The following is a 54,832-nucleotide window of genomic DNA, read 5'->3' as shown; positions in this document are numbered from 1 at the left end:
TGAGCCGCTCTTGCTAATGCGGCTCATTCATGAATACACCCGATCGAGCCACTCTTGCAAGGACGGCTCAGATAGCGTTCAATTCATCGTGACCGAGAACCAGCAACAGGAAGGCTTTGAGATGCCTGCAATAACGCGCCGACCAGAACACCCGGAACTCGGACGCGAGCGACGACAGCCGAACCATGACATCGCACCCGACCTCCTGGGCTATGAGTGGCTTGAGGTATCGAGCACAGAAGAGGACGGGTATCCGTACGACATCACAGCCACAGTCGAGCCCCAGGACAGCCGCTACGTCGTGACCAAAATGGTTGTCTCCCAACGCCCCGGCGGTATCCCGCTGCGACGAGGCGAACTGGCCAAAATATCGGTCGATCCATTCGTCTACACCGCCGCACACGAGACGGCGCGAGTAACAGGCCCCGACACGATGCAACCCGTTGCATCGTGGTTCGACCATGACACCGACGAACGCATCCGCGCTGGGCGCATCACCGACGAAGACCTTCCCCGGATAGCAGCCTTTTACCGCTGGGTGCGTCTCCAGAACGGCAAACCAACAACGGTGATCGCCGAAGAGTTCGGCGTCTCCCGCGCGACCGCAAAGCGTTGGGCCGCAAAGGCAGTCGAGGCCGGGTACCTCACCCAAGACGAGCGGAAGAGCTAGCCACAGTGGCAACCGTCGAACCCTACGAGACGAAGTCCGGCCTCCGCTACCGCGTCCGCTATCGCAAGCCGGACGGCAAGCAGACTGACAAGCGCGGATTCAGGCGCAAGCGCGACGCCGAGCAGTTCGCGAACACGGTCGAGGTCAAGAAGATGACTGGCGATTACGTCGCGCCATCACTGGGCCGCATTACCGTCGCCGAACTCGCTTCCGACTGGCTGAAGGAAAAGCGGGCGAGCGTCGCGCCCTCCAACTATCGAACGCTCGACTCCGCATGGCGCACACATGTCGAGCCGCGATGGGGTGGCGTCCGCATCGGCGACGTGACTCAGGATGCGGTGCGGGACTGGATAATTGACATGCGCTTGGCCGCCCAAGAACGGGCCGAGACCAAGGGTAAACCGGACATCAACGCTGGGGCGACAACGGTAATCCGCGCTTTCGGTGTCCTCGCGAGCATCCTCGATATGGCTGTCGAGACGAAGAAGCTTCTCCCGAAGAATCTGGCGCGCGGTAAGACCGTCTCCAAGGTGCTGCCGACGAAAACGAAAAAACGGCATGTCTACCTCAATGCTGCGGACGTGGCACGTCTCGCGAAAGAGTCTGGGCGACATCGGCTCTTGGTGCTCATGCTTGCGTACTGCGGCCTTCGCTGGGGCGAGCTGATCGCCCTACGGGTGCGCGACGTTGATCTCGTCCGGGGCCGTCTCACGGTGGCCGACAATGCGGTACAGCTCGGCGTCGATCATGCCGAGGGACCAACCAAGGGCAAGGAGATTCGCAGCGTCCCCGTTCCGAGGTTCGTCCTCACCGAGCTAGCGGCGCACATCAAGGGGCGCGCTCCCGATGCGCTGGTATTCCCGCACCCGGACGACGCGACCAAGTACCTACCACGCCCGAAGACCGTTGACGGTTGGTTCACGGGAGCAGTGAAACGGGCAGGGGTTCAGCCGATCACGCCGCACGACCTACGCCACACCTGCGCGTCGCTGGCGGTGTCGGCCGGAGCGAACGTGCTCGCGCTCGCGCGCTTGCTCGGCCACAAGGACGCGAAGGAGACGCTCAACACCTACTCCGATCTGTTCGACGAAGACCTCGACAAGGTCGCGAGCGCCATGGACAAGGCATACGCGCCGCTCACGCGTGGGCACGATGTGGGCACACCCGAGTGTGGGCAAAATGTGGGCACAGCGGCCGATCGCGCGTTCTGCGGCGAAGAAAAAAGCCCCTCACCTGCGCGAACAGGTGAGGGGCCGAAGCGGTGGCGGAGGGATTTGAACCCTCGGAGGGGGGTTACCCCTCACACGCTTTCGAGGCGTGCTCCTTAGGCCGCTCGGACACGCCACCGGTGGTGACTTTACCGGACGACCCTGGCGGAAACGAAATCGGCTGGAGAGGGGGTCAGGGGCGGTGGGATTTGAAGAAAGAGTCCAGGAGGGCGGCGCATTCGGGTTCGAGGACGCCGGCTCGGACTTGGGGGCGGTGGTTGAGACGTCGGTCACGGACTACGTCCCAGAGGGAGCCGACCGCGCCTGTTCTGGGTTCCCAGGCGCCGAAGATGATCTTCGAGACTCGGGACAGGACCAGGGCTCCGGCGCACATGGTGCAGGGTTCGAGGGTGACGGCGAGGGTGCAGCCTTCCAGCCGCCAGCCGTCGCCGTGGACGTGGGCCGCCTGGCGCAGGGCCAGGACTTCGGCGTGGGCGGTGGGGTCGCCGAGGGTTTCGCGGGCGTTGGCGGCGCGGGCCAGTTCGCGGCCGTCGGCGTCGAAGATCACCGCGCCTACGGGGACGTCGGAAGAACCCGCCAGGGAGGCGGCGGCGAGGGCTGCGCGCATCATGGCCTCGTCGGACTGCAGCGCCGCGCCTCCCGAGAGGGCGGCGCGGCGGGAATCGTCGGGGGTCATGAGGTCAGCGGGGGAGTTTGTCCAGGGTGGCGGAGAACTCGTTGGCGAAGCCCAGGCGCTGAGCGATCATGCCGAGTTGTTCGTCGGGGTAGAGGTCGACCTCGGCGAGGATGACGGCGAGGACCGGTTCGGGGAGGCCGAGGTCGGCCAGGACCGAGAGGTCGCCCTCTTCCCAGGGGTCCACCTCGTCGAGCTCGTCGGGGTCGATGTCGGGGATCTCGATATTGAGTTCCTCGAGGACGTCGGCTGCGATGTCGTAGTCGATGGCGGCGGTGGCGTCCGACAGGAGGATGCGGGAGCCGGTCGGGCCGGGGCGCAGGATGATGAAGAATTCGTCGTCGACGTCGAGCAGGCCGAAGACCGCGCCGGAACTTCGCAGGGCGCGCAATTCGTTCTCCGCCGCGGACAGACTGTGCAGTGCCGCCGACGTCAGCGGCGTCACCTTCCAGTTGGCTTCTTCGCGGACAACCGCCACTGCGAACCCTTCCACGTCGTCGTACTCGTCCGACGCCGCCCTGTTCGTGCTCGAGCGTTGTGCTGCCATGGGCGCAACGGTAGTCCGCTTCGGGGGAAATGTTGAACTCGTATGCGAATCTGGTCGAATGACGGGTCGTCCGAAACCAGCTGTGTGCGTCCTCGGTACCGGGTTGATCGGGGGGTCGGTGCTGCGCGCCGCCGCCGCGGCGGGCTACCAGGCCTGGGGGTACAACCGGTCCGAAGCCGGGGCGAAGGCCGCGCGCGCCGACGGCTACGACGTGATCAGCGACAGTGCCGAGGCGCTGGGGCGCGCCGCCGAGAAGGACGCGCTGATCGTGGTCGGCGTGCCGATGCCGGCGCTGAGCGCAGTCCTGTCCGATATCCGCACCTTCGCGCCGGACTGCGTGCTCACCGACGTGGTGAGCGTGAAGGCCCCCGTCGCCGAGGTCGTGCACCGGCACGAGCTGGGCAGGCATTTCGTGGGCGGGCATCCGATGGCGGGGACCAGTGAATCCGGTTGGGCCGCATCCACTCCCGACCTGTTCCAGGGCGCGGCCTGGGCGTTGAGCGTCGACGAGGGCGTGCACGCGGACCCGTGGCGGCGGGTGGCGCGGCTGGCCCTGGACTGCGGCGCGGTCGTGGTGCCGGTGCTCGATGCCGAGCACGATCGGGCCGTCGCGCGCATCTCGCATCTGCCGCATGTGCTGGCCGAAGCGCTGGCCGTCGCGGGCGCGGCGGGCGGGAACCTGGCCCTGGGCCTGGCCGCGGGGTCGTTCCGGGACGGCACCCGGGTGGCCGCCACCGCGCCGGATCTCGTGCGCGCCATCTGCGAACCGAATGCGGCCGCGCTGCTGGAGGTCTTGGAGGACACGCTGCGGGTGCTCGGCGATGCACGGGACACGCTGCGCGACAACGGCAGCATCGTCGATCTCGTCGAGGCGGGCCACGCGGCGCGCGTCGACTACGAGGACAACCGGCGGTGGGCGATCACCGATGTGCGCCCCGGCGACCATGATTGGCTCGCCCGGCTGGCCGAGGCGGGGCGGCGGGGCGGCGTCATCGAAGCACTGGACTGACAGCGGCTGCGCGGAACCCGCAACCCGTGGCGGCCGAGGCCGTGCCGGGCCTGCCTGAGCCGCGCCGTAGCGACCGAGCTCGCGCCGGCGGCGAAACCCGGCTCAGATGCGTTCGGCCAGACCCGGATAGTCGAGCACGAACCCGTCGTGGTCGACGACGACGGTCGCGCTGGAGACCGGCGACAGCACGTGGATGCCGTCCGCGCCGCTGCTGTAGGTGAGGCTGGCTTCCTGGACCAGCAGGTCCGGCAGCCGCACGTAGACGACCGGGACCTGCACCTCCTCGACGGCGTGCGCCAGGTCGTAGCGGCGGATGGGCAGCGTGTTGAAGAACGGGCTGAGCACCACGTCGACGTCGAGCGCGCCGCCGAAGGTGGAGCGCACGTGGGTGCCGCCGGCGTCGATCAGCCAGTAGTTCTCCTCGTCGCGGGCGATGGAGGCGTGGCGTTCGCCGGTGGCGAGGGTGCTGCGCAGGGACAGGCGGCGGGTGACGCCGTTCTCGTCGGTGACGAGGTCGTAGGAGGCGCTGAAGGCGGGGTGGTCTTCGCATTCCCCGGCGATGATGCGGCCGGCGGCGCGAATCCGGTTCCCGCTGAGTACGACTCGGGCCGATTCCATGCGGGACGCGTTGTGGGCGCGCCAGGTCAGGATCGACGGCCATTTCGGCGCTGCCGGTTTCGTGTCCTCGCTCCCGCTCTGCGTCACGTCTAATACCGTACGTGCAGCACCCACCCGGTTCGCGAATGCGCGGCGGTTGCGCTGGGAAGATCACGTGCAGGCTCCCGGAGCGAACGCGCGCCGGGCGGCCGCTGCGGCGCGCGCGGGCGGGCCGGTGAGCCCAGCCGGGCCGACCAGTCGGTCGGAAGTGCCTCGCCACCGTGTGGAATTCAGCTCTCCTACAGCTGAATTCGATTACTCTCGAAGGCGCTGACCTGCATAGACACGCCAGGCGCGCGGTCACGGCGGGCGTGGCGGGCGGTGTGGATCCCGATCTTCGCGCACCGACTCGAGTAACGTGCTCCAAGGCACTGGCGGGGATTCGGGTGAAAGGACAGCTGTGACGGGCGCGCGGATGGTCGGCCTGTTCGCCGGCATCGGCGGACTCGAGCTCGGGCTGGCGGCGCACGGCTTCCGCACCGAACTGCTGTGCGAGATCGACGCGGGTGCGCAGGCGGTGCTGGGCGCGCACTTCCCCGATGTGCCGCTGCACACGGATGTGACCAAGCTGCGGGCACTGCCGGGCGGCACCGAACTGGTGGCCGCCGGATTCCCGTGCCAGGACCTGTCGCAGGCCGGTCGCACAGCCGGAATCACCGGCCCGCGTTCGGGTTTGGTGGACGAGGTGTTCCGGCTCGTCAAACGCAAACGCGGCCCGCGCTGGCTGTTGATCGAGAATGTGCCGTTCATGCTGCAGCTGGGCGGCGGCGCGGCCATGCGGCACATCACCGCCGCGCTGGAAGAACTGGGATACATGTGGGCGTACCGGGTGGTCGACGCCCGCGCGTTCGGCCTGCCGCAGCGGCGTGAGCGGGTGCTCATGCTGGCCTCGCGCACCGATGATCCGCGCCCGGTGCTGTTCGGCGCCGATGCCGGGGAGCGGGTGGTCGGCGATCCGGCGCACGATCCGTGCGGCTTCTACTGGACCGAGGGCAATCGGGGCCTGGGCTGGGCGGTGAACGCGGTGCCGACGCTGAAGGGCGGTTCCGGTCTGGGCATCGCGAGCCCGCCCGCCGTGCGCCTGCCCTCCGGCGAGATCGTGACGCCCGGCATCACCGACGGCGAACGCCTGCAGGGCTTCGACCGGGATTGGACCACGCCTGCTCTCACCGTTCCCGGTATCAGGCACGGGCATCGCTGGAAGCTGGTCGGCAATGCGGTGAGTGTGCGCATGGCGACCTGGGCGGGCTCGCGTCTGGCGAACCCGTCCGACGACGATTTCCCGGAGGGCGAGCCGCACACGCGCCGCAGCTGGCCGACGGCCGCGTGGGGCCGCGACGGTGTGGTGTACCGAGTTCCGGTGTCCACCTGGCCGGTTCACGCGCCGTACGAGGATCTGCGCTGGTTCCTCGATGACTCACGGCTGCTGTCCGCCCGCGCCACCGCAGGTTTCCTGCGCCGCACGCAGATGGGTTCGCTGCGCTTCCCGGAGGGATTCCTCGACGATGTGGCGACGCATCTGAATCGAATGGGAGGATTCCCGCGCGAGGCGGCGTAGCGCGACAGGCGTTGCCTCGTGCCGGAATCAGCGCGCGCAGTCCTCGTGGATTCCGGCCGAGCGCATGCCGGAACGGCGGGCATGATGCGGGATCAGCCGAATGTGCGTGAGCAGGAGCCTCCATGGGTCGACCGACCACCGACGCGGCGACGAGCGCGCGGATGTCGCGGCAGAAGCGGGCCGGGACGGCGCCGGAGCTGGCCTTGCGGAAGGAACTGCATCGGCGTGGGGCGCGGTTCTTCGTGGATCGGGCTCCGCTGCGGGGTGTACGGCGGCGGGCCGACATCGTGTTCCCCCGCAAGAAGGTCGCCGTCTATGTGGACGGCTGTTTCTGGCACAGCTGTCCGGAACACGCGACGCATCCGAAGAACAACGCCCAGTGGTGGGCGGACAAGCTCGCCGGGAATGTGGCGCGCGATCGCGATACCGATGCGCGGTTGGCGGCGGCGGGGTGGACGGTGGTTCGGGTGTGGGAGCACGAGCGGGCGGATGCGGCCGCCGATCTGGTTCTGCGGGCATTGACGCCGCCCGCCTGAGGCCGACCTGCTGGTGATCGGCGCGGCGCTCGCGGCTGCCCTGTCCACTTCGTCCGATGGGTGACAATGGACATGGCCCGGACCGTCCGACCAGTCCGGTCCGAGTGCGGGCAGACCACGGGAGCGAGCCAGGCCAGCGAAAGCGAGCGGCGATGACGCCATCCGAGCAGACACCGGCAGTCCTCGACGAGCCGGCCGCCGTGCCCCGCAGACGTCGCGCGCTCCGCCTCGGGGTGGCCGCCCTGATCGCCCTCGCCGGCATCGTCTACTCGTCGTGGGTGCTGGAGTTCATCCTGCCGATCGACAGCGACCCCACCAACACCTTCCTGAGCCAGCTCGCCGAGCAGGGCGCGCCCTACCGCCTGGTCTTCATCACCGGCGACACCCTGTGCGGCACACTGGCGTTCATCGCGGGCATCGGCGGTCTGCTGCTGTTCTCCCGCCGCCGCTATTCGACGATCGCCTGGACGGCGCTGGCCTGTTTCGGCGCGGCCACCGTCGCGGACGCGAACTGGCCGCTGCAGGAGCCCGACCCGAACGCCCCGCCACAGGATTCCGGCCTGTTCCCGCAGCTGCATCAGGTGCACGCGCTGACCAGCACCCTGGCCGTGTTCTCCATCTTCATCGCGATGGTGGCGTTCACGGTGGCGGCGTTCAAGTACCGGCGCTGGCCGATCCTGCGCCACACCGGCCTGTGGATTCTCGTCATCGGTTCGGGCGTGACCGCGTGGATGCTGATCGCCGACAATCTGCCCGGCAACTACGGCCTCGGCATCGCCCAGCGCATCCAGGTCGGGGCCATGTCCCTGTGGCTGCTCGCGCTGGCTGTGCAAATAGCTGTGGCCGAACGGGATTCGGCCCAGGCCATATCATCCGACCTCTGACCGCTCCGCTCGGTAATGTCGCTTCCGTGACCAGCGACGCACCCACCGGGATCTCCGCGCAGCTCGACGCTGTCGCCGCGGCGACCGCACGCCTCCTCGACACCGTCACGGAACTGCGTGACGCCGATCTCGTAGAACCGTCCCTCCTGCCGGGGTGGACCCGGGGCCATGTGCTGGCCCATCTGTCCCGCAATGCCGACAGCCTGGTCAATCTGCTGCTGTGGGCGCGCACCGGTATCGAAACCCCGCAGTACGCAAGCCAATTCCTGCGGGAGGCCGATATCGAGGCCGGTGCGCCGCGGCCGCATCGCGAGCAGCTCGAGGATCTCACGGCGGCGTCGGAACGCTGGCTGGCGCTGGCCCGGGTGATGCCGGAGGATCGCTGGGCGGTCACCGTGCGCAACCGGCAGGGCGGGGAGATTCCGGCCGCCCGCGTCGTCTGGATGCGCTACCTGGAGGTCGAGATCCATCACACCGATCTGGCCACCGGTTACGCCCCGTCCCGGTGGCCCGCGGATTTCACCGATCAGCTGCTGGCGCAGGCGGTTTCGGACCGGGCCGCGCGCAACGGCACGGGCTTCACGGTGAAGGCCACCGATACCGGTTTCACCGCCTCCGCGGGCGATCCGGGCACGGTGGTCACCGGTCCGGCCGCGGCGCTGGCGGCCTGGCTGATCGGCCGCTCCCCCGGTACCGATCTGACCGGGGATCTCCCCGATCTCGGGGCCTGGAAGTAACCGTCCCGGCTAGCCGATACCGTCCCGCGGCGGGACGAGCCGGTAGGTGACCCACGGGCTGTACGGCACATGGGGTTTGTCGACTTTGATGCGCAGATCGCGGATCTGCCCGGTAACCGGATCGGCCACCCGGATGGCAGAGAGCACGGCATTCGTCGCCGGGTAGTCGGCGGCGTACATGCGCTCGAAATCCGGATGCGCCTTGCAGCGATCGACGATCTCGGTGATGGCGGACTCCGGCAGCGAGATGGGGCCGAGGATGCGCAGCATGTAGGCGTACATGTGCGCCACCAGTTCCCATTCCACGAGCAGGTCCGGCGCGCTCGGGTCGGTGAACAGGAAGGTGAGCAGGTTCGACTTCGCCTCCAGCCCGGGGAAGGCGTCGTTCCACGCGGTGTTGGTGCCGAGGATGTCGCATTCGGGCAGCGTGAGGTAGGCCGCCGGATAGGGCAGGTCCTCGAGGTCGGCGAGCGCGTCGACATCGGGCATGGCCGGGGACGGGCCGATGATGCGGTCCAGCGCGCCCGGGTACAGCGCGGCGATGATCCGTTCGCGATAGAGGTAGGAGATCCCGAGCGCGTCGAAGAGCGCGCCCACGAATTCCAGGCTGGGTATGAGTGAGCCCGCCTCGACCTTCTCGATCGCGGACTTGGACCACCCGGTCGCATTCGCCAGCTGCACCTGGGTCATCTTGAGTGCGTCGCGGCGTGCGCGCACGAATACGGCCAGTTGACCTTTCGCCATCGTTCACTACCTCGCTGTCGTACGAGTCACACCCGAAATGAGCGGATGTCTCACCTCTGGTGCGACTCAACCACATTGACTTTCCAGTCCCGAAAAATAGGGTTGACCAGGTACTGGAACCTTGCGCAGTAGACCGCCCCCAGGGGCCAACTCTCTCGCCAGGGGGTTGGTGCACTGGAGGGGAGCGCACCAACCCACCAGCACCATCGGTGGGTTGGTACGCAACACGAAACAGGCCCTCTCGCAGCGTGGCGAGAGGGCCTGGTTCGTATTGCGCGCCCGGAGAGACTCGAACTCCCAACCTTCTGATCCGTAGTCAGATGCTCTATCCGTTGAGCTACGGGCGCAGGGTGATTCAGTTGTGTACTGCCCGGCGAGCCGGGTAGTGGCGGAGGCGAGAGGATTTGAACCTCCGGTCCCCGTGAAGGGACAACTCATTAGCAGTGAGTCCCATTCGGCCGCTCTGGCACGCCTCCTGGTTGCCTTCTTTCGAGGGCGCCGGTCCTTTCGAACCGCCGGGACAGAAGATTACACAGCGGGTGACCAATAGGCAAAACGGCTGGTCAGCGTAGGTGGCTGTCGAACCATTCGAAGATCCGGGTTTGGGCGTCGACCACGTAGACATCGTCGAGGGCGGTCGGATCCCAGCCGGGATGGTCGGGGCGGTGGTGCAGTCCCGGGTAGGTGACGACGAGGGTGGCCACATCGGCGTGCGCGGCGGCGTCGCGCAGCCGGTCCACTTCGTCGGGCGGGGTCATCGGATCGTCCGCGCCGAAGAGGGCCAGCCAGGGCGCTTGCAGGCTGGGGGCTGCGGCGGTAAGCGCGAGCGCCTGTGGGGTGAGCGGGGATTCGAGGCCGGGGGCGGCGACGCTGACGGCCGCGCCGATGCGCCGGTTGGCGGCTACCAGGGCGGCGGCGGTGCCCGCGGAGTCGAAGCCGAGGACGCCGATGCAGTCGCCGAAGACGCCGCGGCCGGTGAGCCATTCGAAGCAGGCGTCGAAGTCGGCGTAGAGGTCGGCGCCGAAGACCTTGTCGGGGGCCGTGCCGTTGGCGCGATGGAAGAGGTCGGGGGCCAGGACGGTCCAGCCGTCCTCGGCGAGGGATCGCATGAGATCCAGCAATGGTTCGGTGAATTCCCGTGATTCGTGCAACACGACGATGCCGCCGCGGGTGTGGCCTTCGGGTTCGATCACGACGAGGGGGACGGTGGTCGTGTCCTGCACAGGTGCCAGTTCTCGGTAAACGCCCGACATGAAACCAGAGTAGTTGCGCTAGGTAAAGGCGGGATAAATCTTTTCGAGGGACTGGTTAGTCCGTTGTTTTTCCGGATCCGCTGGCGAGTTTTCGCCATCGGACACCGACGGGCAATCAGGTGGCGCGGGCACTTAGGGTAGAGGGGTGAGCGCGCACATCCGTCCGGACCTCGATGCCATCCCGGCCTACGTGGCCGGCAAGACCGCCCCCGGCGCGGTCAAACTCGCCAGCAACGAGACCACCTTCCCGCCGCTGCCGTCGGTGGCCAAGGCCATCGCCGAGGCGGCCGAGACGGTGAACCGGTATCCGGACAACGCCGCACTCGAATTGCGTACCGCCATCGCGGAATTCCACGGGGTCGGGGTGGAGAACGTGGCGGCGGGCTGCGGCAGCGTGGCCCTGTGCCAGGAGCTGGTGCAGATCACCTGTCTCGCGCCCACCGACGAGGTGCTGTTCGCGTGGCGGTCCTTCGAGGCGTACCCGATCGTGACGCGGGTCGCGGGGGCCACCGCCGTGCAGGTGCCGCTCGACGGTGAATTCGCGCACGATCTGGACGCTTTGGCGGCGGCGGTGACGCCGGATACGCGGGTCGTGTTCGTGTGCAATCCGAACAACCCGACCGGTACCGCGCACGGGGCCGCGGCACTCACCCGCTTCCTGGACGCGGTGCCGGCCGACGTGCTCGTCGTGCTGGACGAGGCGTACTTCGAATACCTGCGGCTGCCCGCGGACGACGCGCCCAATGGCGTGGAACTGGGCCGCAACCGCCCGAATGTGCTTGTGCTGCGCACCTTCTCGAAGGCGTACGGACTGGCCGGACTGCGTGTCGGTTACGCGGTGGGCGCGCCCGAGGTGATCACCGCGCTCATGAAGGTGCACATCCCGTTCAGCGTGAACAAGCTCGCGCAGGCGGCGGCCATCGCCTCCCTGGAGGCGCGGCACGAGCTGCTCGAACGCACGAACGCCGTTGTGGCCGAACGCAATCGCATGAACGACGCGCTGCGCGCCGCCGGTTACCGGGTGAGCGACAGCCACGCCAACTTCGTCTGGCTGCCGCTGGGCGAGCGGAGCGCCGAGTTCGGCCAGGCCAGTGCCGCCGCCGGAGTCATCGTGCGGCCCTACGGCACCGACGGCGTGCGGATCACCGCGGGCGATCCGCACGAGAACGACCAATTCCTGGCGTTCGCCACCGATCCCGCGACGGTGAGCCGCTTCGCCCGCTGAGCCCGCCCCCGTCCTTCCGACATGCTTGCGGGATGACGGGAGTTCAGCTCACTCCGAGAGCCGCCGCCAGGGTGGGCCAGGAGCGCGGCAGCTCCGCTGCCCAGTACGGCCAGGAATGCGTTCCGGTGGGCCGGAATTCGACCGCCGCCGGGATGTCCAGCTGTTGGAGGCGGATGGCGAGCTGACGTGTGCACATGTCCGCGCCGGCTTCGATGGGTCCGCCCGCGGCGATGGTGGTGCGCCAGTCGGGGTTGGCGGGGGTGTCGTGTTCGCCGGGGAGGCCGCTTCCGGTGGACAGGTAGATCGCCTTGCCGCGCAGGGCTTCCGCGCGGCGCAGGACGTCGTGGGCGGCCCATTCGGGGTCTTCCTCGGGGCCGAACATATTGTCGGGGTCGCCGCCGAAGGTGCCGACGACGGCGCGGGCCTGGGCCTGGCCGTAGTCGGAAGCCATTGCGTAGCAGCCACTGTGGGCGCCCACGGCGCGGTAGAGGTCCGGGTTGCGGGTGGCGAGCATCATGGCGGCCTCGGCGCCCATGGAGACGCCGGTGAGGGCATTGCTGCCGTTGCCGGCGAAGCGGGAGTCGATCAGGGGCGGCAGTTCGCGGGTGAGGAAGGTTTCCCAGCGGTTGGTGCCGAGTTTGGGGTCGGGCCGCTGCCAGTCGGTGTAGTAGCTGGCGGGGCCGCCGACGGTGAAGACGACGTTCACCGGTTTGTCGGCGAAGAAGTTCAGCGCGTCGCCCTTGATGATCCAGTCGTTGCCGTCGGCGGGGGCGGCGCGGCCGTCGAGCATGTAGACGGTGGGTCTGGGCCCGTCGCGGTGTGCGGGCACCAGCACCTGGACCTCGACGGTGCGTTCCATGGCGGGTGATTTGACCTGGACGCGCAGCAGCCGGTCGCTGATGTTCTCGACGCGGGAGATGGCGGCGTAGGCGGGCCGCACCCGGTCCAGCCCGGGGGGCGGCTCCTCGTTGGATCCGGAGTCGATGGGTGGGTCGGCGCGAGACCAGCCCGGCTCGGCGAGGACCGCACCCGTGAACAGGAGTGCGGTGGTGGTGGCGAAGGCGCCGGCCAGGCGACGCCGTGACGAACCGCGGCGAACCATGCCAGCCATGGTGCCAGAAGCCCGGCGGGCGATGAGATCCTTTGATGCGCGTCCCCCGCATCTGTGATCCGCCACACAGGGATTCGCGACCGGCCGGCTGGATATCCGAAGTCCGGCCGAAATCCTCACGGGCAGAACGAGAATGGCGCGAGGGAACGGTGTGCTGCCCAGATGCCTCGTCGCCCGCTGTGTTGACAGAAGTCGGAGCCGGTTGCGAAAACCGGCCCCGGCCTGCTTGTTCCCTGGCGGAAGCGGAGGGATTTGAACCCCCGGTCGCTCTCACGACGCCCGCTTTCAAGGCGGGTGCATTCGGCCGCTCTGCCACGCTTCCAGGGCTCTGATGTTAACAGTGCCCGATCGGCCGCCGACCCGCTCCGCCGGTTCGAGAGTCAGGCGCGGTAATCCCCAGCCTGATTGACGAGTTCGAGGGCCGCGGCGACGGCGGCGAGCTGGGCGGGGGTGAGCAGGTCGACGAAGTAGCGGCGGACGGCGGCGACGTGGCCGGGGGCGGCGGCGCGTAGTCGGCGCAGGCCCTCCTCAGTGAGCTGGGCGATGACGCCGCGGCCGTCGTCCTCGCAGGCGAGGCGGCGGACCATGCGCTCGGCCTCCATGCGGCGGATCTGATGGGTGAGGCGGCTGCGGGAGGAGAGGACGCCGTCGGCGAGGTCGCTCATGCGCAGGGAGCGGCCGGGGGCCTCGGAGAGTTTCACCAGGATGCGGTAGTCGGCGAAGGTGAGGTCGGCGTCGCGCTGCAGTTGCTTGTTGAGGTCGGCCATGAGCCGCTGCGAGCCGTCCATGTACGCCCGCCACGCACGTTGCTGCTCGGGAGTGAGCCACCTGGGTTCGGTGTTCATGTGCCCTCCGCTTCGCTTCCTGGTTCCGTAGCGCTCAGCGGAATGAGGAGAGCATGGTGCGGGACAGGTCGGCAACCCCCGTACAGCCCGAAAGTCCCATGGAGGCATCGAAATCCGCGAGCAGGGTGCGCAGGGCGTGGCGGGCGCCGTCGCGGCCGGCGAGGCCGAGGCCGTACGCCCAGGGGCGACCGTAGAGGACGGCCTTCGCGCCGAGGGACAGGGCGATCATGACGTCGGAGCCGGTGCGGATGCCGGAGTCGAAGAGCACTTCGGCGCGGTCGCCGACGGTGGCGACGATGGTGGGCAGGGCGTCGAGGGCGGCGACGGAGCCGTCCACCTGGCGGCCGCCGTGATTGCTGACGATGACCGCGTCCGCGCCCGCGTCGACCACCTGGCGGGCGTCGTCGGGGTGCAGCACGCCCTTCACGGCGACGGGCAGATCGGTCCAATCCCGTAGGCGCGCAATGTCGGCGGGCCGCAGCGCGTGATTGCCGAAGGTGCCGATCCAGGTGAGCACGGCCATGCGCAGCGCCTCCTCGCTCTCCTCGGGCGGGGTGGCGAGTTTGGCGCGGAAGACCGGATCGGAGAGGTAGTTGGCGATGCCCTTGCCCTGCAGGAACGGCAGGTGCGCGAGTTCCAGATCGCGGGGCCGCCAGCCCAGGGCGGGAGTGTCGGCGGTGACGACGATGGCCTTGGCCCCGGATTTCTCGGCGCGTTCCACGAAGGAGCGCGCGAGTTCGGGATCGTTGGGCCAGTACAGCTGATACCACCAGTCGCCCGCGACCGCGCCGACCTCTTCGATGGTGGAGGAGGCGGCGGTGGAGAGCACCATGCCGATGCCGAGTTCGCGGGTGACCTCGGCGACGACCTTCTCGCCGCGTTCGTGCAGCAGGCCGAGCACGCCGATGGGCGCGGTGAGGATGGGCGCGGCGAAGCGTGTGCCGAGGATTTCGAGCGAGAGATCCCGGGCTCCGGGCGCGCTCGTGCCGCGCAGCATGCGCGGCAGCAGCCGGTACTTCTCGAAGGCGGTGACATTGGCCGCCGCGGTGCGTTCCGCCGAGGCGCTGCCCGCCACGTAGGCGAAGGCCGCCGGGTCCAGCACTTCGGCGGCTCGCCGCTCCAGACCCGCCGCGGTCATCGGTAGCGCGGGGGTGACGCCTGCCAGACCGGACAGGTAGATCTCGTTCTGGAAGTCGGCGAAACTGCTCATTCCCGAAACGCTAGTGCTTTCAACCACTTCGCGTGGGGGGACGGATTTCTTTCTGACACCGAAAATTCCGGAAAATCTCCAGCGAACAGGGTCAGCGGCGGCGGGGTTCGGTGGCGCGCACGCGCACCAGGGTGCGCGGGGAGTGCTCGGCCACCGATGTCGAAATGGCCATGATCGTCATAATGCTCAAAGCGGCCAGGGTGACGACAATACCGATCATCGAAATGTCCTTTCTCGTGTCCGCTTCCCACCATGGCCGGAGAAGCTGACAGGATGCTGTGTCCCCGCACAGACCGGCCTGACAGTAATCGGTGCGGCGCGGACGTACGCTCGTTTTCATGTATGCGGTGACACTCGACGGTTTCGGCGGTCCCGAGGTCATGCGGTGGGAGCAGGTCCCGGACCTGCCCGCGCCCGGCCAGGGTGAGGTGTTGATCGAGGTGGCGGCGGCCGGAGTGAACCGCGCGGACCTGCTGCAGCGCCAGGGCTTCTATCCCCCGCCGCCGGGCGCGAGCGCGACCATCGGACTGGAGGTCTCCGGCGTGGTCGCGGAAGTCGGTGCGGGCGTTCGAGATTGGCGACCGGGCGACCGGGTGTGCGCGCTGCTGTCCGGCGGCGGCTATGCCGAGCGGGTGCTGGCGCCCGAATCGCAGGTGCTGCCGATTCCGGAGGGCGTGTCCGAGGCGGGCGCGGCGGCGCTGCCCGAGGTGGCGGCCACGGTCTGGTCCAACCTGGTGATGACGGCGGGTATGCACAGCGGGCATTTGCTGCTGATTCACGGCGGTGGCAGCGGCATCGGCACGCATGCCATCCAGATCGCCCGGGTACTGGGTGCGCGGGTGGCGGTGACCGCGGGTTCCGACTTCAAACTGCAGCGCTGCCGGGAATTGGGCGCGACGGTGCTGATCAATTACAACGAGCACGATTTCGTCACCACGCTGCACAGTGAATATCCGGGCGCGGACATCATTCTCGACAATATGGGCGCGAAGTACCTGGAACGCAATGTGGAGGCGCTCGCCGAGGACGGTCACCTGGTGATCATCGGCATGCAGGGCGGGGTGACGGCGGAGTTGAATATCGCTGCGCTGCTTGCCAAGCGGGGTTCCATCCACGCCACCAACCTGCGCCGCCGCCCGGAGCACGGGCCGGGGTCCAAGGCCGCGATCATCACCGAGCTGCGCCGGCACGTGTGGCCGCTGATCTCCGACGGCACCGTGCATCCGGTGGTGTCCGCGGAGCTGCCGATCGCCGAGGTGGCCCAGGCGCACAAGCTGCTGGACTCCCCGGAGACCGTCGGCAAGGTGGTGCTGCGAATCCGTTAGCTGTCCAGGGCCGCGAGCGCGCGGCCCAGCTGGTCGATCTCGAATTTCGTTGTGTAGGGCGCGAGTCCGATGGTGACCGCGCCGCCCTCGTCGTTCACGCCGAGCGCGTCGAGCAGGCGGCTGCCGCCGTGCGATCCGCTCAGCGTGCCGATGCGGGCGTCGGCGAGTTTGGCCGAGACCTTCTCGGCCTGCATACCGGAGATGGTGAAGCTCACGGTCGGGATGCGGGTGGAGGCGCGGCCGATGACCGTCAGGTTGGGGATGGTGTCGAGGACGGCCATGAGGTGCTCGAAGAGCTGATCGTGGTAGTCCTGCAGCGAGGTGATCGAGACCTCGAGGCGTTCCCGGCGGGTGCCGGTGGCGCGTTCGTCGAGCCCGGCGAGGTAGTCGATGGAGGTGGTGAGCCCGGCCAGCAGCGCGTACTGGTGGCCACCGACCTCGAGCCGTTCCGCACCCTTGGCGTAGGGGTTCAGCGACATGGACGGGATGCGGTCCAGGAAGGCGGGGTCGCGGAAGACGAGTGCGCCGATCTGCGGGCCGCCCCAGGCCGGGGCGCTCAGGGCGATCACGTCGGCGTTGAGTTCGTCGATGTCGATGAGCGCGTAGGGCGCGGCCCCGAAGCAGTCCGCGACCAGTAAACCGCCGACCTCGTGCACCCGGTCCGCGGCCACGCGCACCGCCGGTGCGGAACCGACGATCGGGGACGCGGCGGTCAGCGCGACCAGGCGGGCGGTGGGGCCGATGAGCTCCTCGAACTGCCAGGCCGGCATCTCGCAGGTCTCGATCTCCACTTCCGCCCAGCGCACATGTGCGCCATAGCGATTCGCGATGCGCAGCCAGGGCGCGACATTGGCTTCGTCATCCAGGCGCGACAGCACGATCCCGGTGCCCAGCCCCAACCGGGAACTCAGCGATTCGGCCAGCCAGGCCAGCAGTACCGCTCGGTCCGGGCCCAGTACGACGCCCGCCGGGTCGCCACCGACCAGATCGGCGACCGCCTCGCGGGCGGCCTCCAGGATCGCGGCGGAGCGCTTGGCCGCGCCGTGCCGGTTGGTGTGCGAGAAGGCGGAAGTACGGAATCCTGTTGATACGGCCCGTGATACCGAATCCGGGACCAGCATGCCCGCTTGCGGGTCGAGATGGATCCAGCCGTCGCCCAGGGACGGTATGAGGCCCCGCACCCTTGCGACGTCGTAAGTCATGCTGGCCACTCTAAGGCAGCGGCCGAGCGCGCGTAACGCTGGCTGTGAGACATGATGGTGTACATGACGGAATCGGATGGGGCACCGGAATCCATTGTCGTGATCGGTCCCGAGGGTAAGCCGCTGATCGTTCCCGCTGGGGCCCAGGCGGGAGCCGCGGGTGAGCCGTTCGCGCTCACCGGACAGGTTGTCGGCGAGGAAAACTCGGGCGAATCAGGCGAAAAAGAAGAATCGCTCGCAGATATGGTTGAACAACCCGCCAAGGTCATGCGTATCGGCACCATGATCAAGCAACTCCTCGAAGAGGTCCGGCACGCACCGCTGGACGACGCCTCCCGCACCAGACTGCGGGAAATCCACCGCACTTCCATCAGTGAACTCGAACAAGGTCTGGCCCCCGAACTTCGTGAAGAGTTGGAACGCCTGGCCCTGCCGTTCAGCGACGACACCATCCCGTCGGACGCCGAACTGCGCATCGCCCAGGCCCAGCTCGTCGGCTGGCTCGAAGGACTCTTCCACGGCATCCAGACCGCCCTGTTCGCACAGCAGATGGCGGCCCGCGCCCAACTCGAGCAGATGCGTCACGCCCTCCCGCCGGGCGCGAGCGTCGTCGACCCGCGAGGACAACAGGGCGGCTCCGCAGGAAGTGGCCAGTACCTCTAATTACCCGAGCTCAAAGTTCGCGACCCGCCCGCTTCTGGACTGAGCGGAGCGGGGGAGCGAAGCGGAGGAGCGGAGGGAGGGAAGAAGCGGGTAACAGGGTCGCGAACCCGCCGGAGCGCAGCGGAGGCAAATTAGAATCAGCTAGGGTCGGGTCGTGCCTGCTGCTGCCCCCTCCGACTCGGCCACGGCCGAAGTGCGACCGGCTGACTCACCGGTGCCACTAGTGTCGGACTCCCAGACTTTCGGTCGTGCCTGGAAAGATTTCCGCGACGGGTTCGGCCAGCGTGAGCTGTGGCTTTCGCTGGGCTGGCAGGACATCAAGCAGCGCTACCGGCGCTCGGTTCTCGGACCGTTCTGGATCACCATCGCCACCGGATTGCAGGCGGCGGCGATGGGCATCCTCTACGCCACCCTGCTCGACCAGCCGCTGACCGAATACCTCCCGTACGTGACGGTCGGCCTGATCGTCTGGGGCGTGATCTCGGCGAGCATCCTCGAGGGCTCGGACGTGTTCATCGCCAACGAGGGCCTCATCAAACAGCTTCCGTCGGCACTCAGCGTGCATGTGTACCGGCTGGTGTGGCGGCAGTTCCTGTTCTTCCTGCACAACATGGCGATCTACCTGGTCATGCTGGTGGGCTTCGCGGTGTGGAAGAACCTGAGCCTGACGGTGCTGCTGGCGATTCCGGGCATGCTGCTGCTGTTCCTCAACGCCATGTGGGTGTCGATCGCGTTCGGCATCTTCAGCACCCGGTACCGCGATCTCGCGCCGATTCTCAGCAGCACGACGCTCATGCTGTTCGTGCTGACGCCCGTCATGTGGAGCACCAAGGCGCTGCACGATCAGGGCGGTCAGGTGAGCGAGCGCGCCAGGCTGGTGGAGCTGGTGCCGACCTACCACTACCTGGAGATCGTGCGCGCGCCGCTGCTGGGCGACCCGATCGAGATCCGCAGCTGGGTGATCGTGCTGGGCATCACGGTCGTCGGCTGGGTGGTGGCGATCCTGGCCATGAAGCAGTTCCGTTCCCGCGTCCCCTACTGGGTGTGAAGGTCGAATGAGCACAGCATCGCAGAGCGATCCCGTGAGGGGTGGCGGTCGGGGCTCGGGTGGGCCCGAGCATGTGAGTATCGAAACTCAGGACGCGTGGGTCGAATTCCCCATTTTCGACGCCAAATCGCGGTCCCTGAAGAAGGCGTTCCTCGGCAAGGCCGGTGGCGCGATCGGGCGCAATCAGTCCGATGTGGTGGTCGTCGAGGCGTTGCGCGAGATCAACCTGTCGCTGAAGGAGGGCGACCGGATCGGTCTGGTCGGCCACAACGGCGCGGGCAAATCCACGCTGCTGCGGCTGCTTTCGGGCATCTACGAACCGACTCGCGGCAGCGCGCGCATTCGCGGCCGGGTCGCGCCGGTGTTCGATCTCGGCGTCGGCATGGATCCGGAGATCTCCGGCTACGACAACATCATCATTCGCGGCCTGTTCCTCGGGCAGACCCGCAAACAGATGCTCGCCAAAATCGACGAGATCGCCGAATTCACCGAACTCGGCGAATATCTCGCTATGCCGCTGCGCACCTACTCCACCGGTATGCGCGTGCGGCTCGCCATGGGTGTGGTGACTTCCATCGACCCCGAAATCCTGCTCCTGGACGAGGGTATCGGCGCGGTCGACGCGGAATTCATGAAAAAGGCACGGATTCGTTTGCAGGAATTGGTGTCTCGATCGGGCATTCTGGTGTTCGCCAGCCACTCCAACGAATTCCTCGCACAGCTCTGCGATTCCGCCCTGTGGATCGACCACGGCCGGGTGCGCATGCACGGCGGCATCGAGGAAGTCGTGCGAGCCTACGAGGGCCCGGAGGCGGGTGATCACGTGGCGCAGGTGCTGCGGGATCTGGAACGCGAGAAGCAACCGGAACGGAATCCCGCATGACAGAAGGCACTCCGCACTACGGTGACGACGCGCGCATCGTCGCGATCGTCGTCACCCATAAACGCCGGGAGCTGCTGGCCGAATCGCTGAAGGTGCTGGCGACCCAGACGCGGCCGATCAGTCACCTGATCGTGGTGGACAACGGCAACGAGCCGGAGGTGGGCGAGCTGGTCAAGCAGCAGCCCATGGAGACCACCTACCTGGGCTCCGAGCACAATCTCGGCGGTGCGGGCGGTTTCGCGCTCGGCATGCTGCACGCGCTCACCATGGGTGCGGACTGGGTCTGGCTGGCCGACGACGACGGCCGCCCCGAAGGCCCCGAAGTGCTTGCGACACTGTTCGATTGCGCCAAGCGGCATCAGCTGGTCGAGGTGTCCCCGGTGGTCGCCGATATCGACGACCCGGACCGGCTGGCCTTCCCGCTGCGCCGCGGCGTGGTGTGGCGGCGACTGCGCTCCGAACTCGGCGACGAGGACTTCCTGCCCGGCATCGCCTCGCTGTTCAACGGCGCGCTGGTGTCCGCGGAGGCCGTGGACGTCATCGGCGTGCCGGACCTGCGGCTGTTCGTGCGCGGCGACGAGGTGGAGGTGCACCGCCGCCTGGTGCGCTCCGGCCTGCCGTTCGGCACCTGCCTGCAGACGGCGTACCTGCACCCCAACGGGTCCGAGGAGTTCAAGCCGATCCTGGGCGGGCGCATGCACACCCAGTACCCGGACGACCCGGTGAAGCGCTACTTCACCTACCGCAACCGCGGCTACCTCATGTCGCAGCCGGGCATGCGAAAGCTGTTGCCGCAGGAGCTGGCTCGGTTCGGCTGGTTCTTCCTACTACAACAGAAGGATCCGGCCGGCTTCATCGAATGGCTGCGGCTGCAGCGGCTGGGCCGCCGCGAACAGTTCCACAAGCCGCAGGGCTGACGCGCCGTAGCGCCTAGCGGCAGCGCGCTCGGACGCGCTGCCCGGTGTCGGTCGCGGCGTACTCACGGTGGATGTCCGCGACCACCTCCGCGACATCGGACAACCCCGCGATGCCCGAGACCGAATGTCCGGCGCTGCCGATTTCCGCCCAGCTCAACCGTTTTCCGTCGGCTGCGAACGGACGCTGGGGGTCGGCCCGCACCGCCTCCGGGTCCAGCCCGGCCGCGCGCAGTGACGCGCCGAGCAGATTGGTCGGCAGGCCGGTGAGCCCCGAGGTGAGGACCACATCGTCCAGGTCGGCGTCGACGACCATCCGTTTGTGCGCCGGGTCGGCCATGCTCTCCGTGGTCGCGAGGAACCGGGTGCCCATGTAGACCAGGTCCGCGCCGAGCATGAGCGCCGCGCGCGCCGCGACGCCGTCGGCGATGCCACCGGCGAGAACCAATGGCCCGTCGAAGAATTCACGCACCGCGCGCACGAAGGCGAACGGATTCGCCCAGCCGGTCTGACCGCCCGCCCCCGCCGTGAGCAGGATCAGACCGTCCACACCCGCCTCGACCGCACGGTGGGCGTGGCGCACCGACGCGATATCGGCGAACACCAGTGCGCCCGCCTCGTGCAGCGGCTCCAGCACCGAACGCGGGGAACCCACCGAGGTGATCACCAGGGGCGGCCGGTACGCGCACAACATGTCCAGATCTGCGGACAGTCGCGGATTTCCCGGGTGCACAATCAGATTCGGTGCGTAGGGCGTCTGGACCTCGGTGTCGCGCAGACACGAGGTGATGGATGCCAGCCAGGCTCCCAGCTCCTCGGTGCTGCGGGCATTCGCGGTGGGGAACGCGCCGATCACCCCGGCGCGGCACGCCGCCAGCACCAGATCCGGCCCGGAGACCCGCAGCATCGGCGCGGCGATCACCGGCACGGTCAGGCTTCTCGTAATCGCCTGGAATACCTTCGATCTCGCCACTTCCCCGCCCTGCGATCGGTCCGGGGCCGGAGCGGACTCCGCTGCATTCGCGCCCATCAGGGGTGTCACCATCCCGGCGCTCCCAACAGGCCGATCGTCACGAAGCTCGCCGCGGCCGGATCCAGGTGCAGATGCTGTGGCCGGCGGCCGCTGTCCACCAGCATCGGCATCATCGGAATGGCGCGCGGGAAATTGCCCGCGTACACGTTCACCCGCAGCCGGTGCCCCGGCCGCAGGTGCGCGCTGATCGCCGGAATCGGAATGTCCAGCGCCACAGCGGTTCCCGGCTCCACCGGCAGGCGGTCGGCCACGGCCAGCGGATACACCGGTTCGAGGAAGTCGCCATTGGGCAGTCTGGTGCTGTGCAGTTCGTCCTTGGCGCGCAGGGAGGTGACCAACTGCCCCGAGCCCAGCACCGTGGAGTAGCCGTCCGGGCTCACATCATTGACCGTGACGGCCCAGAAGCCGTCGATCGCGTCGTGAATCGCGGTGAGATGCACGGTGATCGGGCCGTTGACCGTCGTCGGCGCGGTCACGGGCGCACTGGTGAAGCTCAGCCCGCCGGTCTCCTGCCGCGCGGCGTCCGGCCTGCTGCCGAAGAAGGCCGAGAAGAGGCCGATGGTGGTGAGCGAGGTGTCGCGGGAACGGATTCCGGCGATACCCGGCGCGACGGTCAGCCGGGTCACCGCCGGGTCCGCCTCCGTGGTCAGGGAACCGTCGTACACGCTGCCGGGAGCCGTGCCGCCGGTTGCGGCGCTCAGGTACAGGCGGCGGTATTTCGTGCCGTGCTCGGGTAGCGCGGTGGAGCGAATCCACTCGCCGCCCATCTGATGCGCTGTGACCGGGCCGAACTCGTCGATGCCGTTGTCGATTCCCTTGAGCCACCTGTCGAACCACGCCCGCTGCAGCACGTCCAGACGCGGCGGTTCACCCGGCCGACCGAGGTCGTGGCCCATATTGAGGTGATCGCCGAATCCCATGAGCAGCTGTTTGCGTCCGGGCGGGAGGCGGAGGGCGTTGTAGGCCTTGACCTGTGCGGACACGAAGATGTCGTGCCACGCGCCGAAGACGAAGGTGGGCACCTCGATACTGCTCACGTCGACGCGCAGGCCCTGCCGCACCGGGCTCTGCGGGTCGAGGAAGGCCAGCGCCTCCGGTCCGAGCCGGTCCAGTCGCGTTGCGGTGAGCCAGTTTCCGAGCGCGCCCAGGTAGCTGAACGGGGCGCTGCGCCGGTCGCGCAGCCACTGCCGGTCGAATCCGCCGCGCCGCAACGGTTTCGAGGGCGGGAGCAGCTTGCTCAGGTTGACGACGCTCATCCACACGGGGGTGAACAGCAGGCCGAGTCCCCCGCCCGGCGCGATGCCGTCGAGCATGCCGTCGGTGGGTGCGACGCCGGGGAAGATCGCCTTGAGCGCCGGGGGCCGGTGCGCGGCGGCCTGGAACTGGTTGATGCCCGAGTAGGAGACGCCGTTCATGCCGATATCGCCGGTGGACCACGGCTGCGCGGTCACCCAGTCGAAGACCTCGAGGGTGTCGCGCTGTTCGCGAGCGCCGAACAGCTGGTAGACGCCCTGGGAGTGGCCGGTACCGCGCACGTCCACGACCACCTGCGTATAGCCGCTCCGGATCAGCTGCCGGTCGATCGAGATATTGCGGGGGTAGCCGCCGGCGAGCGTCCGCACGGAGTCGGCGAGGCCGGGCAGCCTGCGGGATCCCGCGAAGTCCCGGGATCGTTCGGTCAGCGCCGCCGACAGCCCGGGGACGGACAGTGCTTTGTCCATGACGTTCCACGCCAGCTTGGTGTAGGGCGTGAGGTTCACGATCGTGGGCGTCGGCTCGGCGACAGCCTGGCCGGACGGGTAGGCGGGGCGGTAGACGTCCGCGCGCAGGACGACGCCGTCGCTCATGGTGATGGGCACGTCCCGCTCGATGTGTACGCGCGGATACCGTTGCGGCCCATCGTGGGTGGCGGTCCAGGCCGCGCCCGCCGCGCCGCCGTCGACGCCGGCCGGGAGGGGTTGGGTCAGCAGGTGGTCGTTCATCGACAGCCACTCCTTTGTGGGTCGCCACACTTTCCAGTCACTTGCCTTGTAAGTGAGTTATTGCGAAGTTACAGGTCACTCGTCTTGTTTGTCTATAGTCGAGGTGCCATGCCGAATCCGACCACCGTCACGCGCACCCGCCGCACCCAGCAGGAGCGGCGCGAAAGCACGCGGAAAGCCTTGATCGAGGCCGCGCTCCAGGTCATCAAGCAGGAGGGGTACGCGGCGGCGAGCACCCGGCGGGTGGCAGCGGCGGCCGGCGTCTCACTGGGCGCGATGAACTACCACTTCGCCACCCGGCACGACATGGTCGCGGCCGCCTTCGATGACGTATTCCAGCGCACCACAGTCGAATTCGAGGCCGAGATCACGCGTCTGCGGGACGCGGGCGAAGACCGGATCGGCGGCTTCCTCGACTCCTTCTGGGAGATCTGGCGCAGCGATCTGTTCACGGTGTGGGCGCAGCTGTGGGTCGCGGCCACCGGCGACCCCGAACTGTACGACGTGCTCAGTCCGGTGGAGCAGCGGCTCACCGAGGCCATGCGATCCATCATGGTCGGGCTCGCCCCCGCCGATCTGCCGCCGAAGCTCTGGCTGCGCCGGGTCTCGCTGGCCACCGACGCCATGCGCGGGCTCGCGCTGCTCCAGCATTTCGAACCCACCGCCGGCGTCCGTCGCCGGGACCGCTGGCCCGACACCCGAGCCGAACTGATCGAGCTGCTCAGCCGCCGGAATTAAATAGGTTGCGCCGGTCCCGGCCGAGCTGACAAGGTAGGGCGGTCCGGTTGGCTCACGGCTGCTTCGGTGGCTGTTCAGGAGATATGAGGAGGTGGAGACGTGATGAAGAACCTGCGGATTGTCGTGCCCGGGCGAGTCTTCGCCGCACGTCCGGTGTTTGAAATCGGCACCGCCACCTCGAATTTCCTGCGCTGAGCCCCATGACGGGCTCGGCCCGTCAAAGGACTCTCCATCATGTCTCTGGTCGATTTCGACCTGCTCGCCCCATACGGCTGGAACTCGGCTGTAGCGGCGGATTTTCTTCCCCTGCTTGGTGATTCGCATATTCCTGCTCGCGTGATCCGGATGGATCGCAGCGAATGCGATGTCGCCGCGCCACTGCCGACGGCCGACTATCAGAGTCGGCTGTCGGCGGCGGTTGTCCGCGCCCGATGCCCGCGCTCGGATTCCGAGATCAGCGGGCTCACCACCGGGGATTGGGTAGCGATCGACAGCAACCGCACCGTCGTGCGACTGCTGCCGAGGCGGACCGCCATCGTGCGGGCCGCGGTCTCCGGGCACTCCGATGCCAAGGCGAAATCCGCGAATCAGGTGCTGGCGGCCAATGTGGACGTCGTACTCGTGTGCACGGCCGGAGACGGCGACGTGGACCTCGGGCGGATCGAGCGCATGCTCGCCCTCGCCTGGGAATCCGGGGCGCAGCCGGTGGTGGTGCTCACCAAAGCCGATCTCGCACCGGATCTTTCGCTCGACCACGTGCGGGCGGTCGCCCCCGGCGCGGCGGTCGTGGCGGTCAGCGCGTCCAGCGGATACGGGATGGACGTGCTGGAGTCCCTGCTCGACGGGACGGTCGCGCTGATCGGGCCGTCGGGCGCGGGCAAGTCCACCCTCGCCAACGCCCTGCTCGGCTCGGATGTGTTCGCCACCAACGCCGTTCGCGAGGGCGACAAGCGCGGCAGGCACACCACCGTGCACCGGGAACTGCGGCCGCTGCCGGGCGGCGGGACGCTCATCGACACCCCAGGACTGCGGTCCATCGGGCTGTGGGAGGCGACCGAGGGCATCGAACGCACCTTCAGCGATATCGAATCCCTTGCCGCGCACTGCCGTTTCGGCGACTGCTCGCACGACACCGAACCCGGGTGCGCGGTGCGCGAGGCCATCGAGACGGGGGCGCTCCCCCAGCGTCGCCTGGACAGCTACCGCAAGCTGCACCGGGAGAACGAGTGGATGGCCGCCCGCACCGACAACCGGCTGCGCGCCGAGCGCTCCAAGGTGTGGCGCGACATCTCCAAGAACCAGAAGCGCATGTATCGCGAGCGAGGAGCACGCGGACGATGAACGATTCGACATACCGCCACGACAACAACCAGACGCACTACTGGGTCAGCACTCGGACCCTGCTGTCGACAGCACTAGGCCGCGTCTTCGCGCCCGTGGACCTGAGTCCGCAGGCCGGAATCGACGGCACACTAATGTCGGTGTGGTGCAACCGGCTGAACCGCTGATCACGAGCCCCGGACCCGCCGCATGAATATTCTGCGGTGGGTCTGGAGCCGTATGCGGCAACTACCGGCGGCGATCGCGTATCTGGTGGTCGGCGGATTGACCGGGGCACTCGCCCTGTCGGCCACCGTGGTGCTCTTCCTCGTCGGGACGCTCAGCCTGGGGATAGTGGGGATTCCCGCGATCCCGGAGGCCATCCGATTGACCCGGTTCGTACCAGCGCTGGAACGACGGCGCGCCTCCGCCCGGCTGGGCGAGCCGATACGGGTGGTCTACCAGCCGATCACCGGCGGACTCCGGCAGCGGCTGACGACCGCGCTCGGGGACTCCGCGAATCTGCGCGATATGGGGTGGACGATCGTGCACGGCTTCCTCGGGCCCGTGCTCGCGCTGTGGGCGGTCGCCTTGCCGCTCAGCACGTTCATGCAGCTGTTCGGCTCGCTGTTCTGGCAGCACCTGCCGCCGGGCGCGGTCAGCAACTACGGCTTCACCGTCGACTCGTGGACGATGGCCCGGCTCAGCGCCCTCATCGCGATTCCGCTGGCCATGCTCACCCTGCAGCTGCCGGTGATCGCACGCTGGCAGGCACTCACGGCGAAATCCCTGCTCGGCCCCACCGAAGGCGCACTCGCGGTCCGGGTGGCCGAACTGACCGCGACCCGCGCCGCCGCCCTGGACGCGCACGGGGCCGAACTGCGTCGCATCGAACGGGATCTGCACGACGGCGCACAGGCCCGCATCGCCGCGGTGATCATGCAGCTCGGGCTTGCCGACCAACTGCGCGAACGAGATCCGGACGCTGCCGCGAACCTGGTGCGCAAAGCCCAGGACACCGCCGAATCGGCCCTGGCGGAACTCCGGGACGTGGTGCGCAGCGTCTACCCGCCGATCCTCGCCGACCGGGGACTGACCAGCGCGATATCCGCCCTGGCCGCCCGCTGCCCCATTCCGTGCGTACTGCACATCGACGGGATCGAACACTCCCGCCACCCCGGCGCGCTCCTTGACCGGGATCCACAGTTGGAGGAGGTGGATTCCGGCCAGAAGCATGCCGGAATGGCGGGGACGGGGCATGCCGGAATGACGGGGGGACTGACGCGAAGACCTGCGGCAGTGGAGGCGGCGGCGTATTTCGTGATCGCGGAGGCGATTACGAACGCGACCAAACATGCTGGGGCCGGACATCTCTCGATCAGCGTCGGCGGGCCGCCCGAGCTGCTGATCATCGAGGTGCGCGATGACGGGCGCGGGGCGGCGCGGGAGGTCGAGGGCGGCGGGCTCGCGGGGATCCGGCGGCGAGCCGAGGCACTGGACGGGAGCATGGTGCTCACCAGTCCGGCCGGTGGCCCTACTGTGGTGCGGGTGGAGCTGCCGTGCGGGTTGTGATTGCCGAGGACGACGCCCTGCTGCGCGAAGGGCTGGTGCTGCTGCTGGAGACCTCGGGGATCGAGGTGATCGCGGCGGTCGACAATGCGGACGACTTCCTGCGGGTGGTCACCGCCGATCGGCCCGATGCCGTGGTGACGGATGTGCGGATGCCGCCGACCAATACCGATGACGGGCTGCGAGCAGCCGTGCGGGCGCGGCAGATCCATCCGGGTTTGCCGGTGCTGGTGCTGTCCTCCTGGGTGGAGGAGAACTATGCCACCGAACTGCTCGGGGACGGTGCGGGCGGCGTCGGATATCTGCTCAAGGAGCGGGTCGGGAAGGTGGATCGATTCCTGGATTCGCTGAAACGGGTCGCAGACGGCGGAACCGCCATGGATCCCGAGGTGATCTCACAGCTGCTGGTGCGGCGCAAAGCCGACGACCCGCTCGCGGCATTGACCGCACGCGAGCGGGAGGTGCTGGCGCTCATGGCCGAGGGGCTCGGCAATGCGACCATCGCCGAGCGCCTCGTGGTGTCCGAAGGTGCTGTGCTGAAACATATTCGGAGCATTTTCGCCAAGCTGGGGCTGCACGCGGACGAGGCGGGGCACCGCCGGGTACTGGCGGTGCTCGCCTATCTCAATGCCTGATCGGCCGGCCGCTGCCTGATCAGTCGGCCTGGCAGGTCATATCGGCCGCGGGCAGGACGCCGGTGCGCAGGTAGTCGTTGACGGCGGCGTAGGTGCAGGTGTTCGGGTAGCGGCCGAAAATGTAGTGGATGGCCACGTTTTCGAGCGTCACCAGTCGAGAAGCGCTGAGCGCCCGGTGCATTCCCTCCGCGTTCGCGTAGGTGGTGCGGGTGTCGCCGGTGGACTGCACGATCAGCGTCGGCACCGAATTGTCCACCACCGTGGCATCTTCCAGCGGCGGAGCCCAGAAGGCGCACGGCGTGATGTTGTTGGCGAACGCGCCGAACACCGGCTGCGCGGCGCGAGCGGCCTCGATATTGCGCCAGTACCAGGTGGGGTCGCGCTCCACCGCGCGGTCACCGCACATGACGGCGAACTGCCCGGAATTGTCGGCGGGTTCCGAGCGCAGGATGAACTTCAGATCCTTGACCAGCTGCGGATCCGGTTGCACCGCTTTGCCTTCCGCCGCGTCGGCGAGCGTGCGCATGTTCGCGGCGACGGGGCCGTAGTTGCGCGGGTCGTCGATGCCGGTGAACATGATCATCGGCACCCAGTGGTCGTCCACCGCGAGGCCCTCGATGACGATGGGCTGCTCGGCCGCGCGGCGGACCAGGCCGAGGATGCTGTCCCGCACCTGATCGCGGGTGGTGCCGAAGTGGTATTCGGAATCGCGCGCGGCGGTCCAGTCGGCCCAGCTGCCGAAGACGGCCTCGTTCGCCGGACCCATGTCCTGCACCATCTGCACCGCACCGTAGCGGGCCGGGTCGACGGCGCTGTCCAGCACGATGCGGTCACTGCGCTCGGGGAACATCTGGGTGTAGACCGAGCCCAGGTAGGTGCCGTAGGAGGTGCCGAAGAAGCTGATCCGCTGCTCGCCCAGCACCGCCCGGATGAGGTCCATGTCGCGGGCGGTGTTCCGGGTGCTGATGTGCCGCAACCGGTCTCCCTCGGTGTTCGCGCAGCGCAGTGCCAGATCGGCTTGGCGGGTGACGGATTCGGCGTAGCTCGCGGCATCCACGCCGGCGGACTGGAGGCCGAAGCCCTCCGGCCACTCGCAGTTGATCGGGGCGGAGCGGCCGATGCCGCGCGGGTCCATGCCGATGAGGTCGTACTGCGCGCGGACATCCGGAGTCATGGCCGCGCCGAAGGTGAGCGGGAAGTCCAGGCCCGCGCCGCCGGGACCGCCCGGATTGGAGAGCATGATGCCGTGCCGCTTGCCCGGATCCGGGGAGGGGTAGCGGGAGATGGCCACGGTCATGGTGCGGCCGCCCGGGTCGGAGTAGTCCAGCGGGACGGTGACATCGGCGCACTGCGCACCCGCCTTGTCGATCTCCTCGACGTCACAGGCCTTCCAGGTCAGCTGCTGGGAGGTGAAGCGGCTCAGATCCGGAGCCGCCGAACGGTCGGCGTCGGCGATCGGGAGCGGCGTCAGGGCCAGTAGTCCGGCAATGGATCCTGCGGCGATCACGGTCGCCGCCAGCGCTTTTCCGGCGCGCACGGGTAGTCCTCTCATTCGCGGGGCACGGTTCTCGCACCCCGCCGGGTGGGTTCGGGCGGGAATGGCTACGGCGGTCAGCCGCAGATGGCGGCGTCGAACGCCTTGGCCTCGAGTGCGTCGGTGGCCTGGTCGACGGGGAGCTGGTTCACGGTGAGGACGACGGCGGTGCCGTCGGTCAGCACGCCGGTTCGGGTGCCGAAGCCGGGGATGCTGCCGCCGTGACCCCACACCTCCTTGCCGCAGCTGACGTTGTGGCGGATGAGGCCGAGGCCGTAGCCGGATTCGGGCATGCGGTCGAAGGGGACCGTCTGCTTCATCTGCTCCAGCAGGGCCGGGGGCAGCAGCTTTCCGGTGAGCAGGGCGGTGAAGAAGCGGTTCAGGTCCGACGGGGTGGCGATCATGGCTCCAGCCGCGCCCGCCCAGCTCACATTGGATTCGGTGAAATCGGTTCGCTTACCGTCGATCTGCTGATATCCGGCCGGGTGCGGGCCGCGGATCCCGGTGTCATCGGCCGCCGGGAAGTAGGTGTCGCGCAGGTGGAGCGGCTCGAGGATGCGGGTGGTGATCTCCTCGGTCAGCGGACGTCCGGTGACCTTCTCGATCAGCATGCCGAGCAGGATGTAGTTGGTGTTGGTGTACACCGCGCGAGCGCCGGGCTCGTACTGCGGCGGCATCCGCATGGCGATGGCGACGAGTTCCTCGGGGGTGTAGGTCCGGCGGCGTATTTCGTCGCTCAGCACCTCCAACTGCGGAGTGCCGGTGGCGGCGCGCAGCTCCGGGCTGCCGCCGGCCAGATATTCGGGCAGCCCGGTGGTGTGCTGGAGCAGCTGGCGCACCGTGATGCGATTGCCGTCGTTGCCGTTGCCGCGCACCACATTCGGCAGATAGCGCTCGACGGGGGCGTCCAGCTCGACCTTGCCCTCGGCGACGAGCTGCAGCAGCACCGTGGACACGTAGGTCTTGGTATTGCTGCCGATGCGGACGTGCGAGTTGTCGGTGATGGGCGCGCCGGTGGCCAGATCGCCCGCGCCGGCGCTCACGGTGCGGTGCCCGCCCGGTCCGTCGACGGTGACCTGGGCACCCGGAAAGCCGTTCTGCACCAGGTCGTTCAACGCCTTCATGAGTGCGGGTGACGCGGGCGCGGTGGTCGGCTCGGACCCGGTGTCGCCGGTTCCGCATGCCGTGGCGGCCAGGATGGCGACGATGCCGAGCCCGCTCAACGCTGTGCGGACGCCGTACCGCCGGAAGCTGGTCATGTTAGCCGTTCCTCCTGTTCAGGCCGGGTTTCTCCGGCTCCTACGAGCCTAGGAATCCGAAGGCCGCGCGCCCATGCCGCACGCACCCGAATCGTGGGTGGTGGCAGCCGACGCCGGACGGTAGCGCCAGCACTACCCCTTATGAAACTAGTTGCATATCTGGCACGACACGCCTAATGTCCGGTTAGGAGGGTTTTCACCCCGCGCATCGGCACACGCGCGGATGATCGGAACCGGGGTGGAAGCACGGAGAACAGGAGCTGAACCGATGACGGAAGCACTGAAGCCTCTCGCCGGGCGGACCATGATCATGTCGGGTGGCAGTCGCGGAATCGGATTGGAGATCGCCCGGCGGGCGGCCGCCGACGGCGCGAACATCACGCTGATCGCGAAAACCGATGTGCCGCATCCGAAGTTGCCGGGCACCATTCACACGGCGGCCGCGGAACTGGAGCAGGCCGGAGGCTCGGTACTCAAGATCGTCGGCGATATCCGCGACGACGAGGCCGTGGCCGGCGCGGTGCGGCAGACCATCGAACGGTTCGGTGGTATCGACATGGTGGTCAACAACGCCTCGGCGATCGACCTGTCCCCCACCGAACTGCTGCCGATGAAGAAGTACGACCTCATGCAGGACATCAACTGCCGCGGCAGTTTCCTGCTGTCCAAGCTCAGCATCCCGTCGCTCAAGGAATCGGCGGAGGCCGGGCGCAATCCGCACATCCTCACGCTGTCGCCGCCGCTGAACCTGGATCCGAAATGGGCGGGCGCGTCCCTGGGCTACACCATCGCCAAGTACGGAATGTCGCTCACCACACTGGGTTTGGCCGAGGAGCTACGCAAGTACGGGATCGGCGTGAACTCGCTGTGGCCGCGCACCACCATCGCCACCGCGGCGGTGGAGAACCTGCTCGGCGGCAAGGAGATGATCTCCACCTCGCGCACCCCGGACATCTACGCCGATGCCGCCTACCTGGTGCTGACCTCACCCGCCAAGGACAACACCGGCAATTTCTTCATCGACGACGAGGTGCTCGCGGCTCAGGGCATCACGGATCTGGACAAGTATCGGGTGACCCCGGGCGACGGTCCGCTCACCACCGACCTCTTCCTGTGACCCGAAATGCATTCTGCGCGAACGCAGTCGCGTAGCGGACTCTCCTCGATTACCGATATGTCCGTTCAGAAGCTGATCGAGGAGAGTTCATTCGCATGGTGCAGAAGCGTTTCACCGCCGGATTCGGCCTCGCCGCCCTGTTCGCGGTCACGGCCGCGATCACCGCACCGCAGGCCGCCGCGCAGGAACTCGCGCCGGGCGTCTCGTGCGTCGAGAAGACCTGCGTGAACGACACCGACGACCGCTACCGGGTGACCTCCAAGGTGCTGTGCTCCGGACTCGCGGGGCTGCCCGTCACGATAGAGGCGACAACCGATGTGCCCGCCCGCGGCACGGCCGAGGTGACGGTGGGCTGCCCGGCCCATTACGAGCCGCCCACCTGGGAGCAGAAGCCGCCGCGACTGGGCCGCGACGGCACCTTCGAATACGAACCGCCCACCTTGAAACCCGGCGAAACCCACTTCCGCTACGTCACCCGCATCGATCACGAGAGCGCTCAGCCAATTCCTTCAAGTTGAGCAGCTGTTTGCGCATCATGACGAAGTCGCCGACAGCCAGCGGGACGGCGACGAGGCGGGAACCCGCGAAGCAGACGCGGCAGTGCAGGCGGGTGCCCGGCCCGATCGGATCGGGGCGGGTCGCGTAGGTGACCGCGATCTGATCGGTGAGCAGGGTGAGCTGGACGCCGGGGGTGAAGTTCACCAGATCGAACAGGCGCATGAAGCGCTGTCCCACCGCGAGATTCGCGAGTTCGGGGTCGCGGGTGCGGGGGCGGCGGCGCAGTGGGGTGTCGAGGAGCTCGTAGCTGTAGGAGGCCACGCGCAGCTGGCACAGCCAGGCGAAGACGGTCGCCGGCGGGGCATCCACCGAGACCACGCGGTCGCAGACCGTGAGGCGGCCGGAAAGCTCACTGTCACACGGCAGTTCGGCGAGCAGTTCCTCGGGGCGCGCGCCCCAGACCTGGCCGGGGATCATGATCGCCGCTCCATCGCGGCGGCCTTCTCGGCCTGAGAGGCCATGCGGCGCAACATTTCCCGGACGATGACGCGATGGCCGCCGGAACCGACGACCAGAGCCCGGTAGACGCGGCCGTGGATGCCGGGGAACGCGCCGTAGCTGTCGATGGTCAGGCGGGTGTGCGTGCTGTCGGCCTCGTCGAGGGTGAAGACGATGCCGTAGCGGGAGAACCAGTGCTCACCCTTGGCGGCGAGTCTCTTCGGCGGGTCGGCTTCCTCCAGGACGAATCCCTGCGGCATGACAAGCCATTCAGAGGCCCGAGACCAATCCTGTTGGATAGACGAGCTGGCATGATCATCCGGGCGCTTGCAGACCGCTCGCAGCAGGGCGGCCCATGTCTGCGCACGGTCGGCGGCGACTATTCTGGAATGCTGATCGATATAGGGCAAACGCTCCATATAGAAGGACTGTACTAGTTCATGGCACCTCCCCGGAAGCACGACACCGACGTGATCCTCGACGCAACGCGCGCACTGGTCCTCGAGGAAGGACCCAGGGCGGCCAGCGTCGCGGCCATCGCGGCGGCCAGCGGCGCACCCGTCGGCACGCTGTACCACCGCTTCGGCAACCGCAACGGCGTGCTGACCGCGGCGTGGATCCGCGCGCTGGAACGGTTTCAGGCCCTGGTGCTCGAAGCGGCCGAGATCGAGGATCCGATCGAAGCGGCCGTGGGTATGAGCGCGGCCTCGATCACCTTCGGCCGCCGCTACCCGGAGGACGCGAAGCTGATGCTGAATCTGCGGGTCTCCGACATGCTCGACGGCGCGCCCGACACCGAGTTCCGGGAACGGCTCGCGGGGATGAACGCACCGCTCATCGCACAGGTGCAGCGGGTGGCGCTGGCGGTCTACGGATCCGACGGGGCACGGGAAACCGAGGCGGTCGCGCGCGCGGTGGTGGATCTGCCGTACGCGACGCTGCGCAGGCACGCGCACACCGGCGAACTGCCGGAGTGGCTGGACGCGGATCTGGTCGCCGCGACGCGGGCGCTGCTGGCGACACCGCTGGACGCATGAAAAGCGCCGCCCCGGAATCGTATTCCGGGACGGCGTGATTCTGCCTGCGGCTAGTTCTGCTCGCTGTTGTTCTTGTCGATGCCGTAGAGGCGTTCCCAGTTCTCGCGGCTGGTGAGTTCGGGGACGGCGGCCCGCCAGCGCTGCTGCAGCGCGGGCAGGTCCTTGCGGAGCTGCTTGAGCACCTTGTAGGCGCGGCGCAGCAGGCGGCGGGCGGTTTCCTTGTCCCGCTTGCGAACTCGCACGCCCGACTGGGAGGCGTCGGTGACCACCACGTGGTCGAAGAGCGCGATGTGCCACCAGTGCGCGTCCTCGCGGGTGATACCGACGACGCCCGGGATGGTGCGGCCGGTCCACTGGGTGATGGCGCGCTTGATGAGGATCAGCAGCGGGCGGCTGGGTTCACCGCCGGCCCGGCGCAAGTGGATGTGCGCGTTGGGAACCGGGGAGGTGGCGGCCGGATGCTTGATGGTCTCCGGGTAGTCGTTGCGGGAACCGCGTGCCTTGGCCAGCGCCTCGATTCCGCCGTCGCGCAGGGCTTCCGGGCCGCGCAGGAAGTCCTCGATGCCCTGCAGCGTGGTGTGCGCGAGCCCGTACTGCATGCCGACCAGGTACTCGCTGATCTCTCGGAAGAGCTGGCGGGTAACGGCTTTCGGATCCAGATCGGTGTGCAGGGAGGACACGATCAACGAGTTGCGCGAGGAGAAGTACCGCGCCCAGTCGTCGAAGTCCTTCCAGTAGAAGTCGGCGTGCCACACCGCGGCGTTCGGCAGCGTGACCGTCACGAAGCCGTTCTCGCGGGCGCGCAGGCCGTATTCCACGTCGTCCCACTGGAAGAAGATGGGCACAGGCAGCCCGATCTTCTTGACCACCTCGGCCGGGATGAGGCAGGTCCACCAGGCGTTGTAACCGGCGTCGACGCGCCGCTCCTGGTTCTTCTTGAGCATGCTGGTGTTGCGCAGCGCCTTCGAAACCTTCTGGCCGTGGCGCAGTTTCGCGAGGTTCGTCTCCTCCGCCCCGACGTTCAGGTAGTCGGGGTTGAACAGGAACAGCATCTGCGCGCCGACCAGGGTCGGTTCGACGGTCATGTTGGCGAAGGCGTTCAACCGCAGCACGGTTTCCGGCTCGCACAGGATGTCGTCGTCCATGAGGATGACGTCGGCGTGCTCGTTGGCCGCGGACACCTCGTACAGGCCGCGCGTGAAGCCGCCCGCGCCACCGAGATTCGGCTGCCGGATGTAGCGCAGCTTGTCCCCGAACTTCGGCGCGGTCTCGCCGAACAGCGGCCGGTCCTGCACCAGATCGGTGCCCTGATCCACCACGTACACGGCGTCGATCGCGTTCAGCACGGTCGGGTCGGAGGCCAGCGCCGCCACCGTGTTCGCGCAGTCCTCGGCCCGGTTGAAAGTGCAGATGGCGATGGCGACCGGGCGCACGTGATCGGGCGCGGGCGCGGACCATTCGAGATCGCTGATGGTGACATCGCCACCGACAGCGTCGAATTCGAGCCACAGCGCGCCGCCGTCGATGAACATGTCCAGCTTGGCGCGCAGGACCACGCGGCCGGTCTCGCGCACCTGCACGGTGTCGGCCACGCGCCGATGCCCGGCGATATCGGAGGCGGCCAGCTTGACCTTCACCTTGCCGGTGACCTCGAGGGTCATGGCCACCTCGACCTCGGTGACATGCGTCCAGCGCTGCCAGTAGCTGGCGGCGAAGCGGCCGAAGTAGGTGTTGGTATGGGCGTGCGCGCCCTTGTCGAGCTGCAGTGTGAAGCGTTCCCGATGGGATTTGCCCTTCACGACCGCGTACAGCTCGGGGCTGATCCGCGGCGCGGGCCCGGTGAAGACGCCACGGGCCAGGACCAGCCGCTCGGGCGCGACATGGTCGGCGCGCAACGTCGCGGGGGCCCCGGCGGCCTGCCGGTCATTGATTTCGGTCACGGCTTGTCCAGCCGACGCATCCATGAATCCCTCGACATCCTTTGATCACAACAGACACCGGCACATCCGACGTGGACGCACACCCACAATCACGCTCGGCCCGGGCGAGAATATCAGCGCTCAATGGCCTCCGCTGCGGTCCGGGCCGTCAAGTTCGCGGCCCGCCTCGATTCTGGACTGACGGAGCGGGGGAGCGAAGCGGAGGAGCGGAGGAGGGAAGAATCGGGGTAACAGGGCCGCGAACCCGCCCGGAGCGAAGCGCAGGGCAATTAAGCACGGAACACGAATTTGCCGTAGGCCCAGAATCGGAACACCATTGCTACCGCCTGGCCCACGAAGACGCCGGAGATGTTGTCCGCCAACGGACTGTCCAGTCCGAGTACGTAGCGGGAGAATCCTAGGCAGCTCAATTGCAGGCCGATGGCCATCAGATTGATCACCGCGTAGACCGCAATTCCGCGGCCGCTACCGGAGTCGTCGTGGTCGTTGTAGGTCCACCACTTGTTGCCGAAATAGGTGACCACGGTGGCGGCCGCGATCGATATGGCCTTGGCCGGCACCGGGTGCTCGGCCAGCGGGCCGTGCCCGCCCCAGAACACCAGCGCGTTGTAGACGCCCATGTCGACGCCGAGTCCGATCAGCCCCACGACCAGGAACGCGCCGCCCTTGCGCAGCAGACCGCGGACCTTGTCGATCAGGGAAGTTCCCGAACTCGGTTCGGTCATCGTGGACTCACTCGCAGACACATCGGCCGACGGTACCGGACTGGGTGCGCAAACATCCCGGGTGAACGGGTACCCTCCCCGTGTTCGTTATTCGACCTTCCGATCAGAGGATTGACCGGGTGGACTCCACCGAGCTCCGTATTGCCGCCATTGTGCCGTGCCATAACGAAGAGGCCGCGGTGGCGAAGGTTGTCACCGACCTCAAGGCCGCCGTGCCGGGAATCGTCGTCTATGTGTACGACAACCGGAGCACCGACGCGACCGCCGAGCGGGCGCGCGAGGCCGGCGCGATCGTGCGTACCGAATACCGCAAGGGCAAGGGCAATGTGGTGCGCCGGGCCTTCGCGGATATCGAGGCCGATATCTATCTGATGATCGACGGCGACGACACCTATGACGCCGCCGCCGCGCCGCTCATGATCGACACCCTGCTCGCCGGACCGTACGACCACGTACTGGGCGTGCGCCGCGAGATCGAGGGCGAGTCGGCGTACCGGGCCGGGCACGAGACCGGCAACAAGGTGCTCAACGGTGTGGTCGGCAAGGTGTTCGGCGAGAACGTCGAGGACATGCTCTCCGGCTACCGCGTGTTCTCGCGGCGGTTCGTGAAGAGCTTCCCGGCGGTGTCGCGTGAATTCGAGATCGAGACCGAACTGACCGTGCACTCGCAGCATCTGCGGGTGCCGCAGACAGCGGTACCGGTCGGATTCCGGGATCGGCCCGCGGGCAGCGAGTCCAAGCTGCGGACCTACCACGACGGGTTCAAGATCCTGAACCTGATCGTCGGCCTGGCCCGGCACGAGCGGCCGGTGGCGTTCTACGGCCTGTTCGGCACGCTGCTGTGGCTGATCTCGGTCGTGCTCATCACGCCGATAGTGATCGAGTTCTATCGGATCCACGAGGTGCCGCGGTTCCCGACGCTGTTCCTGGGCTTCACGCTCATGCTGCTGGGCAGCCTGGCCTGGACGGCCGGACTGATCCTGGACGGTATCCGCCGCTCCCGGCACGAGGCCGCGCGGCTCATCTACCTGCGGTACTCGGCGGTCGGCGCGAACGAATCGGCGATCGAAGCGGCGAACGGGTCGCGTCGATGACGGTTCGGGACGAACGTCCAGCAGAATCGGACATCGTGGTCACCGAAGCGAGCGAGAACGACAGCACCGAGACGACGAGCCTCACCAAGGCCGCCTCGAACGGCGCGGCCGACGCCACCGTGGCGGCGCCGGCGAAGATCGCCCCGGCCGCACCGACGGCGAAGGCGACCGGACTGCGCGGCGCGGTCATCCGCATCGAACGGCGATTCGGTTCCGCCGCACTGGTTTTCCTGCTGCTGGCCGGTGTCTTCGGGGCCGTGTTCTCGGTGGTGACGCCGCCGTTCTGGGGCCACGACGAGATCACCCAGTTCGGGCGGGCCTACCAGGTCGCGCACGGCGGATTCACCCCCGAGAAGATCCCGGACGATCGCGGCCCGGCCTGGGGCGGCTACCTGCCCGCCAGTATCGACGCGCTCATGACGCACGCGTTCGACGACTACAACAACAACACCGACGAACCGGATCCGATGGTCGCCGATCGCGCTGCCTACGACCGGCTCGGCGCGGCCGCGGTGACCGGTGAGCCGAAGAAGGTGTGGTTCACCAATACCGCCGCCTACTCCCCCGTCCCGTATCTGCCGCAGGCGGCGGGCCTGCGGATCGCGGAGGCCCTCGACCTGAGCGTCGGCGGCACGGTGCTGGCCGCCCGCTGGGCCGGACTGCTCGCCTACCTGGCCATCGTGGGCTTCGCGGTGCGGATCCTGCGCGGGCACCGCATCCAGTGGCTGGCGCTGACCGTCGCGGTGCTGCCGATCGCGGTCTTCCAGGCGGGCACCGTCACCGCGGACACCGTCACGAACGCACTGGCCCTGCTGGTGTCGGCGGTCATGGTGAAGGCGCTGTTCCTCGGGCAGCGGCTCACCAAACCGGAAACCGTTGCGGCGCTGGCGGCCACCGTGCTGCTGCCGGTGTGCAAACCGACCTACGTCCTGCTCGCCATGCTGACCGTGCTGATCCCCGCGCAACGCTTCGGCTTCGGCAGTGCCGAGAAGCCCGCGGTCTGGCAGCGGGTACTGCCGTGGCTGTGCGCACTGATCGGCGGCGTGTCCTTCGCCCTGTGGATGCGCATCGCCGCCCCGACCGGTGACGGCATGAGCCTCATGCGCCCGCAGAACCAGTGGGGCAGTGTGCGTCCCGGCGATCAGCTGAAGGAGATCCTCGGCGATCCGATCCAGTTCCTGAGCACCTTCGGCGACAGCATCGCCCGCCGTGACCAGCGCTGGTTCACCCAGTACTTCGGCGAATTGGGCTTCGCCTACATCGACGTCCCCGCCATCACCATCCTGGCGAGCCTGCTGGCCTTCGCCCTGAGCATCGGCATCGCCGACCGCTTCGGCGCGCGCGGCGCGAACACGCTGCGCACGACCCTGGTGGGCCTGACCATCCTGGCCAGCGTCGCCATGATCTACGTGACCCTGTACATGTCCTTCACGCCCGTCGGCTACTTCATCATCGACGGCGTCCAGGGCCGCTACTTCGTCCCGTTGACCCTGCTGGCACTGGCGGTGATCCTGCGCTGGATGCCGTTGCGGCTCACCGACGCCCGCGGCCGCACCCCCTCCCGCGGCCCGGCCCTGGTCATCATCGGGGCCACCGGAGTCGCACTGCTCGCGGCGGTCATCAAGTACTGCACCATCGTCTGGGGCTGACCCGCGGGGTCGGTTCCGCCTGGGGAGTTCGCGTCAGAGCACCTTTTCGCCGGCGGCGGCGTAGGCGTTCTCGGTGGCGGATTTCTGGGGGCGCCACCAGGATTCGTTGTCGCGGTACCAATCGATGGTGGCGTCCAGGCCCTTGCGGAAGTCGCGGTATTCGGGTTCCCAGCCGAGTTCGGTGCGGAGCAGGGTGGAGTCGATGGCGTAGCGGAGGTCGTGGCCGGGGCGGTCGGTGACGTGGTCGAAGTCGGCGGGGTTGCGGTCGAAGGCTTCGAGGATGAGCTGCACCACGGACTTGTTGTCGCGTTCGCCGTCGGCGCCGATGAGGTAGGTCTGGCCGATTCGGCCGCGCTGCAGGATTTCCCAGACGGCGGTGTTGTGGTCGTCGACGTGAATCCAGTCGCGGACCTGATGGCCGGCGCCGTAGAGACGCGGGCGGACACCGTCGATGAGATTGGTGATCTGGCGTGGGATGAATTTCTCCACATGCTGATACGGGCCATAGTTGTTGCTGCAGTTGGAGAGTGTGGCCTGCACGCCGAAGGAACGCACCCAGGCCCGCACCAGCATGTCGCTGGACGCCTTACTGGCGGAATAGGGGCTGGACGGGTTGTAGGGCGTGTTCTCGCTGAATGCGGCGGGATCGTCGAGTTCCAGATCGCCGTACACCTCGTCGGTGGAGATGTGGTGGTATCGCACCTGATGCTTGCGCACCGCCTGGAGCAGCGAATAGGTGCCGACGATATTGGTCTGGACGAACGGCCACGGGTCGGCGAGCGAATTGTCGTTGTGTGATTCGGCGGCGAAATGCACGACCGCGTCCACCCCGCCGACGAGCCGGTCCACCAGCGCGTTGTCGGCGATGTCGCCGTGCACGAACTCGATGTCACCCGCGATGGGATCGAGGGATGCCCGATTCCCGGCGTAAGTGAGTTTGTCCAGAACGGTGACGTGTACGCCGGGACGACGCGTCACGGTCTGGTGAACGAAGTTCGCGCCGATGAAGCCGGCGCCGCCGGTTACGAGCAGTCGCACACCCGAAACACTACGTCGCCGGGCGGAGCGGGCCGCGCACGGGCCGCTTCGTTAACCGCATTACACCGCAGCCCGCGCTCTCGTGAGCGGATTCGGACACGGGGTGGAAACAATATTTCGTCGCGGAAACACACGATCCTTCCAAAATGTCGCAATTTCTCGGTGAGCCTGCGACTTTCACGACCGGCCCATTGCGAATTATCACGAGAACATTGTGACCTTCATCACAAAGATGCCGCTCGGTGACAAACATCGGGCCCGTCGGCAACCCTGAAAACCGTACGCACGCAGTGCATTTCCAAAACCTGGCGAACCCCGCGATCGTAGCGGTGAACAGAATTTGAACGAACGGTCACGATGGGTTCACCGCTCGTTAGCTGTCCTCGATTTCGATTCCTCGTGTCCCCCCGAGCTCTTCGATGAGGTTTCACCAAATGCTGATGAGGAAATTCGCCGCGACTTCGGCACTGCTGATCGCTGCCATGGGCATCACCGCCGGCACCGTCAACGCGGAGCCGGCCGCCGCGCCCGCCGACTCCGGCGTGATCAACTACTCCGCCACCGCCACCGAGACCCAGACCATCATCCGCACGGATGCCGGTTCCATGGTTGTCGAAGACGGTGTCTTCAAGGTCAAGGCCGCCAACGGCACCACGGTCGCGGGCACCGAGCTGAAGTTCCGTGTGGACGATTTCGAGTTCCCGATCGCCGCGGACATCGCCGGAAACACCGCCACCCTGACCCCCGAGTTCAGCGTGGAGAAGGCCGTCTACAAGCCGGTCGCACTGCCCTACGAGGACCAGGCTCCCTGGAAGAACGACTACGAGCGTGAGCAGGCTGCCTTCAACCGACTGAAGGACACCATCGGCATGGGCGCCACCATCGGCACCCTGGTCGGCGGTCTGGCCGGCGCCGGTATCGGCTGCATCATCGGCGGCGTCGTCCTGGCCGGTCTGACCGGTGCGCTGTCGGCGATGTTCGGCGCGCTGCCCGGCGCGGTCGTCGGCTGCATCGCCGGTATGGCCGCAATCGGCTTCCTGGGCACCCTGATCGGTCAGATCTTCATCACCGCTCCGGTCGCCATCCTGGCCGCCGTGCAGTACTTCACCACCGTCAACTCCGGCATGACCCCCGGCAAGAAGTAATTCTCGCGGCACCAGCCGACAGAACCCCCGCCCGGACCACCCGGGCGGGGGTTCTCGCGTTCCGGCGCAATGCTTACGCGGTGCGCGCCTCCTCCGCGACCTCGATGCACCCGCGCACGAACTGCGCCACGTGCGCGAGCGCCGCCCGGCTCTCCGGCATGCTCGGGAAGATGGCCATGAACGCGTGCACCTGCCCGCGCCAGATCTCCAGCGTCGCAGGCACTCCCGAGGCGGCCAGCCGCTGCGCCATGATCTCGCTGTCGCGCCGCAGCACCTCGTCCTCGGCGATGATGAGCAGTGTCGGCGGCAGCCCGACCAGCGCGGCGTTCACCGGTGACATTCCCGGATCCAGGCGGCCGTCGCGCTCCGCGCCGAGCTTCACCACGGATTCCAAGGCGGACAACGGGATCAGCGCGTCCCGGTGGTAGTTGGGATGCGCGCGCTTCTCGGCGCAGTCCAGGTCCAGAGCCGGGCACAGGCCGACGAGTCCGGCGGGCACCGGCAGTCCGGCGTCGCGGGCGCGCAGGGCCGTCGCGAAAGTCATGTAGCCACCGGCGGAGTCACCCGCGAACACGATGCGGGACGCGTCGACGCCGTGCTGCAGCAGCCACCGGTAGGCGGTGAGGCAGTCGTCGACGCCGCCCGCGATATCGGTTTCGGGCAGCTGCCGGTATTCGACGCTCACCACCGGCAGGCCGGTGCGCCGGGCGATGGCGGCCACGACCGGCCGGTGCGTGTCCAGGCCGCAGAGGAAGAACCCGCCGCCGTGCATGTACATGACCGCGCCGTCGCGCAGTGCGCGGCGGGCTCCGGCGGGGCGCACGATCTCCATGCGGAAGCCGTTGAGCTGCACCTGTTCCCGTTCCACGCCCTGCGGGCCGGGACGCAGTTTGGCCAGGTTGTTGATGACCGGTCCGGCGATGGCCATGGAGATGGCGTTGACGGGCACCAGTTCGCCCATGGGCCGGATCATGGTGCGGCAGGCCATCGCGAGGGCGCGGGCGTAGGCGCTGATGCCGTGCGGGTTGGCCACCGGGTGGTCGTCGGCGATCTGTGGCGCGAGGCGATAGGCGCTCGCCGCGGCGCCGCCCGGTGCGGCCGGAATGACCTGGGCGCGCAGCCGGGTTTCGCCGCCGACCGCGCGCAGCCCGTCGCGCCGGGCCGGATCGCCGTGGGACATTGCCGAATTGCCGTGGGCCGCCGCGGGGTTTCCGTGGTCCATAGCCATCGCGCACCTACCTCATTGTTGGCGCGCCGAGCCGTTCGTCCGGGGACGAGCTGCTGGCTCGGCACCCGGCGCGCGAGAGTCGGCGCTGACATCTCACATAGTGTTGTTTCAGAACACCACGAGAACGTGACCTACGCAACACTTTCTGCCCGCCGGTATCGAGCGGTAAACGGCTGTAATCGATTCGCCGTCCAGTCGGCACCTGGCCGCGCCCGCCCGCGACCGAACTGGCAGACTGCTGTGACATGCGCGGAATCATCCTGGCCGGCGGCACTGGGTCGCGTTTGCACCCGATCACGCGCGGGGTGAGCAAACAGCTGGTCCCGGTCTACGACAAGCCGATGGTGTACTACCCCCTGTCGACCCTCATGCTGGCCGGCATCCGGGACATCCTGGTCATCACCACCCCCGAGGACTCCGACGCCTTCACGCGGCTGCTCGGCGACGGTTCGCAGTTCGGGCTCAACCTGAGCTACGTGGTGCAGCCCGAACCCGACGGCCTGGCACGGGCGTTCGTGCTCGGCGCGGACCACATCGGCACCGACCGCGCGGCACTCGTGCTGGGCGACAACATCTTCCACGGCCGCGGTCTCGGCACCAGCCTGAACCGCTTCGAGAAACTGGACGGCGGCGCGGTCTTCGCCTACCGGGTGTCGGACCCGACCGCCTACGGCGTGGTCGAATTCGCCGACGGCAAGGCCATTTCCATCGAGGAGAAGCCGAAGGTCCCGCGCTCCAACTACGCGATCCCGGGCCTGTACTTCTACGACAACGACGTCGTCGAGATCGCCCGCGACCTGAAACCGTCCGCGCGCGGCGAATACGAGATCACCGATATCAACCGGGCATATCTGGAGCAGAACCGGTTGAGCGTGGAGGTCCTCGCCCGCGGCACCGCCTGGCTGGACACCGGCACCTTCGACTCCCTGCTGGACGCCGCCAACTACGTCCGCACCATCGAGGAACGCCAGGGCCTCAAGATCGGCGTGCCGGAGGAGGTGGCCTGGCGGCAGCGCTTCATCGACGACGATCAGCTGCGCGCACTGGCCGAACCGCTGGTGCGCTCCGGCTACGGCAAATATCTGCTCGAATTGCTCGAGCACGGGCGGACCTGGGAGTAGTGAGCATGCGAATTCGCGAACTGGCCGTACCGGGGGCGTGGGAGTTCACCCCGCGCCTGCACGGCGACGACCGCGGCGTCTTCTACGAGTCGTTCAAGGCGTCGGAGTTCGAGAAGGCCGTGGGGCGGCCGTTCGACCTGCTGCAGGTCAATATCTCCACCTCGGCGGCGGGCGTGCTGCGCGGCATCCACTACACCGAGACCCCGCCCGGTCAGGCCAAATACGTGACCTGCGTGCGCGGTTCGTTCCTGGACGTGGTGGTGGACCTGCGCCGCGACTCGCCCACCTTCGGGACGTGGGACGCGGTGATCATCGACGATGTGGAGCGCAAGTCGGTCTTCCTGGCCGAGGGGCTGGGCCACGCGCTGCTGTCGCTGGAGGACAACTCCACGGTCAACTACCTGTGCTCGCTGGAGTACTCGCCCGAATTCGACCGGGATCTGGACGCTTTCGACCCCGAGATCGGCATCGAATGGCCGACCGTCGGGCGCAACGGCGAACCGCTGACCTTCGTCCGCTCGGACAAAGATGCCGCCGCGCCGCGCCTGGCCGACCTGTAGACCTGCGGATACGGTCGCGGTTCCTACACTCTCGGTATGGCAGCCAAGCGAGCTCGTCCGCCGGAATCGCTGGGAATCGACGTCATGGGCCGGATACCGGGCCTCGGGACGACGGTCATCGGCCCGGACGAGGCCGAGTGGCGGCCCGCGCCGGGTGCGCCGCCGCGGTCCTTCGAGATGGCTCCGCTGGTCGGTTCGTATCTGCGGCCGGAGTTCTACGCCTGCTACGCCCGCTGGTATCCGGGCTGGATGAGCGCGCCGCACACCTACGAGGTGGATCGGTTCGCGGTCACGGTGTCCGGGATCTGGACGGTGGGCGCGGGGCCGGAAATCGATCTCGCCCAGGCGATTCCGATGCGGCCGGGTGAGTTCTCGATGCGCCGGGCCGGGACCGCGCACTACGACGGCGCGCTGCCCGAGGCCACCGAACCCGCGGTGTTCGTGCTGTTCGGGCAGGGTCCGGCCGTGCCCGCGCTGGTGGGTACGAGCGATTCGATCTACGTGAATCTCTGAACAGCGTCGGGGCGCACCGCCCAACACGGTGCGCCCCAACGCTTTTCCCGAGAACCTCCGCGCCGGGCAAGGATGAGGGAGCGAGCCCGGCGCGAAGGGTGTGGCATCAACCGACCAGTTCGACCTCCGCCTCGCGCTCAGCGGCGCGGCGGGCGCGCAGGTTCGGCAGGAAGACCGTCAGCGCGACCAGGGCGCCCACGATGGCGACGCCGGCGGCGAACTCCAGGCCCGGACGGTAGGTGTCCAGCATGGCCTGCGGGCTCTTGTCGGTGTGCGCGCCGGAGGTGACGATGGCGGTGGTCACCGCGAGCACGATGGCCGCGCCGACCTGCATGGCGGTCTGCAGCACACCGGCGGCGAGACCCTGCTCGTCGTCGTCGATACCGCTGGTGGCCTGAATGTTGATGGCGGGGAAGCCGACCCAGCCGATGCCGACCAGCAGCACGGCGGGCAGCAGCACGGTCAGGTAGTTCGGGTCGGTGTCGATGCGCAGGTACAGCAGGTAGCCGATACCCATGACCACCATGGTGACCGCGATGATCGGACCGGTGCCGAAGCGGTCGACCAGCTTGTCGGAGACGAAGGCCGAGGCGACCACCAGCAGACCCACCGGCAGCAGCGCCAGGGCCAGCTTCAGCGGGGACCAGCCGAGGGTGTCCTGCAGGTACAGGGTGGTGATGAACTGCCAGCTGAAGTACGAGCCGCCGACCGCGATGATGGCCAGGCTGGCGCGAACGAGCGTGCCCTTCTTCAGGATTCCGAGGCGGATGAGCGGGTAGCGCACGCGCTTCTCGACCGCGACGAAGGCCGCGAACAGGATGACGACCGCCGCGAACGAGCCGAGGGTGCGGAACGAGGTCCAGCCGACCTCGGGCGCGGTGACGACGGTGTAGACCAGCAGCAGCATGCCCGCGGTGGACAGCAGCGCGCCGAGCAGGTCGTGCCCGCCCTCCTCGACGTGCTTGTCCTTGGGCACCAGGTAGAACGCCGCGATCAGGGCGGCCAGCGCGATCGGGACGGGCAGCAGGAAGGTCCAGCGCCAGCCGAGACCGGTCATGAGTCCGCCGAAGAGCAGGCCCATGGAGTAGCCGCCCGCGCCGAACACGGTGTAGATGGACAGCGCCTTGTTGCGCGCCGGTCCCTCGGGGAAGTTGGTGGTGATGATGGACAGGCCGGTGGGCGCGGTGAACGCGGCGGCCAGGCCCTTGATGAAGCGGGTCAGGATGAGCAGCGGCCCGGAGCTGACCAGTGCGCCCGCCAGCGAGGCGAGGGCGAAGACGGCGAGGGCGATGAGGAAGACCTTGCGTCGGCCCAGCAGGTCGGCGGTGCGTCCGCCCAGCAGCAGCAGGCCGCCGTAGCCGAGGACGTAACCGCTGACCAGCCACTGCAGCGTGGAGGTCTCCAGGTCGAGTTCGGAACCGATGGACGGGAGCGCGACGCCGATCATGGAGACGTCGAGGCCGTCGAGGAACAGCACGATGCAGAGCGTGATGAGCATGCCCCACAGCCGGATCGGCCACTGGGACGAATCGTCCAGGGCGGCAGGGCCCTTGGCGGGCCGGAGGGTCTCGGTGGAAGTCACGAGATCGGACAGTACATGCACACGCATCAAATGCACAAGCATTAAATGCGTTTGCATGAATTGACTCGGAGGACTAGGATCTGGTCATGCCGAAGCCGACAGCGCCTGTCGAGCAGCCGACGGACCCGCGCACGGGTGCCACCGGGCTGGTCGCCGAATGGCGCGACCTGCTGGCCCGGCACGCGACGACCTCCTGCGCTCTGGAAAAGGAACTGCAGGGCCGTCACCAACTCGGGCTCAGCGAATTCGAAACTCTCGACCGTCTCATCGACGCCGGATGCGCGAACTACAAGATGAGCGACCTCGCCCACGACATCCACCTCAGTCAGAGCGCGCTCTCGCGCGCCGTGGCCAGGCTGGAGCGGGACGGGCTCGTCAGCCGCACCCTCTGTACCGAGGATCGGCGCGCCATCTTCGTCTGCCTGACGGACAAGGGACGGGAACTGCACAGCGAGGCCGCGCCGACGCATCGCGCGGTACTGGAGCAGATACTGCACTGAAACATCGGGGCCGCAGCGCGAATACGCTGCGGCCCCGATGTTTTCGGAGACTCAGATCGAGTCGCGAATGGTCTCGATCGTGGGTTGCGCGTCGACGGCCAGTTTGGTGGCCGCGGTGAACGCGTCCCGGTAGCGCTCGACGTCGTGATCCTTGTCGAGATAGGCCGCGCCCGTGAGCGATTCCACGTACACCACCGGCGGCTCGGTGGGATCGCCCGCGGCGGACGGGAATTCGAGCAGCACGAACCGACCGGCATCCATGGCATGGTGATACCCGCACTCCGCGGGCACCACGCGCAGCCGCACATTGGGCAGGTCGGCGAGCTTGCGCAGCCGGTCCAACTGGCCGGTGGTGACGTCCTCACCGCCGATGCGATGCCACAGCACCGCCTCGGAGATGACCACGTCCAGTTGCAGCGGGTTCTCCGCGCGCGTGATGAGCCCCTGCCGCGCCGTGCGCACCCGCACCCGGCGATCCATCTGCTCCGGCGAGATGCCGGGATAGGCGTCCGCCAGCACCGCGCGCATATACGCCTCGGTCTGCAGCAGGCCCGGGACCAGCTCGTTCTCGTAGGTGGTGAGTTTGGCGGCCGCCTCCTCGAGCCCGATGTAGACCTCGTAGCCCTCGTCGATGACGTCGCTGAACTCGGTCCACCAGCCGCGCGCCTTGGTTTCCCTGGCCAGGGCGGTGAGCGGTTCGATGGCGTCCTCGGGCGCACCGTAGATCCGGCACATCGCCTCGACGTCCAGGCTGCGCAACGAGGTCTGACCGGTCTCGATACGCCAGATCTTGGCCTCGGACCATTCCAGTCGCTGCGCCGCCACCCGGGTCGTCATCCGTGCGCGATTACGCAGATCGCGCAGGTGACGGCCGAGTTGTCGGCGCGGCATGGTGGACCCGGTAATCCCCTGCGGTAAAGCCATCAATCCCCCTTGTGTGTGTGCGATTCGGATTGTTGCACAACAGGGTTCGTGATTCTACGAACGCGCGCGCCGGACCGGCGTATATGATCTTCGTCTGCGCCGCCGTCACTTTCGCGACGGCCGCCTGCGGTAGCGCCAAAACTGCACGGAGCGAACGTCTTCCGACAGCTGACTGACAGGCTCCGCCACATCCGAGAGCGCCTGGAAAAGATCGTCGCCCATTTCCGAGATGTGCTCCACCCGGGTGGCCAGGCGTGAGGCGTTGAGCACGAATTCCAGCAGCAGGCGCACGGTGGCCGCGATCGTCAGACCCAGCGGGACGGCCAGCAGCACCGCGAACAGCACCGCCAGCACCCCGGACAGCCGCCAGAGCAGCACGGTGATCGAGATCGGCACCGCGACCGCGGCCACCAGTCCCAGCACGTAGGTGAGCGGCAGCAGGGTACGGGTGGCGGTGCGCTGGAACTGCACATCCAGCAGCGCTCGCGTGGCGTCCTTCGCCCAGGAGCCGAAAGCGCTTGGGCTGGCGAAGGGTTCGACCGTCTGTTCCTCGACCGCGGCCTCCTCGGCGGCGCGGCGGGACATGCGCCGGGTCGCGGCGTCCTTGAAGGCGGCCCAGCGTCCTTCGGCCTCGTACTCCGCCAACTCCTCGAGTTCGGCTGCACCGCTTCCCGATTGATCGGCCATGGCGACGATCTCCTCTCCCCGCAGACCTTTTCGGCCATGCGCAGTCTCACCGCTCATGGACCGTCCGGGACAGAGGTCCGGGGTGTGTTCTAGGACACTTCCCCGGATTCGCGTTACGAACCGCCACCCCCGGCGCGATAGCTCTCGTGACGGCGTTGTCGCAGGCAGAACCGCCCGACACTTCAGCGTCTCAGAAACGTCACCGTCACTTGGGGGACAGCTCCAATGACAAGCGGTCTGTTTTGTCGAGTAGAACAGATAACGCGGGAAAAAGAACCTGTAACGGATCAGACGTCCGGTTCCGATACCCCGCACAGAGCAGGATCTAGATCTACCGGGGAATGGAGAAACCAGTGCGTACGACGTTTTCGTCTTCCGTCAGCTCGGCTGCGCAGGAGTACCAGCAGCGAGGATGGACGGTCGCCGAAACCGCCAATGGCGTCTGCCTGATCACCGACGACGAGATCGCGGGCATCGAGGTCACCGGCGAGACCGCCGCGTTCGTGCGCCGCTTCCTCCGCGCGAACGGCATGACCGGTCCGGTTATCGAGATCCCGGGCGCCGAGCGTCGTGAAATCCACATCGTCACCGGCGTCCGCAAGGCCGCCATGGCCATCGAGGCGCTGCGCGCCGCCGGCGCGGTCGTCTACACCGACGGCGCGGGCATCCCGCTGCCGCCGAGCCGCATGGCCGCCGGTCCGGCCGGGCAGTGCAACTGGGGCGTCGCGCCCTCCGAGGCGCGCTGGGTGCCGCCGGTCGTGGCGCTGGGCGCCGCTGTCCGTGCCGCCGCCAAGGGCGTGCCGCAGCGGGCGCGCATGGCTTCCTGACTGCTCGGTCCCGAATACCTCGAAACCCGCGAGCGCTCCCCGGCGCTCGCGGGTTTTCGACGTATGCGCAAGAAACGTTGCAAAATAATCGCCACCGGGCATGGAGCCCGGTGGCGATCGGTTTTCCGGGCCGTGTCAGGCCACCCGCAGCGAGCGTGGATTGCGGTGCGGGACAGCCGCTCTGGGACCACCGCTGTGGCCGGTGGGACGCAGCGGTGCGGCCACCCGGCTGCCGAGCACCAGGGCTCGGGCCGCGCGGCGGTTGGTCACGCCGAGTTTCCGCAGAACGGCGGAGACGTGATGGTCCACCGTGCGCACCGAGACGACCAGGTATTCGGCTATCTCGGCATTGGTGAGCCCGGCGCAGAGCAGGTCGAGGACATCGCGCTGCCTGCCGGTGAGATTGTGGGGGTTGGCCGTAGGGGTGGGTGGGGGCGCGTCTCCCACGCGGATGAAGAGGCCGGGCTCGCCGCCGATCGTCAGGGCGACCACCGATCCGGTGCCCGCCGCGACGTCCTGCCAGGCTCCGCGCAGTGCGTCCAGTGCTTGTGTTCGCTCCAAAAACCGCATGTCACAAGCCTGCTCGCGCGCGGGTTCACCGTCTGTCCGCACCGGAACACCAGTTGTGTCGGGGAGCCGACACAACGCTGTTAACGGATTCGGCGTGCGGCGGATCGTGGCCGGATCCGTATCCGGCCGTGGCCGACAAGCGACGTGACGCGGCGATTATCCGTTGCTGTTTCGCCTTTCCGCGTCCCGGGCGATGATGAGGTATGACCCCCGTCACGGACAGCAGCCGCACCGTGCTGCGCACCTGCCCGCTCTGCGAGGCGGTGTGCGGACTCGAGCTCACCCTGGACAGCGCCGATCACATCACTTCCATACGAGGGGATCAGGCAGATCCGTTCAGTCGCGGATTCCTCTGCCCCAAGGGGGCCACGCTCGGACATCTGGACGAGGATCCGGACCGGCTCACCGCGCCCATGGTGCGGGACCGGGCCACCGGCGCCTGGCGGGCGGTGAGCTGGGATGAGGCATTCGGGATCATCCGCGAGCGGCTACCGCAGATCACCGCCGCGCACGGAAACCAGGCCGTGGGGCTGTATCTGGGAAATCCCAACGCGCACACCGTCGCCGGGGCGCTGTACGCGCCGCTGCTCATCCGCGCGCTGGCCACCCGCAACCTCTACTCCGCCAGCACCGCCGACCAGATGCCCAAGCAGGTGTCGAGCGGGCTCATGTTCGGCGATCCGCTCACCGTGCCGGTGCCGGACCTGGATCGCACCGACTATCTGCTGATGCTCGGGGCGAATCCGCTGGAATCCAATGGATCACTGTGCACCGCACCGGATTTCCCCGGACGGCTGAAGGCGTTGAAGCAGCGCGGCGGACGGTTCGTGGTGGTGGACCCCCGGCGCACCCGCACCGCGAAACTGGCGGACGAGCATCTGTTCATCCGGCCCGGCAGTGACGCCTACCTGCTGTTCGGAATCGTGCACACCTTGTTCGCGGAGAACCTCGCGACGGTGCGGGTCGAGGTCGAGGGACTCGACGAAGTGCGCGCGGCCGCAGCGGAATTCGCGCCCGAGAAGGTGGCGGCGCGCACGGGGGTGGACGCGGACACGGTCGTCCGGCTGGCCCGGGAGCTGGCCGCCGCGCCCACCGCCGCCGTCTACGCGCGCATCGGCACCTGCACCGCGGAGTTCGGGACGCTCACACAGTGGCTGGTGGATGTGATCAATGTGCTCACCGGCAATCTCGACTCTCCCGGCGGCGCCATGTTCGCGAACGGCGCGGCGCTGGGGATCGTGCGCAGCCGGCCCTTCCGCACCGGACGCTGGAACAGCCGGGTGCGCGGATTGCCCGAGGCCATGGGCGAATTCCCGGTCGCGACCCTCGCCGACGAGATCAGCACGCCGGGCGAGGGACAGATCCGGGCCATGGTGACGGTGGCGGGCAATCCCGTGCTCTCCGCGCCCGGCAGCGCGCGGCTCGACGCGGCCTTCGCCGGGCTGGAATTCATGGTCAGCGTGGACCGCTATCTGAACGAGACCACCCGGCACGCGGACGTGATCCTGCCGCCGCCGCGCATCGTGCAGGCCCCGCACTACGACTTCGCGCTGCTCAACTTCGCCGTGCACAACTACGCGCGGTACTCGCGCCCGGCGGTGCCGCTCGGCGAGCAGATCTCCGAGGCGGAGGTGCTGGCCCGGCTCGCCCTCGCGGTGAGCGGTCAGGAGCCGGCACCCGGACTGGATCCGCTCACCGTCGTGGACGAGATCGTCATCGCGGGAACGCTGCACAAGGCCGGAATGGCCGACCGGCGTGATCAACTGCTCGGCGAGAACACCACCGAACAGCGCATCGACCTGATGCTGAAACTCGGGCCGTACGGGGAGTGGACCGGCGGTCAGCTGAATCTGCAAGTGCTGCTGGACAATCCGCACGGTATCGACCTCGGTCCGCTACAGCCCCGGCTACCCGGTGCGCTGCGCACCGCGTCGAAGCGGGTGGAGCTCGCGCCCGCACAGCTGCTGGAGGATGTCGCGCGGCTGCGGGATCGACTGCGGGACAGTGCACCCGAGATGGTGCTGGTCGGGCGGCGGCAGCTGCGGTCCAACAACAGCTGGCTGCACAATGTGGCCCCGCTGGTGGGCGGATCGAACCGGTGCACGCTGCATATCCACCCGGATGACCTGGCCCGCTTCGGAATCGACGGGGAGGTGGTGGTCAAATCCGCCGCGGGCACGCTGACCGTGCCGGTGGAGGCGACCGAGGACATCATGCCCGGCGTGGTGAGCCTGCCGCACGGCTGGGGCCACGGTGACAGCGCGCAGACCGTGGCACGCGCGCACGCGGGTGTGAACGCCAATGTGCTGACCGATGATTCGCTCGTGGACGCGCCGTCCGGGAATGCCGTGTTCAACGGCGTGCCGGTGACGCTCACGCCCGCTTGAACCTGGTGAGGGTATGTCGGCTATCCGAATAGCGGTGTGGGCGGTGCATGTCGCGCTGCCCGCGGCCGGGCTGCTGGTGCTGGTCCGGAACCCGCACCTGGACCACGAATACATGCATCAGGGCGTGCATTTCTGGCTGATCCTGGGTGCGGCGGTGCTGTCGCTCGCGCTGGGCGTGCTGCTGTTGCGGGCCGCCCGCGCGCACCGCGACATGCGATTGATCCTGGTCTCGCTGGTGTTCCAGTTGAACGCCGGATTCCTGGCCCTGCACGCGCTGGCCACCCCCGGAATCATCCTGCCCTCCGCCAATGTCGGATTCACCACGGCGGTGCCGGTCGGCATGGTGCTGGGCGGGTTCGCGGCGCTGGCCTCGGCGGTGGAGTACGCGCCCGACGCGCGCATCCACAGGTACACGGGAGTGCTCGCGGCGCTGCCGATCACGGTCATGTCGGTGTGGGCGCTGCTGTCGCTGACCCGGGTGCCGCCCTTCGATGCCGAGGCCGATCCGGCCGAGGTGCAGGGGCCGCTGGTGGCGGCGGTCTTCGTGGGCGCGGCCTGCTATCTGGTGGCGGCCGTGCGGTACGCGATCCTGTACCGGCGCAATCGCGGCATCGTGGTGCTGAGCGTGCTCACCGCCTTCCTGCTGCTGGCCGAGGCGCTGTTCGCGGTCGGTTTCGGGCGCAGCTGGAAGATCAGCTGGTGGGAGTGGCACGTGCTGTTGGGCGCTGCGTTCGCGCTCATCGCGATCAGCACCCACCGCACCTTCGTGCGGGAGGGTTCGGCGCGCGGCCTGTTCGACAGCGTGACCCTGCGCAGCACGGTCGCCGCCATGGAACGGGATTACGCCAACGCGCTCGAGGAGATGATGACCGCGCTCTCCCAGCGGGCCGCCGGTGGTGTGCCCGCCGACGAACCGCTCGGCGATGTGGGGCAGCGTCTTTCGCGCCGCTTCGGCCTGACCGAACGCCAGCTCGCGGTACTCCAGCAGAGCGCCCGCGCGCTCGGCAATGAGCGTGAACAGGTTCGCCGCCTCGGGGCGCTGGTCGCGGTGGGTGAGCGCGCCAGCGTGATTCGTGGTGAGCGCCAGCTGGTTTCGGAGATCCAGCGGCTGGCGGGCTCCGCCTTCGAACAGGACAGCGTCCGCATCGGCATGCTGGCGGGCGGCCGCCTGATCTTCGAGGACGGTGGCCCGCCCAACCCCAACGCGTACGCGTTTCCCCTGACGGTCAAGGGAATTCATACCGGCGTACTCGAGCTGACCCGCCCCGGCGCCGTAGCCATCGCGCCGCCCGCACCGGTCCGGCGCGGCTTCGGCTGGCGGCCGGTGACCGCCGCACCCGCTGCGCCGGAGCCGGTTTCGGTGCTGGCCGCGTACGGCGCGCACAACGGCGACAGCCTGGGTCCGGCCGAGCAGGCGGTGGCGCGGTCGTTCGCGGCGCAGACCTCGGTGGTGCTCGAGAACGCCCGGCTCTACCAGCAATTGGATGGGTTGTTCCGGTCGTACATGTCGCCGGCGGTGGCTACCGCGCTGCTCGCCGACCCCTCGCAGGCCGGCCTGGGCGGCGAGGTGCACGAGGTGAGCGTGCTGATGGCGGATCTGCGCGGGTACACGCCGTTCTCGGAGAAGGCGGGGCCGGTGCAGGTGATGCGGATGTTGAACACGTACTACGGGGCCATCGTGCCGGAGATTCTGGCGGAGGGCGGGACCGTGGTGCAGTTCGTCGGCGACGCGGTGATGGCGATCTTCAATGCGCCTGTGCGGCAGCATGATCACGCGGTGCGGGCGGCGCGGGCCGGGCTGGCGCTGCAGCGGGCCACGGCGGCGGTGCGGGAGCGGGCGGGGGCGCACGGGGTGGAGTGGCCGGCGTTCCGGGTGGGGGTGAACACCGGGCCCGCCATCGTGGGCAATGTGGGTGCGCGGGAGATGCGGAATTTCACCGCCATCGGGGATACGACGAATCTGGCGGCGCGGCTGGAGGGGCTGGCCGAGCCGGGGACCGTGGTGGTCGGTCCGCTGACGCGGGAACGGCTCGGCGCGGTGGCGGATACGGAATGCCTGGGTGATTTCGATATCAAGGGGAAGAGCCTGCCCGTGACGGTGTACCGACTGGTCGCGTTGCAGTGAGGCACGAGACCGGAGAGGTATCGGGGTGACGCAATTCGAACTGCTGGACGCGCTTTCACCGAACGAGCAGCGGG

The 54,832-nt window shown here is 68.0% G+C and carries 55 protein-coding genes, 4 tRNA genes and 1 pseudogene (1 of these 60 running past the window's edge); 32 read left to right on the top strand and 28 right to left on the bottom strand.

What is annotated here, in order from left to right:
• The first annotated feature begins 88 nt into the window (after window positions 1–88).
• Together JK358_RS03405 and JK358_RS40250 are read left to right on the top strand one after the other, a co-directional pair.
• Entirely contained in the window at window positions 89–670 is a 582-nt protein-coding gene (locus tag JK358_RS03405) for a hypothetical protein (protein WP_201943368.1), read from the top strand.
• 152 nt (window positions 671–822) lie between these two features.
• Window positions 823–1,698 (top strand): annotated as a pseudogene (locus JK358_RS40250) (tyrosine-type recombinase/integrase); the annotation flags it as partial.
• 231 nt (window positions 1,699–1,929) lie between these two features.
• Here JK358_RS40250 and JK358_RS03395 read toward each other — a convergent pair.
• From JK358_RS03395 to JK358_RS03385, 3 genes are all read right to left on the bottom strand, one after another.
• Window positions 1,930–2,017 (bottom strand) — tRNA-Ser (locus JK358_RS03395).
• 54 nt (window positions 2,018–2,071) lie between these two features.
• Window positions 2,072–2,575 (bottom strand): nucleoside deaminase, encoded by a 504-nt coding sequence (locus JK358_RS03390; protein ID WP_201943366.1) that lies wholly within the window; start codon window positions 2,573–2,575, stop codon window positions 2,072–2,074.
• Between the two features lie 4 nt (window positions 2,576–2,579).
• Window positions 2,580–3,119, bottom strand: a complete 540-nt coding sequence (locus JK358_RS03385) for a tRNA adenosine deaminase-associated protein (protein ID WP_201943364.1) — start codon at window positions 3,117–3,119, stop codon at window positions 2,580–2,582.
• 58 nt (window positions 3,120–3,177) lie between these two features.
• Between JK358_RS03385 and JK358_RS03380 the strand changes: the two genes are divergently transcribed.
• Window positions 3,178–4,128: a prephenate dehydrogenase gene (locus tag JK358_RS03380; RefSeq protein WP_201943362.1), complete on the top strand. Its 951-nt coding sequence runs from the start codon at window positions 3,178–3,180 to the stop codon at window positions 4,126–4,128.
• Window positions 4,129–4,230: 102 nt separating this feature from the next.
• Here JK358_RS03380 and JK358_RS03375 read toward each other — a convergent pair whose 3' ends face one another.
• Window positions 4,231–4,833 (bottom strand): putative glycolipid-binding domain-containing protein, encoded by a 603-nt coding sequence (locus JK358_RS03375; protein ID WP_307817266.1) that lies wholly within the window; start codon window positions 4,831–4,833, stop codon window positions 4,231–4,233.
• A gap of 367 nt (window positions 4,834–5,200) precedes the next feature.
• Here JK358_RS03375 and JK358_RS03370 point away from each other — a divergent pair, with 367 nt between their 5' ends.
• From JK358_RS03370 to JK358_RS03355, 4 genes are all read left to right on the top strand, one after another.
• Complete coding sequence (locus JK358_RS03370; protein WP_201943825.1) at window positions 5,201–6,343, top strand: DNA cytosine methyltransferase; 1,143 nt, start codon at window positions 5,201–5,203, stop codon at window positions 6,341–6,343.
• Between the two features lie 122 nt (window positions 6,344–6,465).
• Window positions 6,466–6,879, top strand: a complete 414-nt coding sequence (locus JK358_RS03365; protein ID WP_201943359.1) for a very short patch repair endonuclease — start codon at window positions 6,466–6,468, stop codon at window positions 6,877–6,879.
• 152 nt (window positions 6,880–7,031) lie between these two features.
• The gene (locus JK358_RS03360; RefSeq protein ID WP_201943356.1) at window positions 7,032–7,763 is read left to right on the top strand and encodes a DUF998 domain-containing protein; all 732 of its coding nucleotides are present in this window, start codon (window positions 7,032–7,034) and stop codon (window positions 7,761–7,763) included.
• 26 nt (window positions 7,764–7,789) lie between these two features.
• Window positions 7,790–8,500 (top strand): maleylpyruvate isomerase family mycothiol-dependent enzyme, encoded by a 711-nt coding sequence (locus tag JK358_RS03355; protein ID WP_201943354.1) that lies wholly within the window; start codon window positions 7,790–7,792, stop codon window positions 8,498–8,500.
• A gap of 9 nt (window positions 8,501–8,509) precedes the next feature.
• Here the strand turns inward: JK358_RS03355 and JK358_RS03350 are convergent, their stop codons facing one another.
• The 4 genes from JK358_RS03350 to JK358_RS03335 form a co-directional block, all read right to left on the bottom strand.
• Window positions 8,510–9,244 (bottom strand): helix-turn-helix domain-containing protein, encoded by a 735-nt coding sequence (locus JK358_RS03350; RefSeq protein WP_201943352.1) that lies wholly within the window; start codon window positions 9,242–9,244, stop codon window positions 8,510–8,512.
• A gap of 274 nt (window positions 9,245–9,518) precedes the next feature.
• A tRNA-Arg gene (locus JK358_RS03345) sits at window positions 9,519–9,591 on the bottom strand.
• Window positions 9,592–9,630: 39 nt separating this feature from the next.
• Window positions 9,631–9,720 (bottom strand) — tRNA-Ser (locus JK358_RS03340).
• A gap of 87 nt (window positions 9,721–9,807) precedes the next feature.
• Window positions 9,808–10,497 carry a dienelactone hydrolase family protein gene (locus tag JK358_RS03335; protein ID WP_201943351.1) on the bottom strand — a complete coding sequence of 230 codons (690 nt, stop codon included), beginning with the start codon at window positions 10,495–10,497 and terminating at the stop codon, window positions 9,808–9,810.
• A 145-nt stretch (window positions 10,498–10,642) separates the two neighbouring features.
• Here JK358_RS03335 and hisC point away from each other — a divergent pair, with 145 nt between their 5' ends.
• On the top strand, window positions 10,643–11,722 hold the full coding sequence (hisC, locus tag JK358_RS03330; RefSeq protein ID WP_201943349.1) for a histidinol-phosphate transaminase: 1,080 nt from the start codon (window positions 10,643–10,645) through the stop codon (window positions 11,720–11,722).
• A gap of 43 nt (window positions 11,723–11,765) precedes the next feature.
• Here hisC and JK358_RS03325 read toward each other — a convergent pair whose 3' ends face one another.
• The 5 genes from JK358_RS03325 to JK358_RS39830 form a co-directional block, all read right to left on the bottom strand.
• Window positions 11,766–12,824 carry an alpha/beta hydrolase gene (locus JK358_RS03325; RefSeq protein WP_201943347.1) on the bottom strand — a complete coding sequence of 353 codons (1,059 nt, stop codon included), beginning with the start codon at window positions 12,822–12,824 and terminating at the stop codon, window positions 11,766–11,768.
• A 243-nt stretch (window positions 12,825–13,067) separates the two neighbouring features.
• Window positions 13,068–13,155: transfer RNA gene (locus JK358_RS03320), tRNA-Ser, on the bottom strand.
• A gap of 58 nt (window positions 13,156–13,213) precedes the next feature.
• Entirely contained in the window at window positions 13,214–13,678 is a 465-nt protein-coding gene (locus tag JK358_RS03315) for a MarR family winged helix-turn-helix transcriptional regulator (RefSeq protein ID WP_232850591.1), read from the bottom strand.
• Window positions 13,679–13,712: 34 nt separating this feature from the next.
• Complete coding sequence (locus tag JK358_RS03310) at window positions 13,713–14,888, bottom strand: alpha-hydroxy-acid oxidizing protein (protein ID WP_201943344.1); 1,176 nt, start codon at window positions 14,886–14,888, stop codon at window positions 13,713–13,715.
• 91 nt (window positions 14,889–14,979) lie between these two features.
• Complete coding sequence (locus tag JK358_RS39830; RefSeq protein ID WP_269811711.1) at window positions 14,980–15,108, bottom strand: hypothetical protein; 129 nt, start codon at window positions 15,106–15,108, stop codon at window positions 14,980–14,982.
• A gap of 118 nt (window positions 15,109–15,226) precedes the next feature.
• Between JK358_RS39830 and JK358_RS03305 the strand changes: the two genes are divergently transcribed.
• Entirely contained in the window at window positions 15,227–16,213 is a 987-nt protein-coding gene (locus tag JK358_RS03305; RefSeq protein ID WP_201943342.1) for an NAD(P)H-quinone oxidoreductase, read from the top strand.
• Here the strand turns inward: JK358_RS03305 and JK358_RS03300 are convergent.
• The gene (locus JK358_RS03300; protein WP_201943340.1) at window positions 16,210–17,415 is read right to left on the bottom strand and encodes a cysteine desulfurase-like protein; all 1,206 of its coding nucleotides are present in this window, start codon (window positions 17,413–17,415) and stop codon (window positions 16,210–16,212) included. The two genes, JK358_RS03305 and JK358_RS03300, sit on opposite strands and share 4 nt — an antisense overlap.
• A 63-nt stretch (window positions 17,416–17,478) precedes the next feature.
• Between JK358_RS03300 and JK358_RS03295 the strand changes: the two genes are divergently transcribed.
• The 4 genes from JK358_RS03295 (at window position 17,479) to glfT1 (ending at window position 20,926) form a co-directional block, all read left to right on the top strand.
• Window positions 17,479–18,078 carry a bacterial proteasome activator family protein gene (locus tag JK358_RS03295; RefSeq protein WP_201943339.1) on the top strand — a complete coding sequence of 200 codons (600 nt, stop codon included), beginning with the start codon at window positions 17,479–17,481 and terminating at the stop codon, window positions 18,076–18,078.
• A gap of 214 nt (window positions 18,079–18,292) precedes the next feature.
• Window positions 18,293–19,126: a galactan export ABC transporter permease subunit Wzm/RfbD gene (gene wzm, locus JK358_RS03290; RefSeq protein WP_372440593.1), complete on the top strand. Its 834-nt coding sequence runs from the start codon at window positions 18,293–18,295 to the stop codon at window positions 19,124–19,126.
• 73 nt (window positions 19,127–19,199) lie between these two features.
• Window positions 19,200–20,009: a galactan export ABC transporter ATP-binding subunit Wzt/RfbE gene (gene wzt / locus JK358_RS03285; protein ID WP_201943337.1), complete on the top strand. Its 810-nt coding sequence runs from the start codon at window positions 19,200–19,202 to the stop codon at window positions 20,007–20,009.
• Window positions 20,006–20,926, top strand: a complete 921-nt coding sequence (gene glfT1, locus JK358_RS03280) for a galactofuranosyltransferase GlfT1 (protein ID WP_201943334.1) — start codon at window positions 20,006–20,008, stop codon at window positions 20,924–20,926. Before wzt ends, glfT1 begins: the two co-directional genes overlap by 4 nt.
• A 13-nt stretch (window positions 20,927–20,939) precedes the next feature.
• On the opposite strand, the gene JK358_RS03275 is transcribed toward glfT1, so the two are convergent.
• Both JK358_RS03275 and JK358_RS03270 read right to left on the bottom strand, forming a co-directional pair.
• The gene (locus JK358_RS03275; RefSeq protein ID WP_307817265.1) at window positions 20,940–21,896 is read right to left on the bottom strand and encodes an NAD(P)H-dependent flavin oxidoreductase; all 957 of its coding nucleotides are present in this window, start codon (window positions 21,894–21,896) and stop codon (window positions 20,940–20,942) included.
• 65 nt (window positions 21,897–21,961) lie between these two features.
• Window positions 21,962–23,938: a CocE/NonD family hydrolase gene (locus JK358_RS03270; RefSeq protein WP_201943332.1), complete on the bottom strand. Its 1,977-nt coding sequence runs from the start codon at window positions 23,936–23,938 to the stop codon at window positions 21,962–21,964.
• 108 nt (window positions 23,939–24,046) lie between these two features.
• Between JK358_RS03270 and JK358_RS03265 the strand changes: the two genes are divergently transcribed.
• The 5 genes from JK358_RS03265 to JK358_RS03245 all read left to right on the top strand — a co-directional run bounded on the left by JK358_RS03265 (window position 24,047) and on the right by JK358_RS03245 (window position 28,200).
• Window positions 24,047–24,676, top strand: a complete 630-nt coding sequence (locus JK358_RS03265) for a TetR/AcrR family transcriptional regulator (RefSeq protein ID WP_201943330.1) — start codon at window positions 24,047–24,049, stop codon at window positions 24,674–24,676.
• Window positions 24,677–24,910: 234 nt separating this feature from the next.
• Window positions 24,911–26,017, top strand: a complete 1,107-nt coding sequence (rsgA, locus tag JK358_RS03260; protein ID WP_201943328.1) for a ribosome small subunit-dependent GTPase A — start codon at window positions 24,911–24,913, stop codon at window positions 26,015–26,017.
• Window positions 26,014–26,184 (top strand): hypothetical protein, encoded by a 171-nt coding sequence (locus JK358_RS03255; protein ID WP_201943326.1) that lies wholly within the window; start codon window positions 26,014–26,016, stop codon window positions 26,182–26,184. The genes rsgA and JK358_RS03255 overlap by 4 nt, the downstream gene beginning before the upstream one ends.
• A gap of 22 nt (window positions 26,185–26,206) precedes the next feature.
• The gene (locus JK358_RS03250) at window positions 26,207–27,568 is read left to right on the top strand and encodes a sensor histidine kinase (protein ID WP_201943324.1); all 1,362 of its coding nucleotides are present in this window, start codon (window positions 26,207–26,209) and stop codon (window positions 27,566–27,568) included.
• Window positions 27,556–28,200 (top strand): response regulator, encoded by a 645-nt coding sequence (locus JK358_RS03245; protein WP_201943322.1) that lies wholly within the window; start codon window positions 27,556–27,558, stop codon window positions 28,198–28,200. Before JK358_RS03250 ends, JK358_RS03245 begins: the two co-directional genes overlap by 13 nt.
• A 19-nt stretch (window positions 28,201–28,219) precedes the next feature.
• Here JK358_RS03245 and JK358_RS03240 read toward each other — a convergent pair whose 3' ends face one another.
• Both JK358_RS03240 and JK358_RS03235 read right to left on the bottom strand, forming a co-directional pair.
• Complete coding sequence (locus JK358_RS03240; protein WP_307817263.1) at window positions 28,220–29,737, bottom strand: alpha/beta fold hydrolase; 1,518 nt, start codon at window positions 29,735–29,737, stop codon at window positions 28,220–28,222.
• A 74-nt stretch (window positions 29,738–29,811) separates the two neighbouring features.
• Window positions 29,812–30,993: a serine hydrolase domain-containing protein gene (locus JK358_RS03235; RefSeq protein WP_201943317.1), complete on the bottom strand. Its 1,182-nt coding sequence runs from the start codon at window positions 30,991–30,993 to the stop codon at window positions 29,812–29,814.
• Between the two features lie 268 nt (window positions 30,994–31,261).
• On the opposite strand from JK358_RS03235, the gene JK358_RS03230 reads away from it, so the two are divergent.
• Together JK358_RS03230 and JK358_RS03225 are read left to right on the top strand one after the other, a co-directional pair.
• Window positions 31,262–32,110, top strand: coding sequence for an SDR family oxidoreductase (locus JK358_RS03230; protein WP_201943315.1), 849 nt, complete (start codon window positions 31,262–31,264; stop codon window positions 32,108–32,110).
• Between the two features lie 95 nt (window positions 32,111–32,205).
• On the top strand, window positions 32,206–32,628 hold the full coding sequence (locus tag JK358_RS03225) for a hypothetical protein (protein WP_201943313.1): 423 nt from the start codon (window positions 32,206–32,208) through the stop codon (window positions 32,626–32,628).
• Here the strand turns inward: JK358_RS03225 and JK358_RS03220 are convergent.
• Window positions 32,582–33,085, bottom strand: coding sequence for a hypothetical protein (locus JK358_RS03220; RefSeq protein ID WP_201943311.1), 504 nt, complete (start codon window positions 33,083–33,085; stop codon window positions 32,582–32,584). The two genes, JK358_RS03225 and JK358_RS03220, sit on opposite strands and share 47 nt — an antisense overlap.
• Window positions 33,082–33,525, bottom strand: a complete 444-nt coding sequence (locus tag JK358_RS03215) for a hypothetical protein (protein ID WP_201943309.1) — start codon at window positions 33,523–33,525, stop codon at window positions 33,082–33,084. Before JK358_RS03215 ends, JK358_RS03220 begins: the two co-directional genes overlap by 4 nt.
• 21 nt (window positions 33,526–33,546) lie before the next feature.
• On the opposite strand from JK358_RS03215, the gene JK358_RS03210 reads away from it, so the two are divergent.
• Window positions 33,547–34,143, top strand: coding sequence for a TetR/AcrR family transcriptional regulator (locus tag JK358_RS03210; RefSeq protein WP_201943307.1), 597 nt, complete (start codon window positions 33,547–33,549; stop codon window positions 34,141–34,143).
• Window positions 34,144–34,193: 50 nt separating this feature from the next.
• Here JK358_RS03210 and JK358_RS03205 read toward each other — a convergent pair whose 3' ends face one another.
• Together JK358_RS03205 and JK358_RS03200 are read right to left on the bottom strand one after the other, a co-directional pair.
• On the bottom strand, window positions 34,194–36,107 hold the full coding sequence (locus JK358_RS03205) for a glycosyltransferase (RefSeq protein WP_201943305.1): 1,914 nt from the start codon (window positions 36,105–36,107) through the stop codon (window positions 34,194–34,196).
• Window positions 36,108–36,352: 245 nt separating this feature from the next.
• Window positions 36,353–36,808, bottom strand: a complete 456-nt coding sequence (locus tag JK358_RS03200; RefSeq protein WP_201943303.1) for a GtrA family protein — start codon at window positions 36,806–36,808, stop codon at window positions 36,353–36,355.
• Window positions 36,809–36,927: 119 nt separating this feature from the next.
• Between JK358_RS03200 and JK358_RS03195 the strand changes: the two genes are divergently transcribed.
• Both JK358_RS03195 and JK358_RS03190 read left to right on the top strand, forming a co-directional pair.
• A complete protein-coding gene (locus JK358_RS03195) occupies window positions 36,928–37,902 on the top strand; it encodes a glycosyltransferase (RefSeq protein ID WP_201943301.1) in 975 nt (324 codons plus the stop codon).
• 35 nt (window positions 37,903–37,937) lie between these two features.
• A complete protein-coding gene (locus JK358_RS03190; protein WP_307817261.1) occupies window positions 37,938–39,551 on the top strand; it encodes a DUF2142 domain-containing protein in 1,614 nt (537 codons plus the stop codon).
• Between the two features lie 33 nt (window positions 39,552–39,584).
• On the opposite strand, the gene rfbB is transcribed toward JK358_RS03190, so the two are convergent.
• Window positions 39,585–40,589 carry a dTDP-glucose 4,6-dehydratase gene (gene rfbB, locus JK358_RS03185; RefSeq protein WP_201943297.1) on the bottom strand — a complete coding sequence of 335 codons (1,005 nt, stop codon included), beginning with the start codon at window positions 40,587–40,589 and terminating at the stop codon, window positions 39,585–39,587.
• Window positions 40,590–41,023: 434 nt separating this feature from the next.
• Here rfbB and JK358_RS03180 point away from each other — a divergent pair, with 434 nt between their 5' ends.
• Complete coding sequence (locus tag JK358_RS03180) at window positions 41,024–41,734, top strand: DUF8020 domain-containing protein (RefSeq protein WP_201943295.1); 711 nt, start codon at window positions 41,024–41,026, stop codon at window positions 41,732–41,734.
• 73 nt (window positions 41,735–41,807) lie between these two features.
• Here JK358_RS03180 and JK358_RS03175 read toward each other — a convergent pair whose 3' ends face one another.
• On the bottom strand, window positions 41,808–42,962 hold the full coding sequence (locus JK358_RS03175) for an alpha/beta hydrolase (RefSeq protein ID WP_232850589.1): 1,155 nt from the start codon (window positions 42,960–42,962) through the stop codon (window positions 41,808–41,810).
• 245 nt (window positions 42,963–43,207) lie between these two features.
• On the opposite strand from JK358_RS03175, the gene rfbA reads away from it, so the two are divergent.
• Genes rfbA through JK358_RS03160 form a run of 3 tightly spaced genes read left to right on the top strand, consistent with a single transcriptional unit; the run spans window position 43,208 to window position 45,156 of the window.
• Window positions 43,208–44,083 (top strand): glucose-1-phosphate thymidylyltransferase RfbA, encoded by an 876-nt coding sequence (gene rfbA, locus JK358_RS03170; protein ID WP_201943293.1) that lies wholly within the window; start codon window positions 43,208–43,210, stop codon window positions 44,081–44,083.
• 5 nt (window positions 44,084–44,088) lie between these two features.
• Complete coding sequence (locus JK358_RS03165) at window positions 44,089–44,643, top strand: dTDP-4-dehydrorhamnose 3,5-epimerase family protein (protein ID WP_201943292.1); 555 nt, start codon at window positions 44,089–44,091, stop codon at window positions 44,641–44,643.
• Window positions 44,644–44,679: 36 nt separating this feature from the next.
• Window positions 44,680–45,156: a cupin domain-containing protein gene (locus JK358_RS03160; protein WP_201943289.1), complete on the top strand. Its 477-nt coding sequence runs from the start codon at window positions 44,680–44,682 to the stop codon at window positions 45,154–45,156.
• 106 nt (window positions 45,157–45,262) lie between these two features.
• On the opposite strand, the gene JK358_RS03155 is transcribed toward JK358_RS03160, so the two are convergent.
• Window positions 45,263–46,765 (bottom strand): MFS transporter, encoded by a 1,503-nt coding sequence (locus JK358_RS03155; protein WP_372440592.1) that lies wholly within the window; start codon window positions 46,763–46,765, stop codon window positions 45,263–45,265.
• Window positions 46,766–46,824: 59 nt separating this feature from the next.
• On the opposite strand from JK358_RS03155, the gene JK358_RS03150 reads away from it, so the two are divergent.
• The gene (locus JK358_RS03150; protein WP_201943287.1) at window positions 46,825–47,238 is read left to right on the top strand and encodes a MarR family transcriptional regulator; all 414 of its coding nucleotides are present in this window, start codon (window positions 46,825–46,827) and stop codon (window positions 47,236–47,238) included.
• Window positions 47,239–47,289: 51 nt separating this feature from the next.
• On the opposite strand, the gene JK358_RS03145 is transcribed toward JK358_RS03150, so the two are convergent.
• Window positions 47,290–48,162, bottom strand: a complete 873-nt coding sequence (locus JK358_RS03145) for a helix-turn-helix domain-containing protein (protein ID WP_201943285.1) — start codon at window positions 48,160–48,162, stop codon at window positions 47,290–47,292.
• A 105-nt stretch (window positions 48,163–48,267) separates the two neighbouring features.
• Window positions 48,268–48,849, bottom strand: a complete 582-nt coding sequence (locus JK358_RS03140; protein ID WP_201943283.1) for a DUF4282 domain-containing protein — start codon at window positions 48,847–48,849, stop codon at window positions 48,268–48,270.
• Window positions 48,850–49,202: 353 nt separating this feature from the next.
• On the opposite strand from JK358_RS03140, the gene JK358_RS03135 reads away from it, so the two are divergent.
• The gene (locus JK358_RS03135; RefSeq protein ID WP_307817259.1) at window positions 49,203–49,676 is read left to right on the top strand and encodes a PHP domain-containing protein; all 474 of its coding nucleotides are present in this window, start codon (window positions 49,203–49,205) and stop codon (window positions 49,674–49,676) included.
• Window positions 49,677–49,811: 135 nt separating this feature from the next.
• Here the strand turns inward: JK358_RS03135 and JK358_RS03130 are convergent, their stop codons facing one another.
• Window positions 49,812–50,246 carry a helix-turn-helix domain-containing protein gene (locus JK358_RS03130; protein WP_201943278.1) on the bottom strand — a complete coding sequence of 145 codons (435 nt, stop codon included), beginning with the start codon at window positions 50,244–50,246 and terminating at the stop codon, window positions 49,812–49,814.
• A gap of 203 nt (window positions 50,247–50,449) precedes the next feature.
• Between JK358_RS03130 and JK358_RS03125 the strand changes: the two genes are divergently transcribed.
• The 3 genes in view from JK358_RS03125 to JK358_RS03115 are tightly spaced (at most 25 nt apart) and all read left to right on the top strand, a layout consistent with a single transcriptional unit that may run on beyond the window.
• A complete protein-coding gene (locus JK358_RS03125; RefSeq protein WP_201943276.1) occupies window positions 50,450–52,633 on the top strand; it encodes a molybdopterin-dependent oxidoreductase in 2,184 nt (727 codons plus the stop codon).
• A 13-nt stretch (window positions 52,634–52,646) separates the two neighbouring features.
• Complete coding sequence (locus tag JK358_RS03120; RefSeq protein ID WP_201943274.1) at window positions 52,647–54,758, top strand: adenylate/guanylate cyclase domain-containing protein; 2,112 nt, start codon at window positions 52,647–52,649, stop codon at window positions 54,756–54,758.
• A gap of 25 nt (window positions 54,759–54,783) precedes the next feature.
• On the top strand, window positions 54,784–54,832 hold the beginning of the coding sequence (locus JK358_RS03115; protein ID WP_201943273.1) for a Crp/Fnr family transcriptional regulator. It continues 611 nt past the right edge of the window; only the first 49 of its 660 coding nucleotides appear in the window; the start codon lies at window positions 54,784–54,786; its stop codon lies off the right edge, out of view.

Origin of the sequence: Nocardia acididurans (genome assembly GCF_016741815.1) — a bacterium.
Taxonomy (GTDB): domain Bacteria; phylum Actinomycetota; class Actinomycetes; order Mycobacteriales; family Mycobacteriaceae; genus Nocardia; species Nocardia acididurans.
The sequence above is the reverse complement of the archived record's forward strand: the minus strand, read 5'-3'. Positions and strand labels throughout refer to the sequence as shown.

What these genes read in the sequence shown, in the direction of transcription:
- JK358_RS03210 (WP_201943307.1), top strand. Translation starts at nt 33,547, where the DNA reads ATGGCACCTCCCCGGAAGCACGACACCGACGTGATCCTCGACGCAACG.
- JK358_RS03315 (WP_232850591.1), bottom strand. Translation starts at nt 13,678, where the DNA reads ATGAACACCGAACCCAGGTGGCTCACTCCCGAGCAGCAACGTGCGTGG.
- JK358_RS03255 (WP_201943326.1), top strand. Translation starts at nt 26,014, where the DNA reads ATGAACGATTCGACATACCGCCACGACAACAACCAGACGCACTACTGG.
- JK358_RS03335 (WP_201943351.1), bottom strand. Translation starts at nt 10,497, where the DNA reads ATGTCGGGCGTTTACCGAGAACTGGCACCTGTGCAGGACACGACCACC.
- JK358_RS03130 (WP_201943278.1), bottom strand. Translation starts at nt 50,246, where the DNA reads ATGCGGTTTTTGGAGCGAACACAAGCACTGGACGCACTGCGCGGAGCC.
- JK358_RS03360 (WP_201943356.1), top strand. Translation starts at nt 7,032, where the DNA reads ATGACGCCATCCGAGCAGACACCGGCAGTCCTCGACGAGCCGGCCGCC.
- JK358_RS03235 (WP_201943317.1), bottom strand. Translation starts at nt 30,993, where the DNA reads ATGACCAGCTTCCGGCGGTACGGCGTCCGCACAGCGTTGAGCGGGCTC.
- rsgA (WP_201943328.1), top strand. Translation starts at nt 24,911, where the DNA reads ATGTCTCTGGTCGATTTCGACCTGCTCGCCCCATACGGCTGGAACTCG.
- JK358_RS03200 (WP_201943303.1), bottom strand. Translation starts at nt 36,808, where the DNA reads ATGACCGAACCGAGTTCGGGAACTTCCCTGATCGACAAGGTCCGCGGT.
- JK358_RS03120 (WP_201943274.1), top strand. Translation starts at nt 52,647, where the DNA reads ATGTCGGCTATCCGAATAGCGGTGTGGGCGGTGCATGTCGCGCTGCCC.
- JK358_RS03270 (WP_201943332.1), bottom strand. Translation starts at nt 23,938, where the DNA reads ATGAACGACCACCTGCTGACCCAACCCCTCCCGGCCGGCGTCGACGGC.
- JK358_RS03370 (WP_201943825.1), top strand. Translation starts at nt 5,201, where the DNA reads ATGGTCGGCCTGTTCGCCGGCATCGGCGGACTCGAGCTCGGGCTGGCG.
- JK358_RS03295 (WP_201943339.1), top strand. Translation starts at nt 17,479, where the DNA reads ATGACGGAATCGGATGGGGCACCGGAATCCATTGTCGTGATCGGTCCC.
- JK358_RS03325 (WP_201943347.1), bottom strand. Translation starts at nt 12,824, where the DNA reads ATGGTTCGCCGCGGTTCGTCACGGCGTCGCCTGGCCGGCGCCTTCGCC.
- JK358_RS03300 (WP_201943340.1), bottom strand. Translation starts at nt 17,415, where the DNA reads ATGACTTACGACGTCGCAAGGGTGCGGGGCCTCATACCGTCCCTGGGC.
- JK358_RS03180 (WP_201943295.1), top strand. Translation starts at nt 41,024, where the DNA reads ATGCTGATGAGGAAATTCGCCGCGACTTCGGCACTGCTGATCGCTGCC.
- JK358_RS03145 (WP_201943285.1), bottom strand. Translation starts at nt 48,162, where the DNA reads ATGGCTTTACCGCAGGGGATTACCGGGTCCACCATGCCGCGCCGACAA.
- rfbA (WP_201943293.1), top strand. Translation starts at nt 43,208, where the DNA reads ATGCGCGGAATCATCCTGGCCGGCGGCACTGGGTCGCGTTTGCACCCG.
- JK358_RS03165 (WP_201943292.1), top strand. Translation starts at nt 44,089, where the DNA reads ATGCGAATTCGCGAACTGGCCGTACCGGGGGCGTGGGAGTTCACCCCG.
- JK358_RS03160 (WP_201943289.1), top strand. Translation starts at nt 44,680, where the DNA reads ATGGCAGCCAAGCGAGCTCGTCCGCCGGAATCGCTGGGAATCGACGTC.
- JK358_RS03365 (WP_201943359.1), top strand. Translation starts at nt 6,466, where the DNA reads ATGGGTCGACCGACCACCGACGCGGCGACGAGCGCGCGGATGTCGCGG.
- JK358_RS03155 (WP_372440592.1), bottom strand. Translation starts at nt 46,765, where the DNA reads ATGCGTGTGCATGTACTGTCCGATCTCGTGACTTCCACCGAGACCCTC.
- JK358_RS03220 (WP_201943311.1), bottom strand. Translation starts at nt 33,085, where the DNA reads ATGATCCCCGGCCAGGTCTGGGGCGCGCGCCCCGAGGAACTGCTCGCC.
- JK358_RS03390 (WP_201943366.1), bottom strand. Translation starts at nt 2,575, where the DNA reads ATGACCCCCGACGATTCCCGCCGCGCCGCCCTCTCGGGAGGCGCGGCG.
- JK358_RS39830 (WP_269811711.1), bottom strand. Translation starts at nt 15,108, where the DNA reads ATGATCGGTATTGTCGTCACCCTGGCCGCTTTGAGCATTATGACGATC.
- JK358_RS03265 (WP_201943330.1), top strand. Translation starts at nt 24,047, where the DNA reads ATGCCGAATCCGACCACCGTCACGCGCACCCGCCGCACCCAGCAGGAG.
- JK358_RS03215 (WP_201943309.1), bottom strand. Translation starts at nt 33,525, where the DNA reads ATGGAGCGTTTGCCCTATATCGATCAGCATTCCAGAATAGTCGCCGCC.
- glfT1 (WP_201943334.1), top strand. Translation starts at nt 20,006, where the DNA reads ATGACAGAAGGCACTCCGCACTACGGTGACGACGCGCGCATCGTCGCG.
- JK358_RS03175 (WP_232850589.1), bottom strand. Translation starts at nt 42,962, where the DNA reads ATGGCTATGGACCACGGAAACCCCGCGGCGGCCCACGGCAATTCGGCA.
- JK358_RS03350 (WP_201943352.1), bottom strand. Translation starts at nt 9,244, where the DNA reads ATGGCGAAAGGTCAACTGGCCGTATTCGTGCGCGCACGCCGCGACGCA.
- JK358_RS03250 (WP_201943324.1), top strand. Translation starts at nt 26,207, where the DNA reads ATGAATATTCTGCGGTGGGTCTGGAGCCGTATGCGGCAACTACCGGCG.
- JK358_RS03385 (WP_201943364.1), bottom strand. Translation starts at nt 3,119, where the DNA reads ATGGCAGCACAACGCTCGAGCACGAACAGGGCGGCGTCGGACGAGTAC.
- JK358_RS03140 (WP_201943283.1), bottom strand. Translation starts at nt 48,849, where the DNA reads ATGGCCGATCAATCGGGAAGCGGTGCAGCCGAACTCGAGGAGTTGGCG.
- JK358_RS03150 (WP_201943287.1), top strand. Translation starts at nt 46,825, where the DNA reads ATGCCGAAGCCGACAGCGCCTGTCGAGCAGCCGACGGACCCGCGCACG.
- JK358_RS03230 (WP_201943315.1), top strand. Translation starts at nt 31,262, where the DNA reads ATGACGGAAGCACTGAAGCCTCTCGCCGGGCGGACCATGATCATGTCG.
- JK358_RS03380 (WP_201943362.1), top strand. Translation starts at nt 3,178, where the DNA reads ATGACGGGTCGTCCGAAACCAGCTGTGTGCGTCCTCGGTACCGGGTTG.
- JK358_RS03305 (WP_201943342.1), top strand. Translation starts at nt 15,227, where the DNA reads ATGTATGCGGTGACACTCGACGGTTTCGGCGGTCCCGAGGTCATGCGG.
- JK358_RS03125 (WP_201943276.1), top strand. Translation starts at nt 50,450, where the DNA reads ATGACCCCCGTCACGGACAGCAGCCGCACCGTGCTGCGCACCTGCCCG.
- JK358_RS03225 (WP_201943313.1), top strand. Translation starts at nt 32,206, where the DNA reads ATGGTGCAGAAGCGTTTCACCGCCGGATTCGGCCTCGCCGCCCTGTTC.
- JK358_RS03310 (WP_201943344.1), bottom strand. Translation starts at nt 14,888, where the DNA reads ATGAGCAGTTTCGCCGACTTCCAGAACGAGATCTACCTGTCCGGTCTG.
- JK358_RS03205 (WP_201943305.1), bottom strand. Translation starts at nt 36,107, where the DNA reads ATGGATGCGTCGGCTGGACAAGCCGTGACCGAAATCAATGACCGGCAG.